Source organism: Hyphomicrobium sp. (assembly GCF_041659645.1).
In the GTDB taxonomy this organism is placed as follows: Bacteria; Pseudomonadota; Alphaproteobacteria; order Rhizobiales; family Hyphomicrobiaceae; genus Hyphomicrobium_B.
Map to the genome: position 1 here is coordinate 230,687 of NZ_JBAZXX010000004.1, position 54,899 is coordinate 285,585.

The window sequence follows — 54,899 nt, forward strand, 5'->3', positions numbered from 1 at the left end:
GAAAGTGCCGGCCTGACGTGCCGCTTGGCGCATTAGGTGCCTGACGCGCCATTTAGCGCATTGGGCGATTGAGAATTCCGGCGGCATGCCGCCGGAGCCCGCATCGGGACTTGGATTTCGGTGCGGTGATGTGCGGGAGGATTGGCTGTCCCTTTGGGGAGTCGGTCCGTTGAACCGCTAACCCTGAGCATCGCGCCGTGTGGGCGCGGGCTCTAACATCGAAGGGGAATTATGGCGAAGAAAATTGACGGCTTTATCAATCTTCAGGTACCGGCAGGTGCGGCCAATCCGTCGCCGCCTATCGGTCCCGCGCTTGGTCAGCGCGGCGTGAATATCATGGAATTCTGCAAGTCCTTCAACGCAAAAACGAAGGACCTCGAGCAGGGTACACCGATTCCGGTGAAGATCACGGTCTACTCGGATCGTTCTTTCACCTTCGAGATGCGTCAGCCGCCGGCAACGTACCTCATCAAGAAGGCCGCTGGCCTACGCCCGACGGGCAAGGGTGGTCAGGGCTCGAAAGAGCCGGGCCGCATCGTTGCCGGTCAGGTCACGATCGATCAGCTTAAAGAGATTGCTAAGGGCAAGCTCAAGGACATGAACACCGACGACATCGATGCCGCCGCTCGCACGCTTGCGGGTAGCGCGCGTTCGATGGGTCTCAAGGTGGTGGAGTAAGTCCGATGGCAAAAGCTCAAATCAGCGCTGAGAAGATCAAGGAAACACGCGAAGCCGGTGGCAAGCGCATGCTCATCGTCAAGCAGGGCCTGCCCGCGGGCAAGTCCTACGATGTCGACGAGGCCGTAAAGATCATCAAGGAGCGCGCCAAGGCGAAGTTCGATGAGACGATCGAAGTCGCCGTCAACCTCGGCGTCGATCCCAAGCACGCCGACCAGATGGTCCGTGGCGTCTGCAACCTTCCGAACGGCTCGGGCCGGACGGCGCGCGTTGCGGTGTTCGCTCGTGGCGCCAAGGCGGAAGAGGCCAAGGCTGCTGGCGCGGACATCGTCGGCGCTGAAGACCTCGTCGAGATCGTCTCGAAGGGCACGATCAACTTCGATCGCTGCATCGCGACGCCGGACATGATGGGCCTCGTTGGCCGTCTCGGTAAGGTCTTGGGCCCGCGTGGCATGATGCCGAACCCGCGTGTCGGCACCGTCACGATGGACGTCGTTGGCGCCGTCAAGGGCGCGAAGGGCGGCTCGGTCGAATTCCGTGTCGAGAAGGCCGGCATCGTTCACGCCGGCGTCGGCAAGGCGAGCTTCACCGCAGAAGCCTTGGTCCAGAACATCAAGGCGTTCGTCGACGCGGTCGTCAAGGCCAAGCCGACGGGTTCAAAGGGCACGTACCTCAAGAAGGTATCGTTGTCCTCGACGATGGGGCCGGGCTTGAAGCTCGAGACGTCATCCGTCGCGTCGGGACCGGTCGTTTAAGTTTCAAGAATTCCGGGGCAACCCGGAAAACCCTGGACCGGGGCGGTGACGCTTCGGTCTAGCACTGTCCGAGATTGTAGGTGCCGATCCGGCTTGCCGGTGACGCCTAAGTTTCTCTTCCGGGAGAGCCTGCATGAGACAGAAGTGGATCGGATTTGGGGCGAAAGCCTTTCGTCCGGTTTGAACCTTCTGGGTCAGCACCGTGCCGCTTTTACTCGCGGTCCACGGGAACGAGGACAGACCAAGCGTCGCCCGATCCTTCACCGGAGAAGGCGGCAAAGGTGCAACCCGCGGGGCTTCGCGAATGAAGCCTCGCAGCAAGGAGACGAGACGTGGATAGAGCCGCGAAACGTGAGCTCATCGATCATCTCCACAGCGTGCTGAAGAGCACGGGTGTGGTTGTGGTCGCCCACAACACCGGCATGGTGGCCGCTCAATCCGCAGATTTCCGCAAGCGCGTCAAAGACGCCGGCGGTTCTGTGAAGGTCACCAAGAACAAGCTGGCGCAACTCGCACTCAAGGATACCGACGCCGAGAAGCTTTCTGATCTTATGACAGGGCCGACCATTTTGGCCTTCTCGAAAGACCCGATCGCTGCGGCGAAGGCTGCCGTCACGTATGCCAAGGGTAACGACAAGCTCGTGATCCTCGGCGGCGCGATGGGCAAGACCATCCTTGACGCGAAAGGCGTTCAGGCTCTCGCCGAGCTGCCGTCGCTTGATGAACTGCGTGCCAAGATCATCGGTCTCTTGAATGCTCCGGCGACGAAAATCGCCCGGACCATCAAGGAACCCGGTGCCAAACTGGCCCGCGTCATTCAGGCCAAGGCGTCGAAGGAAGAGGCCGCAGCCTAACCGTCGAAGTTGTGGGGCTTTGAGCCCTCGAAAAGCACGCGCAGCACGGCCCAGAGGGGGTGCTGCAATTCAACCACTAGGTTCAAATCGGAAGGATACTATATATGTCGAAGATCGAAAAAATCGTTGATGACCTGTCGAGCCTCACAGTGCTCGAAGCGGCTGAACTCGCGAAGATGCTGGAAGAGAAGTGGGGCGTATCGGCTGCTGCAGCCGTTGCGGTCGCTGCTCCTGCCGGGGGCGCTGCCGCTGCGCCTGTTGAAGAGCAGACGGAGTTCACCGTTATCCTGAAGTCGGGTGGCGACAAGAAGATCAACGTCATCAAGGAAGTTCGCGCCATCACGGGTCTCGGCCTGAAGGAAGCCAAGGACCTCGTCGAGGCCGGTGGCAAGGCCGTGAAGGAAGGCGTCTCGAAGGACGAAGCCGCGAAACTCAAGAAGCAGCTTGAGGATCAGGGCGCCGTCGTCGAGGTCAAGTAATCGATCATTGGCACTGGCTGGGTCGCTCCCGGCCGGTGCCGATGTTTGTGCATATCGTGCCTGGCGGCCGGCTCCCCAAAGGAGAGTCCCAGGCGCAAAGCAAAGACGGTTTTCCGGAGGGTCCGGGGTTCGCCAGAGCCTCAAAAGGACCCTCCGGTGAACCGTTTCAAGAGGTCCCAGTTTCCCAGGGACCCTGAACGCGTCGCATTAGGATCGCGGGCCTGCCCGCAAACGAGAGCACGAAGGGACCGAAATGGCTCAAACCCTCACCAGCCGCAAGCGCCTCCGGAAGCAGTTTGGTTCTATTGGCGAAGTCGCGGAGATGCCGAACCTCATTGAGGTTCAGAAAGCATCCTACGATGACTTCTTGATGGTCAAGGAGCCTCCGGGCGGCAGGTCGGACGATTTCGGCCTGCAGTCGGTGTTCAGGGGCGTTTTCCCGATCTCCGATTTTGCCGGCAAGTCGACGCTGGAATTCGTCAGCTACGAGTTCGAGCCGCCGAAATTCGACACCGACGAGTGCATGCAGCGCGACATGACGTACGCGGCACCGCTTAAGGTCAAGCTGCGCCTCATCGTGTTCGACGTGAACGAAGAGACGGGCTCGAAGTCGATCAAGGACGTCAAGGAGCAGGACGTCTACATGGGCGACATGCCGCTCATGACGTTGAACGGTACCTTCATCATCAACGGCACCGAGCGTGTGATCGTCTCGCAGATGCACCGCTCGCCGGGCGTCTTCTTCGATCACGACCGCGGCAAGACCCACTCGTCGGGCAAGCTGTTGTTCGCGGCCCGCATCATTCCGTACCGTGGTTCGTGGCTCGACTTCGAGTTCGACGCCAAGGACAACGTCTATGTCCGTATCGATCGCCGCCGCAAGTTGCCGGTGACGACGATGCTTTATGCGCTCGGCCTCGACGACGAGGAAATCCTCGGGCACTTCTACAAGCACATCCCGATCAAGGAATCGAAGCGCGGCTGGAAAATGCCGTACCTCGCCGAGAAGTTCCGCGGCGTGACCCCGCAGTCGGACATCGCCGATGCAAAAACCGGCGAAGTGATCGCTCGCGCGACCGAGAAGATCACTGCCCGGCGCTCGCGTGAGATTGCCGAGAGCGGCGTGAAGGAAATCCTGATCTCCGCCGAAGATCTCGCGGGCCGCTTCATCGCCGAAGACATCATCGACCATGAGACCGGCAAGATCTTCGCGGAAGCCGGCGACGAGCTCGACGCGAACCTTTTGGCTGAACTTAAGGAAGTGAAGGTCAAGGAATTCCATATCCTCGACATCGATTACGTCAACGTCGGCGCCTTCATCCGCAACACGTTGAACATCGACAAGAACGCCAATCAGCAGGAAGCGTTGATGGACGTCTACCGGGTCATGCGCCCGGGCGAGCCGCCGACCATCGAAGCGGCGACCGCGTTGTTCCACGGCCTGTTCTTCGATCCGGAACGTTTCGACCTCTCGGCCGTCGGCCGCGTGAAAATGAACATGCGCCTCGAACTCGACGCGCCGGATACGATGCGCGTATTGCGCCGTGAGGACATCCTCGCGGTCGTGAAGACGCTTGTCGATCTGCGCGACGGCAAGGGCGAAATCGACGACATCGACCACTTGGGCAACCGTCGCGTTCGTTCCGTCGGCGAGCTGATGGAGAACCAGTATCGCGTTGGCCTGCTCCGCATGGAGCGCGCCATCAAGGAGCGTATGTCATCCGTCGATATCGACACGGTGATGCCGCAGGACTTGATCAACGCCAAACCGGCGGCGGCGGCAGTGCGCGAATTCTTCGGTTCGTCGCAGCTCTCCCAGTTCATGGACCAGACGAACCCGCTGTCCGAGATCACCCACAAGCGCCGTCTCTCGGCGCTTGGACCGGGCGGCTTGACGCGTGAACGCGCGGGCTTCGAAGTCCGCGACGTCCATCCGACGCACTACGGCCGCATCTGCCCGATCGAAACGCCGGAAGGCCCGAACATCGGTCTGATCAACTCGCTCGCGACGTTCGCGCGCGTGAACAAGTACGGCTTCATCGAGAGCCCGTACCGCAAGGTGGCCAATGCCAAGGTGACGGATGAGGTCGTGTATCTCTCCGCCATGGAAGAGATGCGCCATCACGTGGCGCAGGCGAATGCCGTCATCGATGCCAAGGGCAAGCTCACGGAAGACCTCGTCACGGTCCGCCATAACGGCGACGTCATGCTCGTTCCGACGGACAAGGTCGATTACATCGACGTGTCGCCGAAGCAGCTCGTGTCGGTTGCGGCGGCGCTCATCCCGTTCCTCGAGAACGACGACGCCAACCGCGCTCTGATGGGCTCGAACATGCAGCGTCAGGCCGTGCCGCTGATCAAGGCGGAAGCGCCGCTGGTCGGCACCGGCATGGAAGAGCGTGTGGCGCAGGATTCGGGCGCAGCGATTGCGGCACGCCGCACGGGTGTCGTCGACCAGGTCGACTCGACCCGTATCGTTATTCGTGCAACCGAAGAAGCGGATCCGTCGAAGCCGGGCGTCGATATTTATCGTCTTCGCAAGTTCCAGCGTTCGAACCAGAACACCTGCATCAACCAGCGGCCGCTGATCAACGTCGGCGACCATGTGAAGGCCGGCGACATCATCGCGGACGGTCCCTCGACCGAACTCGGCGAACTCGCGCTCGGCAAGAACGTGCTCGTCGCGTTCATGCCGTGGATGGGCTACAACTTCGAAGACTCGATCCTGATGAACGAGCGCGTCGTCTCCGAAGACGTGTTCACCTCGATCCACATCGAGGAATTCGAGGTCATGGCTCGCGATACCAAGCTCGGGCCTGAGGAAATTACGCGCGATATTCCCAACGTCTCGGAAGAAGCGCTGAAGAACCTCGACGAAGCCGGCATCGTCTACATCGGCGCCGAAGTTCATCCGGGCGACATTCTGGTCGGCAAGATCACGCCGAAGGGCGAAAGCCCGATGACGCCGGAAGAAAAGCTTCTGCGCGCCATCTTCGGTGAGAAGGCGTCGGATGTTCGCGATACCTCGCTCCGTTTGCCGCCGGGCGTCGCCGGAACTATCGTCGAAGTGCGCGTCTTCAATCGCCACGGCGTCGAGAAGGACGAGCGCGCAATGGCGATCGAGCGCGAGGAGATCGAGCGTCTCGCGAAGGACCGTGACGACGAATTGCAGATCCTCGACCGTAACGTCTATGCGCGCCTCAAAGACGCGTTGATGGGCAAGGAAGTCGCCAAGGGTCCGAAGAACGCCCGCAAGGGTACGATCATCGACAACGTGATCCTCGACGACATTCCGCGCAGCCAGTGGTGGGAAATCGGTCTTGCCAACGAGAAGGCGCAGGCCGAGGTCGAAGCCATCCAGAAGCAATACGAAGACGCCAAGAAGGGCTTGGGTCTCCGTTTCGCCGACAAGGTCGACAAGCTGCAGCGCGGCGACGAGCTGCCGCCGGGCGTGATGAAGATGGTCAAGGTCTTCGTCGCGGTTAAGCGCAAAATCCAGCCGGGCGATAAGATGGCCGGCCGTCACGGCAACAAGGGCGTCGTTTCGATGATCGTCCCGTCGGAAGACATGCCGTTCCTCGAAGACGGCACGCCGGTCGACGTCGTTCTGAACCCGCTCGGCGTGCCGAGCCGTATGAACGTCGGACAGATCCTCGAAACGCACATGGGCTGGGCGTGCCGTGGTCTCGGCCGTCTGATCGACGATGCGCTGCATCAGTTCCACGAGAGCGGCCAGGCGCAGGCTCTCCGGGACCAGATGGTTCGCGTCTACGGTCAGGACGTCATCAAGACGTCGCTGAAGGACGAAGACCTCATCGCCGTTGCCGAGAATCTGCGGACGGGCGTCCCAATCGCGACACCGGTGTTCGACGGCGCGCGCGAAAAGGACATCGTCGAGATGTTGCAGCTCGCGGGCTTCGATACCTCGGGCCAGGTGACGTTGTTCGACGGCCGCACGGGCGAACCTTTCGATCGCAAGGTGACGGTTGGCTACAAGTACGTTCTGAAGCTGCATCACCTTGTCGACGACAAGATCCACGCTCGCTCGATCGGTCCGTACTCGCTCGTCACTCAGCAGCCGCTGGGCGGTAAGGCGCAGTTCGGCGGCCAGCGCTTCGGCGAAATGGAGGTTTGGGCGCTCGAAGCTTACGGCGCCGCCTACACGCTGCAGGAAATGCTGACCGTGAAGTCGGACGACGTCGCTGGCCGCACGAAGGTCTACGAGGCGATCGTCCGTGGCGACGACGCGTTCGAGGCCGGCGTTCCGGAAAGCTTTAACGTCTTGGTCAAGGAAATGCGCGCGCTCGGCCTGAACGTCGAGCTCGTCAATAGCATGGTGCCGCAGATCGAAGCTGAGAACGATCAGCAGCCGGAAGCGCCACTGGCGCAGCTTCCGCCGGCGGCCGAATAACGAATAGCGAAGACGGCCTCCGCCCTTTCGTAAGGGGCGGAGGTACGCACGACACGACCACTAGATTCCACGGGCACGGCCTCCCCAGCCGCGCCCTCGAGGAGACAGCCGATGAACGAAATCACCAACATCTTCAAAACGCAGGCTCCGGCTCCGGTATTCGATCAAATTCGGATCTCGATCGCCTCGCCCGAGGACATCCTCTCCTGGTCTTATGGCGAGATCAAAAAGCCCGAGACGATCAACTACCGCACCTTTAAGCCGGAGCGGGACGGTCTGTTCTGCGCGCGTATTTTCGGGCCGATCAAGGACTATGAGTGCTTGTGCGGCAAGTACAAGCGCATGAAGTACAAGGGCCTGATCTGCGAAAAGTGCGGCGTCGAGGTGACGCTCGCGAAGGTTCGCCGTGAGCGCATGGGCCACATCGAGCTTGCGGCGCCGGTTGCGCACATCTGGTTTTTGAAGTCGCTGCCGTCGCGCATCGGTCTTCTGATGGATATGGCGCTCAAGGATCTCGAGCGCGTCCTCTATTTCGAAAACTACATCGTCATTGAGCCGGGCACGACGCCATTCGCCGAACGCCAGCTGCTGACGGAAGAGCAATACAACCAAGCCGTCGACGAGTACGGCGCCGACACCTTCACCGCCGGCATCGGCGCGGAGGCGATCCGCGAACTGTTGTCCGGTATGGACCTTCCGAAGATCGCGGTCGATCTTCGCCAGGAGATCGCAGAGGCGACGACGGAGCTGAAGCCGAAGAAACTCGGCAAGCGCCTGAAGGTCATCGAAGCCTTCATGGAGAGCGGCAACCGTCCCGAATGGATGATCTTGACCCAGGTTCCGGTCATCCCGCCGGAACTGCGTCCGCTCGTTCCGCTTGATGGCGGCCGCTTCGCGACGTCTGATCTCAACGATCTCTATCGCCGCGTTATCAACCGTAACAACCGCCTGAAGCGGCTGATGGAGCTGCGCGCGCCGGACATCATCATCCGTAACGAAAAGCGCATGCTGCAGGAAGCCGTCGACGCTCTGTTCGACAACGGCCGCCGCGGTCGCGTCATCACCGGCGCCAACAAGCGCCCGCTGAAGTCGCTCGCCGACATGCTGAAGGGCAAGCAGGGCCGCTTCCGTCAGAACTTGCTCGGCAAGCGCGTCGATTACTCCGGCCGTTCGGTCATCGTCGTCGGTCCGGAACTGAAGCTGCATCAGTGCGGCCTGCCGAAGAAGATGGCGCTCGAACTGTTCAAGCCGTTTATCTATGCGCGTCTCCAGACGCTCGGCCAGGCAGCGACCGTGAAGCAGGCGAAGAAGCTCGTCGAGAAGGAGAAGCCCGAGGTCTGGGACGTTCTCGACGAAGTCATTCGCGAGCATCCCGTGATGCTGAACCGCGCCCCGACGCTCCACCGTCTCGGCATTCAGGCGTTCGAGCCACAACTCATCGAGGGTAAGGCGATCCAGCTTCACCCGCTGGTTTGCGCCGCCTTCAACGCTGACTTCGACGGCGACCAGATGGCCGTGCACGTTCCGCTGTCGCTCGAAGCGCAGCTCGAAGCGCGCGTCCTGATGATGTCGACGAACAACATCCTGCATCCTGCCAGCGGCCAGCCGATCATCGTGCCGTCACAGGATATCGTGTTGGGCCTTTACTACCTGACGATGATGCGCGACGGCGAACCCGGCGAAGGCATGATATTGGGTTCGGTCAACGAGGTGCTGCACGCCCTTGAATCGAAATCCGTGTCGCTGCACGCCAAGGTCAAGGGTCGCTATCTCGCGACCAATGCCGAAGGCGAAAAAGTGCTGGAGATCCACGAGACGACGCCTGGCCGCCTTCTGCTTGCCGAGCATCTTCCCCGGATGGCGGGCATGACGTTCGCCATGGCGAACCAGCTGCTGACGAAGAAGAACATCTCCGGCCTGATCGACTTAGTCTATCGTAACTGCGGTCAAAAGGAGACTGTGATCTTCTGCGACCGCATCATGGCGCTCGGCTTCCACCACGCCTTCAAGGCTGGCATCTCGTTCGGCAAGGACGACATGTTGATCCCGGAGACGAAGGAAAAGATCGTCGAGACGACCAACGTCGAAGTCCGCGACTTCGAGCAGCAGTATCAGGACGGCTTGATCACGCAGCTCGAGAAGTACAACAAGGTCGTCGACGCTTGGTCGCGCTGCACCGATCTGATCGCCAAGGAAATGATGGATCGCATCTCGGCGATTCACAAGGACCCGGTTACGGGTCGCGACCGACCGATCAACTCGGTCTACATGATGAGCCACTCGGGTGCCCGCGGTTCGCCGGCGCAGATGAAGCAGCTCGCCGGCATGCGCGGCCTCATGACGAAGCCTTCGGGCGAAATCATCGAGACGCCGATCATCTCGAACTTCAAGGAAGGCCTCTCCGTTCTCGAGTACTTCAACTCGACCCACGGCGCCCGTAAGGGTCTGGCCGACACCGCCTTGAAGACGGCGAACTCGGGCTACCTGACGCGTCGTCTCGTCGACGTCGCGCAGGACGCCATCATTTCCGAGGTCGACTGCGGAACAGACGCCGGCATCAACGTCCAGCCGGTCGTCGACGCCGGTCAGGTTATCGTGTCGCTTGCGGCACGCTCGCTTGGCCGTACCGCTGCCGAAGATATCAAGCACCCGGTGACGGGTGAGGTTCTGGTGGCCAACGGCGAACTCATCGAGGAGCGTCATGCCGATATCCTCGGCAAGGCCGAGATCCAGGAAGTCCGCATTCGCTCGGTGCTGACCTGCGAGACGGTCAACGGCGTGTGCGCCAAGTGCTACGGCCGCGACCTTGCTCGCGGTACGCCGGTCAACATCGGTGAGGCTGTCGGCGTCATCGCCGCCCAGTCGATCGGTGAACCGGGCACGCAGCTGACGATGCGCACGTTCCACATCGGCGGCACGGCGAACTTGGTCGACAGTTCATTCATCGAATCGAACTTCAACGGTACGGTGAAGCTCAGGAACCGCGCGATCGCCAAGGACTCGAAGGGCCAGAACGTGGCGATGAGCCGGATCATGTCAGTCATCATCGTCGATCCGTCCGGTAAGGAACTCGCGACCCACAAGATCAGCTATGGTTCGCGAATCTTCGTCGACGAAGGCGATACCGTGAAGCGCGGCACCAAGATCGCGCAGTGGGATCCCTACACCCGTCCGATCCTGTCGGAAGCCGACGGCTTCGTCGACTTCGAAGACCTCATCGAAGGCTCTTCGGTTCGTGAGCAGACCGATGAAATGAAGGGCACGTCGAACCGGGTCATCATCGACTGGCGCACGTCGCCGAAGGGCTCCGAACTGAAGCCTGCGATTCTGATCAAGGACTCGAAGGGCAAGCCGATCAAGGTCGCGCGCGGCGGTGACGCTCGCTACCTGCTGTCGGTCGAAGCCGTTCTGTCGGTCGATCGCGGTGCCGAAGTGAAGGCGGGCGACGTTCTCGCGCGTATTCCCTCGGCTTCGGCGAAGTCGGGTGACATCACTGGTGGTCTGCCGCGGGTCGCGGAACTTTTCGAAGCTCGCCGTCCAAAGGATCACGCGATCCTCGCGGAGATCTCCGGAACCGTCGAGTTCGGCAAGGACTACAAGAACAAGCAGCGCATCACGATTAAGCCGGATGACGAAACGCAGGAAGCAGTCGAATACCTGATCCCGCGCGGCAAGAGCTTGGCAGTCCAGCCTGGCGATCGCGTCGAGCGTGGCGATTTCGTGTACGACGGCAACCCGGCGCCGCACGACATTCTGGCGATCAAGGGCGTCGAGGAACTCGCGAACTTCCTGATCAACGAGATCCAGGACGTCTACCGTCTGCAGGGCGTGACGATCAACGACAAGCACATCGAGGTGATCGTTCGCCAGATGCTGCAGAAGGTCGAGGTCACGGACGCTGGCGAGACTGAGCTGATCAAGGGCGAGCAACTCGACCGGATCGAGTACGAGGAGATCAACGCTCTGGCCCAGAAGGCCGGCAAGCGTGCGGCTTCCGCGAACCCGGTTCTGCTCGGCATCACCAAGGCTTCGTTGCAGACCCGCTCGTTCATCTCCGCCGCGTCCTTCCAGGAGACGACGCGCGTGCTCACGGATGCTGCCGTCAACGGCAAGTCCGACACGCTCGAAGGCCTCAAGGAGAACGTCATCGTCGGCCGTCTCATCCCGGCCGGCACCGGCAGCATGTTGCGTCAGCTCCGCAAGATTGCGACGCAGCGTGACGATCTCATCGCCAAGGAAAAGGCGAAGACGTCGAACTTGCCGATGCCTGATGGTGTTTCCGGTCCGGCCGCTCGCCGCCGTCGCCGCCCGGCCGAGGAAGCTGCGGAGTAAGCTCCGTTCGCTTTGTCCTAGCCTGAACATTCTGGAAGCGGCCGTCTCCACCTGGAGGCGGCCGCTTCCTCTTTAAGATTCGGTTGCGGCACCCCATTTATTCGCAGCGCACCACGTCACTTTGGAATTATGTCGGGCTGAAAATGCTCTGCGCGTTCGAGCCGACAACAGGTCGCAGGTTCGGTTTGCCTTTTGAACGCGTCTTTAGCGAAAATAATTTCGCAACCCTGTGGCGCGGCTGTTGACCAATATGGCAGGTGTGTATATAGCTCCGCCCACTCTCACGGGTTGGTGGTAGGTCTCTCGGCGCTTTCAGCGCCAATTTTTGACCTAAACGCTCCCGTCCATAAAGCAGAGCATATCGACGGGCCATGATCTGTCACCCTCCGGGCGGCACGATCCTCTGGTTATTTCTTGCTAGGGGCGAACTTCGCGCACCTGGCAAGTTTGCTTGGCGCATTTCCGCTGTCGGGAATGTGTCCCGAAGTCAGGATTGGGCGAATGCCGACGATACAACAGTTGATCCGGAAGCCCCGGGTAAAGCCAGTTTACCGCGAGAAATCGCGTCACATGGAAGCCTGCCCGCAGAAGCGTGGTGTGTGCACCCGTGTTTACACGACGACGCCGAAGAAGCCGAACTCCGCTCTCCGTAAGGTCGCCAAGATCCGGCTGACCAACGGCTTTGAGGTCATCGGCTACATTCCGGGCGAAGGCCATAACCTTCAGGAACACTCCGTGGTCCTGATCCGCGGTGGCCGCGTCAAGGATCTTCCCGGCGTTCGTTATCACATCATCCGTGGCGTCCTTGATACGCAGGGCGTCTCGGCCCGCCGTCAGCGGCGTTCGAAGTATGGTGCTAAGCGGCCGAAGTAATCGGTCTCGTTCGGGCCGGAAGATCCGGCCTGTAAGATTTAAAGAGAATTCGAAGCGAAGGGCCTGTCAGGATGTCTCGTCGTCACGCGGCGCAAAAGCGGGAAGTGATCCCCGATCCGAAGTTCAACGATGTCGTCGTCACCAAGTTCATGAACGCGGTGATGGAGCACGGCAAGAAGTCGGTCGCCGAACGCATGGTCTATGGTGCGTTCGAAAAGATGGAGCAGCGGGGCAAGTCAAACCCGATCGATCTTTTCCGTCAGGCGCTCGATAACGTCATGCCGTCGGTTGAGGTTCGTTCACGCCGCGTCGGCGGTGCCACGTATCAGGTGCCGGTCGAAGTTCGCAACGAGCGCCGCCAAGCCTTGGCGATCCGTTGGCTGATCTCCGCCGCTCGGTCACGCAACGAGTCGACGTTGATCGACAAGCTCTCGGGCGAATTGCTCGACGCCGCGAACAATCGCGGCACCGCAGTTAAGAAGCGCGAAGACACGCACAAAATGGCTGAAGCCAACCGCGCCTTCTCGCACTACCGCTGGTAGGACAAGTTACAAGGATTTCGAGGCAGACATGGCCCGACAGTACCCGATCGAGGACTACCGCAATTTCGGCATCATGGCTCACATTGATGCTGGAAAGACGACGACGACTGAGCGGATCCTCTATTACACCGGCAAGTCCTATAAGATCGGCGAAGTCCACGACGGCGCCGCCACGATGGACTTTATGGATCAGGAAGCCGAGCGCGGCATCACGATTACGTCGGCCGCGACGACCTGTTTCTGGCCGGGCCGCGACGGTAAAATGCGCCGCCTGAACATCATCGACACGCCAGGCCACGTCGACTTCACGATCGAAGTCGAGCGTTCGCTGCGCGTACTTGACGGGGCTGTCTGCGTTCTCGACTCGAACCAGGGCGTCGAGCCGCAGACCGAAACCGTCTGGCGTCAGGGCGACAAGTACAACGTTCCGCGCATCATCTTCTCCAATAAAATGGATAAGACCGGCGCCGACTTCTACATGTGCCTCGCTGACATCAAGGATAAGCTCGGCGCACGCGCCGTGCCGCTGCAGATCCCGATCGGTGCTGAATCGGACTTCCGAGGCGTCGTCGATCTCATCAAGATGAAGGCCATCACCTGGGACGGCGATGGCAAGGATGCCAAGGGCATCGAAGGTGAGATTCCGGCCGATCTCGTCGATAAGGCCAACGAATTTCGCGCCGCCATGGTCGAAGCTGCCGTCGAAATGGACGACGCGGCGCTCGAAGCCTTCCTTGATGGCAAGGAGCCTGACGAAGACACGCTGCGCAAGCTCATCCGCAAGGCGACGGTAACGCGCGCCTTCTATCCGATGATGTGCGGTTCGGCCTTCAAGAACAAAGGCGTTCAGCCGCTTCTCGACGCCGTGGTCGACTTCCTTCCGTCGCCTCTCGAGCGTGAGGCCTACGTTGGCATCGATCCGAAGACCGACAAGGAAATTCTCCGCAGGCCGTCGGATAGCGAGCCGCTGTCGATGATCGCCTTCAAGATCATGAGTTTCGAGCACGTCGGTTCGATCACGTTCTGCCGCATCTACTCGGGCAAGCTCGAGCAGGGCACGGCGCTCGCGAACACGACACGCGACAAGAAAGAGCGCGCCGGCCGCATGTATCTGATGCACGCCGCCGACCGTGAAGAAATCAAGGAAGCCTTCGCTGGCGATATCGTCGCTCTCCAGGGCTTGAAGGATACGCGCACGGGCGAAACGCTCTGCGATCCCCAGAAGCCGGTCATCCTCGAGAAGATGGACTTCCCCGAACCCGTCATCGAAATGAAGGTCGAGCCCAAGACGAAGGCCGATCAGGAAAAGATGGCGATCGCGCTCCACACGTTGGCGCTCGAAGACCCCTCGTTCCGCGTGTCGGTCGATCAGGAATCTGGCCAGACGATTCTGAAAGGCATGGGCGAGCTTCATCTTGATATCAAGGTCGATATCCTGAAGCGCACCTACGGCGTCGAGGCGAACACCGGCGCGCCGCAGGTTGCCTATCGCGAAACGCTCGCACGCCCTGCGGACATCGATTACACGCATAAGAAGCAGACGGGCGGCACGGGTCAGTTCGCGCGCGTTAAGCTGAAGCTCGAGCCGAACGAGACGGGCAAGGGCAACGAGTTCTCGACCTCGATCGTCGGCGGTTCGATTCCGAAGGAATACATTCCGGGCGTCGAAAAGGGCGTCGAGTCGGTCTGGGCCAACGGCGTGCTGATCGGCTTCCCAATGGTCGACATGAAGGTCACGCTTTATGATGGCGCGTTCCACGAGGTTGACTCGTCGGCAATCGCCTTCGAAATCGCGACGCGTGCGGCGATGAAGGAAGGCTGCGAAAAAGGCGGCGTAAAGATCCTTGAGCCGGTGATGGATGTTGAAGTCGTTTCGCCCGGCGATTTCGTCGGCGGAGTCATCGGCGACCTCAACTCGCGGCGCGGGCAGATTCGCGATCAGCAGATGCGCGGCAACGCTACGGTGATCCGCGCATTCGTGCCGCTTGCCAATATGTTTGGCTACGTCAGCCAGCTCCGGTCGATGTCGACCGGGCGTGCGTCGTACACCATGCAGTTCGCACACTACGCAGACGTACCGCGCAACGTGGCTGACGAGGTCAAGGCCAAGTACGCCTGATACGAACTTAGACCCGGCCGGCGAGAGTATACGCCCGTCAGGTTTGAAGAGACGAAGCCTGAAAATGCCCTGACCCGATGGTCACGGGACCTGATAGTAAGACTAAGGAGAGCCAACGATGGCGAAGGCAAAATTCGAGCGGAACAAGCCGCATTGCAACGTCGGTACGATCGGACACGTCGACCACGGCAAAACAACGCTGACCGCAGCGCTGACGAAGGTCTCGCACGACCGTGGCTGGACGTCGACCTCGATCGCTTATGACGAAGTTGCGAAGGCGTCCGAAAGCCAGGGCCGTCGCGACCCGACGAAGATTCTGACGATCGCGACCTCGCACGTCGAATACGCGACGCCGAACCGTCACTACGCACACGTCGACTGCCCAGGCCACGCCGACTACGTAAAGAACATGATCACCGGCGCTGCGCAGATGGACGGCGCAATCCTTGTCGTCTCGGCCGTCGACGGCCCGATGCCGCAGACGCGCGAGCACATCCTTCTTGCCCGCCAGGTTGGCGTGCCGCAGATCGTCGTTTTCTTGAATAAGTGCGACATCGTCGAAGACGAAGAGCTTCTTGATCTCGTCGAGATGGAAGTTCGCGAACTCCTCGTGAAGTACAACTTCCCGGGCGACGACACCCCCGTTATCCGCGGCGCAGCTGTCAAAGCGCTGAATGGCGAAAAGGGCCCGCTCGCTGACGAAGCGATCATTAAGCTCTACGAGGCGATGGACTCGTTCATCCCGATCCCAGAGCGTCCGAAGGACCAGCCGTTCCTGATGCCGATCGAAGACGTGTTCTCGATCTCGGGTCGCGGCACCGTCGTCACGGGCCGTATCGAGCGCGGCGTCATCAAGGTCGGCGAAGAAGTCGAGATCGTCGGTCTTCGCGATACGCAGAAGTCGGTCGTTACCGGCGTCGAAATGTTCCGCAAGCTGCTCGACTCGGGTGAAGCTGGCGACAACGTCGGCTGCCTCCTGCGCGGCATCGACAAGGAAGCCGTCGAGCGTGGCCAGGTGCTCTGCAAGCCGGGCTCCGTCAAGCCGCACAAGAAGTTCGCCGCTGAGGCCTACATCCTGAACAAGGAAGAGGGTGGCCGTCACACGCCGTTCTTCACGAACTATCGTCCGCAGTTCTACTTCCGCACGACCGACGTCACGGGCACCGTTAAGCTCGCCGAAGGCACGGAAATGGTTATGCCGGGCGACAACGTCTCGGTCACCGTCGAACTCGTCCAGCCGATCGCGATGGAAGAGAAGGTCCGCTTCGCCATTCGCGAAGGTGGCCGTACGGTCGGCGCCGGCGTCGTTACGAAGATCCTCGAGTAGGCAGATATTTCAGGGGAAGCGTTCCCAATGGTGCGCTTCCCCAAAACTTTTTGCGAAAAGTGAAAGCACAAAGCCATGCACGGCCAAAACATCCGCATCCGGCTCAAGGCGTTCGATCATCGTATTCTCGATGCATCGACCCGCGAGATCGTGAACACGGCGAAGCGTACCGGCGCTGAAGTTCGCGGTCCCATTCCGCTGCCGACGCGCATCGAACGCTTTACTGTCAACCGTTCGCCGCACATCGACAAGAAGAGCCGCGAGCAGTTCGAAATGCGGACCCACAAGCGTTTGCTCGACATCGTCGATCCGACGCCGCAGACGGTCGACGCTTTGATGAAGCTCGACCTCGCAGCCGGTGTCGACGTCGAGATCAAACTCTAAACAAGAACTTACGGGCCCTCTGGCGGTAACGCGAATGGCCCCAACGATAGGAAGGAATGCAGATGCGTTCCGGAGTGATAGCACAGAAGATCGGTATGACCCGGATCTTCACCGACGCGGGCGAACACGTTCCCGTCACGGTGCTGCGTCTTGAGAACCTCCAGGTTCTCTCGCACCGCACCGAGGAGAAGAACGGCTATACCGCCATCCAGGTCGGCGGCGGCACGAGGAAACCCTCGCGTCTGACGAAGTCCGAGCGTGGCACGTTTGCGAAGGCCGAAGTCGAACCGAAGCGGAAGATCGCAGAGTTTCGTGTCAGTCCTGAGAACCTTATCGATATTGGTGCGGAAATCACCGCCGACCATTTCGTCCCCGGTCAGTTCGTCGACGTGACGGGCACAACCCAGGGTAAGGGCTTCCAGGGCGCCATGAAGCGCTGGAACTTCGGCGGTCTGCGCGCTACCCACGGCGTTTCGGTCACCCACCGTGCTCACGGTTCGACCGGTCAGCGCCAGGATCCGGGCAAGGTCTTCAAAGGTAAGAAGATGGCCGGTCATATGGGCGACGAGCGCGTCACGACGCAGAATCTCGTTGTTGCCAAGATCGACAAGGCGCGCGGCCTCGTCATGGTCCGCGGTGCCGTTCCGGGTTCGAAGGGCGGCTGGGTTGTCGTTCGCGATGCCGTTAAAAAGGCTGCGCACGCTGATGTGCCGAAGCCCGGCGCATTCAAAGCGCGCGAAGAAGTGAAGAAGGAAGGCGCGTGATGAAAGCCGAAGTCACCAGCCTCGAATCCGGCACCGCCGGCGATATCGAGCTTGCCGATGCCATTTTCGGTCTTGAGGTCCGCAACGATCTCATCCACCGCATGGTGCGCTATCAAACGCTGAAGCGTATGGCCGGCACGCATCACGCCCAGGACCGCTCGGAAGTCGCGGTAACGGGTAAGAAGATGTACAAGCAGAAGGGCACGGGCGGCGCTCGTCACGGCGACAAGTCGGCTCCGCAGTTCCGCGGCGGCGGCAAGGCGTTCGGACCGAAGCCCCGCTCTCACGCAATCGACATGCCGAAGAAGGTGCGCGCGCTTGCGCTCCGTCACGCTCTGTCGTCAAAGGCGAAAGCCGGCGAGATCATTGTCATCGACAAGGCGACCTCGACGGAAGGCAAGACTGCTGCGCTGAAAGCTCAGTTCGCCAAGCTTTCGCTCGTGAACGCGCTGATCATCGATGGTGCCGAGCTCGAGCCGACATTTGCACGCGCCGCTCGCAACATTCCGAACATCGACGTGCTCCCGATCCAGGGCATCAACGTCTACGACATTCTTCGTCGTAAGAAGCTGGTGTTGACGCGGGCCGCCGTCGCAGCGCTGGAGGCGCGATTCAAATGACGATCAAGCACTCCGCATACGACGTCATTGTCGCGCCGGTAATTACCGAGAAGGCGACGCTCGCGTCGGAAGCCAATCAGGTGATCTTCAAGGTTAAGCGCGACGCGACGAAACCCGAGATCAAGTCGGCGGTCGAAGGCCTGTTCAAGGTCAAGGTCAAGGCCGTCAACACGATCGTCCGCAAGGGCAAGCTGAGAACGTTCAAGGGTGTCAAAGCCATCCTGAGCGACACGAAGAGGGCCGTCGTTACCCTCGAGGAAGGTCATTCCATCGACGTGACGACAGGGCTCTGAGGATAGATCATGGCGCTTAGGACATATAACCCAACGTCGCCCGGTCGGCGTCACCTGGTTCAGGTTGACCGATCGGCGCTTTGGAAGGGCAAGCCGCTCAAGACGCTCGTCGAGGGCAAGGGCAAAACCGGTGGTCGCAACAGCGATGGCCGCATCACGTCGCGCCACATCGGTGGCGGCGCGAAGCAGGCATACCGCAAGATCGATTTCCGTCGCCGGAAGTTCGATGCGCCTGGTAGCGTCGAGCGTTTGGAGTACGATCCGAACCGGACCGCGTTCATCGCTCTGATCAAGTATCAGGACGGTACGCAGGCATACATCCTGGCTCCGCAGCGTTTGGGCGTCGGCGACTCCGTCGTCGCGGGTCCGAAGGTTGACGTGAAGCCCGGTAACGCCATGCCGCTTTCGGCCATGCCGATCGGCACGATCGTGCACAACGTCGAGATGAAGCCAGGCAAGGGCGGTCAGGTGGCTCGTTCCGCCGGTTCGTTCGTCCAGCTCGTCGGCCGCGACTCCGGTTACGCCGTGCTGAAGCTCAACTCGGGCGAGACACGCAAGGTCAGCGCCGAATGCATGGCGACTGTCGGCGCGGTGTCGAACCCCGATCACATGAATACCGTCACCGGCAAGGCTGGCCGCACACGCTGGCAGGGTCGCCGTCCGACGGTTCGCTCGATCGCGATGAACCCGGTCGATCACCCGAACGGTGGTCGTACGAAGGGCGGCAAGCACTGGGCGACGCCCTGGGGCAAGCCGACCAAGGGCTTCAAGACACGCAAGAACAAGACGACCACGAAATATATCGTACGCTCGCGCCAAAAGGCGAAGAAGTAGCGGCGGGCTGAAGGAGATACGACTTTGACACGTTCAGTATGGAAAGGTCCGTTCGTCGACGGCTACCTCCTCAAGAAGGCGGACAAGTCGCGCGGTTCGGGGCGCAACGAAGTGATCAAGATCTGGAGCCGTCGCTCCACGATCCTGCCGCAGTTCGTCGGCCTGACCTTCGGGGTTCACAACGGGCAGAAGCACATCCCCGTTGCTGTGACCGAAGACATGATCGGCCACAAGTTCGGCGAATTCGCACCGACCCGGATTTTCCACGGGCACGGCGGCGATAAGAAAGCGGTGAAGAGATAATGGGCAAGCCAAGCCACGAGCGGCGCCTCGCCGACACCGAGGCCCAAGCGGTCCTCAAGTCGCTGCGCGTTTCGCCGCAAAAGCTCAACCTTGTTGCGGGCCTGATCCGCGGCAAGAAGGTTGATCAGGCGCTTGCTGAACTCGAATTCAGCGAGAAGCGCATCGCCAGCGATGTCCGCAAGTGCGTGATGAGCGCCGTTGCGAACGCCGAGAACAACCATGCGCTGGACGTCAATGATCTGATCGTCGCCGAAGCCTACGTCGGCAAGAACCTCGTCATGAAGCGCTTCCATGCTCGTGGCCGTGGCCGTGGCGCCTCGATCTTGAAGCCTTTCTCTCAGTTGACCGTCGTCGTCCGTCAGGTCGAAGAGGAAAAGACCGAGAAGAAGAAAGCCGCGAAGAAGCCCGCGTCGAAGACCGCCGCGGCTAAGGAGGCCAAGTAATATGGGTCAAAAAGTTAATCCCGTTGGCCTCCGCCTCGGTATCAACCGGACCTGGGACAGCCGCTGGTTCGCCGCTCGCGGTGAATACGGCCGGTTGCTTCACGAGGACCGCGCCATCCGCGCGCACATCATGAAAGAGCAGCGCGAGGCCGGCATCTCGAAGGTCGTCATCGAGCGCCCGCACAAGAAGTGCCGCGTCACCGTCATGACGGCGCGTCCCGGCATCCTGATCGGTAAGAAGGGTGAGAAGATCGAGCGCTTGCGCTCTGACCTCGCCAAGCTGACGAGCTCGGAAGTTCACCTGAACATCCTCGAGATCAGAAAGCCCGAGATCGACGCTACGCTGATCGCCGAGGGCATTGCTCAGCAGCTTGAGCGCCGCGTTGCGTTCCGCCGTGCGATGAAGCGCGCCGTTCAGTCGGCTCTCCGCCTCGGCGCCGTCGGCATCCGTATCAACGTCGCCGGCCGTTTGGGTGGCGCTGAAATCGCTCGTACCGAGTGGTACCGCGAAGGCCGCGTGCCGCTGCATACGCTCCGCGCCGATATCGATTTCGGTTATGGCGTTGCGCGTACGGCTTACGGCATCATCGGCATCAAGGTTTGGGTATTCAAGGGCGAGATCATCGAGCACGATCCGATGGCCTCCGACAAGAAGCTCACGGAAATGCAAGAGAGCGGCGCACCGCGTCCGCGTCGCGACGATGGCGACCGTCAGGATCGTCGTCCTGGTCGCGGCGGCCGTGGCGGTCGTGGTGGCGGTGGCGGCGGACGTGGCCCAGGTGGCGGAGCAGGCGGCGGTGGTGGCGGCAATGCGCCGGCTGCCTCGGACGCCGGCACGTCGACGCCAGAAGCGTAAGGATCCCAGAGGCACATCATGCTGCAACCGAAACGGACAAAGTTCCGCAAACAATTTAAGGGCCGCATCCACGGCGCCGCCAAGTCGGGCACAACGCTCGCTTACGGCGAAGTGGGCCTGAAGGCCATGGAGCCGGAGCGTCTGTCGGCGCGCCAGATCGAAGCCGCTCGTCGCGCCATCGCTCGTCATACGAAGCGTGCCGGCCGTATGTGGCTGCGCATCTTCCCCGATGTGCCGGTGTCGAAGAAGCCGGCCGAAGTCCGCATGGGCTCCGGCAAGGGTTCGCCCGAGCTTTGGGTGGCGCGCGTCAAGCCCGGCCGTATCATTTTCGAACTTGGCGGTGTGAACCAGCAAGTCGCGAAAGAGGCATTGATCCTTGGCGCCGCGAAGCTGCCGATCAAATGCCGCGTCGTCACGCGAATTGAATAGGGAGTTGAGGAAAAGTCATGGCCGATGATTTCAAGGGCATGTCGATCGATCAGCTCGACGACCAGCTGGTGAAGCTCAAGAAGGAGCAGTTCAATCTGCGCTTTCAGCGGGCTTCCGGTCAGCTTGAGAACACTGCGCGCATCCGGATTGTCCGCCGTGACATCGCGCGCATCAAGACCGCAGCCGTTGCTCGGCGCGGTGGTAGCGTCAAAAAAGGCGCGTAAGGGAGAACGAGACTATGCCGAAGCGCGTGCTGCAGGGAGTCGTGGTGTCCGACAAGAACGACAAAACCATCGTCGTTCAGGTTGAGCGTCGCTACACCCATCCGCTGCTGAAGAAGACCGTGCGTCGTACGAAGAAGTACCACGCGCACGACGAACAGAATTCGTTCAAGGTTGGCGACTTGGTTTCAATCGAAGAAACCCGGCCGATTTCCAAGAACAAACGTTGGATTGCTGTCGCGACTTGAGGCATAAGCCTCGCTTCGCTAAGCGATCGAACGCTTAAGTAGCGCCTTTCGGGCCGTCGGAGAGTTGGGAATTGCCCCAAGACCCCGCGTGCAAGTTGGGCAAATGGTGAGATGCGCTTCGAGACTATGCCTCTTGAAGCCGTGAGAGAAGGAATGACGCGATGATCCAGATGGAGAGCAATCTCGACGTCGCCGACAATTCGGGCGCGCGCCGCGTCCAGTGCATCAAAGTGCTGGGCGGCTCGAAGCGCAAGTATGCGACGGTGGGTGACACCATCGTGGTCTCCGTCAAGGAGGCGATCCCGAAGGGCCGCGTCAAGAAGGGCCAGGTGATGAAAGCCGTCATCGTTCGCGTCGCGAAAGGCATTCGCCGCGCCGACGGTTCGTTGATCCGCTTCGACCGCAACGCCGCGGTGTTGATCAACGCCAACGGCGAGCCTGTCGGCACCCGCATTTTTGGTCCCGTGACGCGTGAGCTTCGCGCCAAGAACCATATGAAGATCGTATCGCTTGCGCCGGAGGTCCTCTGATGTCGGCTTTTAAAATCAAGAAGGGCGACAAGGTCGTCGTCCTCGCCGGCCGCGATAAGGGCAAGAGCGGGGAAGTGATCGAAGTTCGTCCGAAAGAGAACCGCGCCCTCGTTCGTGGCGTCAACATGGTGCGCCGTCACCAGCGCCAGTCGGCGTCTCAGGAAGGCGGCATCATTTCCAAGGAAGGCCCGATCAACCTCTCGAACATCGCGATCGAGGATCCTAAGGACGGCAAGGCGACCCGCGTCGGCTTCAAGATCCTCGCTGACGGCAAAAAGGTCCGCGTCGCGAAACGCTCGGGCGAGCAGATCCCGGAGAAGAACTAAGCCATGGCTAAGGAAGTCAAATCGGCAAAGGCCGGCGCCAAGCCGCAGGGAACCCCCCAGCAGGCCGGCGAGAAGAAGGCAAAGGCTGGCAAGAAGGCCGCCGCGTCGTCTGAGCCGCGCGCACCCGCTGCGCCGCGTCCGGCCGACTATAAGCCGCGTATGAAGTCTCATTACGAGAAGGTCGTTCGCGACGCTCTCAAGGAGAAGTTCGGCTACGCCAACGTCATGCAGATCCCGAAGATCGAAAAGATCGTGATCAACATGGGCGTCGGCGAAGCGGTCAACGACCGTAAGAAAGTCGATACCGCGGCTTCCGATCTCGCGTTGATTGCCGGCCAGAAGCCGGTCGTGACGCGGGCCCGCAAGGCCATCGCGACCTACAAGCTTCGCGAAGGCATGGCGATCGGTGCCAAGGTGACGCTCCGCGGCGACCGGATGTATGAATTCCTCGATCGTTTCGTCACGATCGCGCTGCCGCGCGTCAAGGACTTCCGGGGCTTGAACCCGAAGAGCTTTGACGGCCGTGGCAACTACGCGACCGGCCTCAAGGAGCACCTGGTGTTCCCTGAGATCGACTATGACAAGGTCGACAACGTATTGGGTCTCGACGTGATCGTTTGCACGTCGGCCAAGACCGATGATGAAGCCCGCGAATTGCTCAAGGGCTTTAATTTCCCGTTCCGTAGCTAGAGGACCTCGGCACAAAGCCGAAAGGCCTTTGGAGGAGAAGAAATGGCAAAGACCAGTTCGATCGAAAAGAACAATCGCCGTCGCAAGATGGCAGCAGAGCAGGCCCCGAAGCGGAAGCGCTTGAAGCTTCTGACGAAGGACAAGACGAAGACGCCGGAAGAGCGCTTCGCCGCCCGCCTGAAGCTTGCCGAGATGCCGCGCAACGGCTCGAAGGTTCGCGTCCGCAATCGCTGTGAAATCACCGGCCGCCCGCGCGGCAACTACCGCAAGCTCAGGATGTGCCGCAACCAGCTCCGCGAGCTGGCGAGCCAGGGCCGTATCCCGGGCATGGTCAAGTCGAGCTGGTAAGAGGAAGCATCAATGTCCGTGAATGATCCGTTGGGCGATATGCTCACTCGCATCCGGAACGCCCAGATGCGTCGCCGGCCGAAGGTTGCTACCCCCGCCTCGAACCTGCGCGCACGTGTTCTCGACGTTCTCGCCGAGGAAGGCTACATCCGTGGTTACAGCCGCGTCGAATTGAAGGGTGAACTCCCGCAGTTCGAGATCGAGCTCAAGTATTACAATGGCCAGCCGGCCATTCGTGAGATCGAGCGTATCTCGAAACCCGGTCGCCGCGTCTATTCGCCGGTAAAAGGTATTCCGACGGTCGCCAACGGCCTTGGCGTCGCCATCCTGTCCACGCCGAAGGGTGTCATGTCGGACTCGAAGGCACGCGAAGCCAATGTCGGCGGCGAAGTCATCTGCAACATATTCTAAGGCTGAGGCATCGGCCTCGGCGAAACAAGGTTTGAAGAAGCCATGTCGCGCATCGGTAAGAAACCCGTTCCGGTCCCGTCGAACGTAACGGCGACGATCTCGGGTCAGACCGTCAAGATGAAGGGACCCAAGGGCGAACTCGCCTTTATCGTTCCTGACGCTTTGAAGGTTCAGAAGACGGACGAGGGCATCGACGTCAGCCTGGTCGAGGACAACAAGCCTGCGCGCTCGAAGTGGGGCATGTCGCGGACGCAAATCGCGAACCTCATCAAGGGCGTCACGGACGGCTACAGCCAGGATCTCGAGATCCATGGCGTCGGCTTCAAGGCGTCGATGAAGGGCAAGGATACGCTGACGCTTTCGGTCGGCTACAGCCATGACGTCGTGCTGAAGATTCCGGCGGGCGTCGACGTCAAGGTCGGCGGCGCCAAGCAGGAGCTTCTGAATGTCTCCGGCATTGACAAGCAGGCCGTAGGGCAGATTGCCTCCGTCATCCGCGCTTCCCGCAAGCCCGAGCCCTATCAGGGCAAAGGCATACGCTATAAAGGCGAATACATCCTCCGCAAGGAAGGTAAGAAGAAGTAAGGACCGGCAGCTATGGCCAAGATCAACGACAAGTTTCTGAACCGCCGAGCGCGCGTTCGCCGCAGCCTGAAGAAGAACGTAGCCAATGGTCGGCCGCGGCTCTCCATTCACCGTTCGTCGGAGAACATCTACGCTCAGGTGATCGACGACGCGAAGGGCGTGACGCTCGCCGCCGCTTCGACGCTTGAAAAAGACGTCAAAGGCGCGATCAAGACGGGCGCCGACAAGGCGGCCGCTGCTGCCGTCGGTAAGCTCGTCGCCGAGCGTGCCGTCAAGGCTGGCGTCACCGAGGTCGTCTTCGACCGCGGCGGTTTTCTGTTTCATGGGCGCGTCAAGGCGCTCGCCGATGCCGCCCGCGAGGGCGGACTGAAGTTTTAAGAGATACTCGAGAGGAACTGAAACGTGGCACGTGGACCCCAGAGAGACCGTGGCAGAGATCGCGAGGAACGCGATAGCGAGTTTACCGATAAGCTCGTGCACATCAATCGCGTCGCCAAGGTCGTCAAGGGCGGTAAGCGCTTCGGCTTCGCGGCGCTCGTCGTCGTCGGCGACCTGAAGGGCCGCGTCGGCTTCGGCCACGGCAAGGCTCGCGAAGTTCCTGAGGCGATCCGCAAGGCAACAGAAGGCGCCAAGCGCAATCTTCTTCGCGTTCCGCTTCGCGATGCGCGCACGCTGCATCATGACAGCGTCGGCCGTCACGGATCGGGCAAGGTGATCTTACGCTCGGCTCCGGCCGGTACGGGCATCATCGCCGGTGGCGCCATGCGCGCCGTCTTCGAGATGGTCGGCGTGCACGACATCGTTGCAAAGTCGATGGGCTCGACGAACCCCTATAACGTCGTCCGCGCAACGTTCGATGCGCTCAAGGCGCAGGAAAATCCGCGTGGCGTTGCCGCCCGTCGGAACAAGAAGGTTTCCGACATCGTGTCGCGCCGTCGTGACGGCTCGTCGATTGCCGAAGCCGGCGCCGACGTCTGATAGATAATAATGGAAGCGGTATGGCATTGCCGCCGCTTCACAAAGGGACTTGAGGTTACGATATGGCGACGAAGAAGACGATCACGCTGAAGCAGGTGAAGAGCCCCAATCGGCGCCCTGAGCGGCAGACCGCGACGTTGACCGGCCTCGGTCTCAACAAGCTTGGGCGCGTCTCGACGCTCGAAGATACGCCGGCCGTGCGTGGCATGCTGAAAAAGGTTCAGCACCTCGTGCAGGTCGAAGAAGGGAAATAAGACTATGCGTCTCAACGGCATCAAAGATAATCCGGGCGCCAAGAAGACGCGCGTCCGTATCGGTCGCGGCATCGGCTCCGGCATGGGCAAGATGGGTGGTCGCGGTGGCAAGGGCCAGACGGCCCGTACCGGCGTCGCAATCGGCGGCTTCGAAGGCGGCCAGATGCCATTGCATCGCCGTCTGCCGAAGCGCGGCTTCAACAAGTGGCGTCCGCAGGACTTCAACGAGATCAACGTCGGCTCGCTGCAGCAGGCGATCGAGGACAAGCGCCTCGATGCCTCCAAGCCCGTCGACCTTGCGACGCTCATCGAGGCCGGCATTGTACGCCGTCCGAAGCATGGCCTTCGCCTCCTCGCCGACGGTGAGATCAAGACCAAGATTTCGATCACGGTCAATCATGCGTCCGCGAAAGCCAAGGAAGCCATCGAGAAGGCCGGCGGCAGCATCACGTTGATCGTGCCGAAGGTCCTCGCGGCTGACGAAGAGAAGCGTAAGAAGTCAGAGGCCAAGAAGGCTGCCAAGGCTAAGAAGCCCGGCGCCGCTAAGTCGGAAGAATAATAATCGCACGCGCGACCGGAGCGGGGGAACTGAGCCGGTCGAGCGTCCGCGTCTGGAAAGCGCTGGAAACAGCGTGTTCCGGACCCAAGTTGCGGGATTGCCCGTTGGGCTTCGCCTCAACGGTTAGGAGAAGAGACCAATGGTTTCCGCTGCCGAGCAGCTTGCTTCGAACCTGAACTTCTCAGCCTTTGCGAAGGCGGAGGATCTGAAGCGGCGCCTGTGGTTTACGCTTGGCGCGTTGATCGTCTTCCGCTTGGGCACGTTCATTCCGTTGCCGGGCATCAATCCGGCCGCCTTCGCCGAGACGTTCAAGTCTCAGGCCGGCGGCATCCTCGGCATGTTCAACATGTTCTCGGGCGGAGCGCTGCAGCGCCTCGCCATTTTCTCGTTGAACATCATGCCCTACATCTCTGCGTCGATCATCATGCAGTTGATGAGTTCGATTTCGCCGAAGCTCGAAGCCTTGAAGAAAGAGGGCGAGGCGGGCCGCAAGCAGATCAACCAATATACGCGCTACCTCACCGTCATTCTCGCGGCGCTGCAGGGCTACGGCATCGCCGTCGGCCTTGAAGGCTCGCGCAATGCGGCCGGCGCCGTCGTCATGGATCCGGGTCTGTTCTTCCGCGCCACGACCGTCATCACGCTCGTCGGCGGCACCGTGTTCCTGATGTGGCTCGGCGAGCAAATCACGCAGCGCGGCGTCGGTAACGGCACGTCGTTGATCATCTTCGCTGGCATCGTTGCCGGTCTTCCAGGCGCGCTGGTACAACTTTTCGAGCTGTCACGTACCGGCTCGATCTCGCCCGGCGTTCTCGTGTTCTTCCTGGCGCTCGCTCTTGCGGTCGTCGCGGCCATCGTGTTCTTCGAGCGCGCTCAAAGACGACTGCTCGTTCAATATCCAAAGCGACAAGTCGGCAACAAGATGTTCCAGGGCGAGGCTTCGCACTTGCCGCTGAAGCTCAACTCATCGGGCGTCATCCCGCCGATCTTCGCGTCCTCGCTGCTGTTGCTGCCGATCACGGTCGCGCAGTTCACAGCGGGGCAGGGGCCGGAATGGCTGAACGAGGCTGTCGCGGCGCTCGGTTCGGGCCAGCCGCTTCACATGCTCGTCTATGCGCTGTTGATCCTGTTCTTCGCGTTCTTCTACACCGCGGTCGTGATCAACCCCAAGGAGACCGCCGACAACCTGCGCAAGTACGGTGGCTTCCTGCCCGGCATTCGTCCTGGCGACAAGACGGCCGAGTACATCGACTACGTTCTGACCCGCATCACCGTCGTCGGCGCGCTTTACCTGGCAGCGGTCTGCGTTTTGCCCGAGATCCTGACGTCTTATGCCGGCATTCCGCTCTACTTTGGCGGCACCTCGCTGCTGATCGCGGTCAGCGTCACCATGGATACCGTCGCTCAGGTGCAAAGCCATCTGATCGCCCAGCAATATGAAGGCCTGATCAAGAAGGCCAAGCTTCGTGGGGCGCGTCGATGATTTTGATGCTGCTTGGCCCGCCGGGCGCGGGCAAGGGGACGCAGTCGCAGATCATTTCCGACAAGCTCGGACTGCCCCAGCTATCGACGGGCGATATGCTTCGCGCCGCAGTCAAAGCCGGAACGCAGGTCGGCCTTAAGGCGAAGAAGATCATGGCCGACGGGGGCCTTGTCAGCGACGAGATCGTCATCGGCATCATCGCCGACCGGATTTCAGAGCCGGACTGCGCCAAGGGCTTCATCCTTGACGGCTTTCCACGCACGCTCCCCCAGGCAGACGCGCTTGACGACCTGCTGAAGTCCAAGAGCCGCCACCTCGACTGCGTGATCGAGTTGAAGGTCGACGACACCAAGCTCGTCGAACGGATAGAATGTCGCGCCCGCGAGACGCTGGCGGCCGGCGGAACGGTCCGCGCCGACGATAATGCCGAAGCGTTGAAGACCCGGCTCATCGCCTACTATCGTGAGACGGCCCCGCTGATTGGTTACTATTATGCTCATAAGTTGCTGAAATCAGTCGACGGCATGGCCCCTATCCAGGACGTCAGCCTCCAGATTGGCGCACTGTTGAATCAATTCCAGGATGCTTGACATAGGGAAAAGCACGCATTGACGGAAGAGATGACCCGAGGTAGAACACGCAACTTTTCTAGGGCTCAACTTGATCCGACCAGGGCTTGAAACCCGGGTTTTGCGGTCGTTGCGCCTATTGGCAGTTAAAGCATCGCAAGAGACGGCATCGTTAATTCGCTACGAGATTTAAAGGCAGGAGACTGAAGTGGCCCGCATCGCAGGCGTCAACATTCCGACAGGCAAGCGCGTTGAAATCGCGCTGCGTTATATTCACGGCATTGGCCCGAAATTCTCGAAAGAGATTTGCGAGAAGTGCAGCATCCCGGCGGAGCGTCGGGTCAGCCAGCTCACCGACGCCGAGGTGCTGCAGATTCGCGAAGCGATCGACCGCGATTATACGGTCGAAGGCGATCTTCGCCGCGAAGTTCAGACCAACATCAAGCGTCTGATGGACCTCGGTTGCTATCGCGGCCTCCGTCACCGCAAGGGCCTGCCCGTCCGCGGTCAGCGCACGCACACGAACGCCCGCACCCGCAAGGGCAAGGCCGTTCCGATCGCAGGCAAGAAGAAGGCGACGAAGTAGTTCGTCATCTGGAATTCTGCGCGCCGGTCCCGGTCTCTGGATTTCCGGCGCGCGCAACGTTTTTAGCCTCCTTGAGCGGGGCATGGAGCAACGACGGTAATGGCCAAGGAAGCAGCCGCGCGCGGCAAAGTTAAAAAGCGCGAGAAAAAGAACATCACGTCGGGCGTCGCGCACGTTAACGCGTCGTTCAACAACACGATGATCACGATCACCGACGCGCAGGGTAACACGATCGCTTGGTCGTCGTCGGGCACGAAGGGCTTCAAAGGCTCGCGCAAATCGACGCCGTACGCCGCTCAGATGGCTGCCGAAGATGCCGGCAAGAAGGCCCAGGATCACGGCATGAAAGTGCTCGAGGTCGAAGTTTGCGGTCCGGGATCGGGTCGTGAATCGGCGCTCCGCGCGCTCCAGGCCGTCGGCTTCCAGATCACGTCGATCCGCGACGTGACGCCGATCCCGCACAACGGCTGCCGCCCGCGCAAGCGCCGCCGCGTCTAAGAAGAAATTCCGCACGCGCGCCGCAAGTTCGGCGCGCGGAGACGCATGCACAATCACGGCTATGAGATTCCGCGGCCCGCTCCCCCGTCCGCGCTAAATATACGAGGTTTCTCGTGAACGTTCTCCAGAAGAACTGGCAAGACCTGATCAAGCCGACGAAGCTTGAAATTCAGACCGGCCGCGATCGTTCGCGCATCGCGACTGTCGTCGCCGAACCGCTCGAACGCGGCTTCGGCATGACGCTCGGCAACGCGCTCCGCCGCGTGCTTCTCTCCTCGCTCCAGGGCGCCGCCATCAAGACCGTGCAGATCGACGGTGTTCTGCATGAGTTCTCGTCGGTTCCCGGCGTCCGCGAAGACGTGACGAACATCATCCTGAACATCAAGGAAATTGCGCTCCGCATTCACTCGGAAGGCGTGAAGCGCATGGTCCTGAAGAAGGAAGGCGCCGGCCCCGTCACCGCGGGCGACATCGAAGCGTCGTCGGAAGTCGAAGTCCTGAATCCGGACCACGTGATCTGCCATCTCGATCAGGGTGCCGCGATCCGCATGGAATTCACGGCCGATATGGGCAAGGGCTACGTGGCCTCCGACCGTAATCGTCCGGAAGACGCGCCGATTGGCTTGATCCCGGTCGACAGCCTCTATTCGCCGGTGAAGAAGGTCTCTTACAAGGTCGAGAACACCCGCGAAGGCCAGATCCTCGACTACGATAAGCTGACGATGTCCGTCGAGACCGACGGCTCGATCCGCCCGGAAGATGCTGTCGCGCTCGCCGCTCGCATTCTGCAGGATCAGCTCGCCGTCTTCATCAATTTCGAAGAACCGAAGAAGGCCCAGGAAGAGCAGCGCCATCCGGAGCTGGCTTTCAACGCCGCACTTCTCAAGAAGGTCGACGAGCTCGAGCTTTCGGTGCGTTCTGCGAACTGCCTGAAGAACGACAACATCGTCTACATCGGCGACCTCATCCAGAAGACGGAAGCCGAGATGCTGCGCACGCCGAACTTCGGCCGCAAGTCGCTCAACGAGATCAAGGAAGTCCTTGCCACGATGGGTCTTCATCTCGGTATGGAAGTTCCGAACTGGCCGCCGGACAACATCGACGAACTGGCGAAGCGCTTCGAAGACCAGTATTGAGCTCGCGCCGGCTGTTCCGTTCGCTCGCGCGAACGGGCCAGCTCCGCTCGGGCGGCGCACGCGCCGGGCTTGCAGTCGCAAGCCTAATGGAGACTGCCGGATAGCTCTAAGAGCTTCCGGATCACGACAGGCGAAGGTGAGGCCATAGAACCTCCCGCGCCGAACCGGATGGCAGCAGCCGACGGTCAAAACCAAGCTTGCGGCGTGTGCCGCGAGCCAACAATGCAAGGAAGAAGATACGATGCGACACAAGAAACTCGGCCGCCGTTTCGGCCGCCAGCCGGGCCACCGTCAGGCGATGTTCTCGAACATGGCCGCAGCCCTCATCAAGCACGAGCAGATCATCACCACGCTGCCGAAGGCGAAAGACCTGAAGCGCGTCGTCGACAAGTACATCACCCTCGCGAAGCGCGGCGACCTCAACTCGCGCCGCCTTGCAATCGCCCGTCTCCGCGACGAGGACATGGTCAAGAAGCTCTTCGACATTCTCGGACCGCGCTACAAAGATCGTAACGGCGGTTACACGCGCGTTCTGAAGGCCGGCTTCCGCTACGGCGACGCTTCGCCCCGCGCAGTCATCGAACTCGTCGATCGCGACGAGAGCGCGAAGGGCGCCGAGGACAAGGCCCGCCACGAAGCCATGCTCGCCGAGCAGGCCGCGAACTGATCCCTACTCGCAAGCGCAACTGCTTCTGAGTTGATGCTATGGCCGGGCTTGTCCCGGCCATTTGTATTTCTAACGTCCTCCGTCATGGCCGAGCAGGCGGTCATCCATGCGACGGGCATATACCTCGCGGGCCGAGGTTCCCCCAAAAGGACCACCAAAAGCGAAAACCCCGGCGCCGAGAGAGGCACCGGGGTTTCGCTTTGAGGGCGTTGCGACGAGAGCGTTTGCAGGAGCGGGATTTAATCCTGCAAGCGGTGCACGTCGTGAACGACGATGCCCTCTTCAGCACTTGGCAGCTCCAGCCAGCTTCGTTGCTTCAGGCTCCGCTTGGTGTCCTCGTATCCGCTCTGCCAATGCTCATGCATCGACGTGGCCGAGAACTCGTGATCCTTCGCGTGCCCTTCGTACGACTTCTGCTGATAGATAAGCTGCATGATGGTGAACTGCGGCAGGTTGCTCAGCTCTTCCTTGAGTTTGCGATCTTCGCTGGTCAGATCCGCTTGGGGTATCCGGCACAGCGCGGCGTAGAGTTGGGTTTTTCGCTTATGCAGACGGCGGTAGACGTCGGTGTTGTAGCGCGTGCGGGACGAATACATGATGTCTTTGTGGCGTCCGAGCACGTCGCTCATATCGCGAGGTAATGCGCCTCGCGATGAAAAGAGATCGACTTGGAAAACGAGAGAATTAACTCGGTCTTCCTGTTCGAGAAGGTGCTGCAGCGGCGTGTTCGATACGATGCCGCCGTCCCAATAATAATCCGTGCCGATCTTGACCATTGGGAAAGCCGGCGGCAACGCGCCGCTCGCCATCACATGCTCTGGACCGATTTCTTCGTCGCGATTATCGAAGTAGATGAAGTTTCCGCTAAGCACGTTGACCGCGCCGACCGAGAAGCGCTTCACCCGCTGATTGATCAGCGAAAAATCGACGAGATCGAGCAGCGTCTCCCTGAGCGGAGAACAATCGTAGAAGCTCGTTGAGGTCGCGGCGCCTGCCGGGCTCATCCAAGCGTTCGTCTTATGCGGTTCGAAAAAGCCGGGCTGACCATGCGTCATGGTCATCATAGCGCTTGTCATGTTGCGCATCTGGCGGAAAATATCACCGTCCGGAGTATAGGCCCAGACGCGGCGGTCCGTGATACGACGCCAGAATTCTCTGAGTTTTTCCGTGCGCTGACCGGGCTTGTTGCCCGCGATGATCGCCGCGTTGATGCCGCCGATCGAAACGCCGGTGACCCAGTCGGGCTCTACCCCGGCTTCGGAAAGCGCTTGATAAACACCGGCTTGATATGCGCCGAGAGCGCCGCCGCCCTGAAAGATGAGAGCGACGCGGCCGCAGCCGCGCGGGCGCCACGCATGTTCCTCACCGGCCTGCCTCGAAAAATCGGGCACGGTAGCCCTGTCGGCGACTTTCGCGTCCATCGGCACGCTCCCTGAGGCAATTACGCGAACTCTAAGGCGAGCGGTATTGCACGCGTATGACGGACGCCGGATTGCGCCACTTTGGGGGGCCTTCACGTCGGCTTCAGAATTGAACAATTCAGACCGAAATAACGTTCGTTCAGCCTTGTCACAGACGTGAAACCGAAATGCGTCAAAGCCCGGAACGGCGATGGCGCAGGATTTTCTCGCCTTTGGGAGGGTTTATGACGGTTAAACGCAACGCGTTGATAACGGGCTCCACGAGCGGCATCGGACTCGGCATTGCTCGCGGCTTTGCCGCGATCGGTCATAACGTGATGTTGAACGGCTTTGCCGACCGCGAAGAAGTCGAGCGTTTGAAGGCCGATATTGCGTCGGCGCATGGCGTCAAGGTCGGCTACTCCGATGCCGACGTCAGCAAGCCGGAAGCCATTGCCGCCGCTGTCGAGCAAACCAAAGCCGAACTCGGCGAAATCGATATCCTGGTCAATAACGCAGGTATCCAGTTCGTTTCGCCGATCGAGGAATTTCCGATCGAGAAATGGGACGCGATCATCGCTATCAATCTTTCCTCCGCGTTTCACTTCACCCGCCTCGTGCTCCCGGGCATGAAGGAGCGCGGCTTTGGCCGCATCATCAACGTCGCGTCCGCCCATGCGCTCGTCGCGTCGCCGTTCAAATCGGCATACGTTTCCGCAAAGCACGGCATCGCGGGCCTGACGAAGACGGTGGCGCTCGAAGCCGCCGAGCATGGCGTGACCGTCAACGCGATCTGCCCCGGCTACGTGCTGACGCCGCTCGTGCAGAAGCAAATTCCCGATCAGGCGCACGCACGCGGCATCTCGGAAGAAGCCGTCGTCCGCGACGTGCTTCTCGCGGCGCAGCCGACGAAGCGCTTCATCACGGTCGAGGAAGTGGCGTCGCTCGCGGCATTCCTCGCCGACGAGCAGACAGCCTCGATCACCGGCGCGATCATTCCGATCGACGGCGGCTGGACCGCGCATTGACCACTGAAGATCAACGTCAACCACGCTGAGCCGAGGATTTCCCAGATGCGCGCCGAAGACATCCGCACATTGCCCTCCATGCCGCTCGCCGGTCCGAGCTATCCCGCCGGTCCCTATCGCTTCGTCGATCGCGAATACATGATCATCTCCTACGAGACCGATCCCGAAATCATCCGCGAGCAACTTCCCGAACCGCTCGAACCGGTCGACACGCCGATCGTGCATTACGAATGGATCTCGATGCCGGACTCGTCCGGATTCGGCAGCTACACCGAATCCGGTCTCGTCATTCCCTGCCGCTACAACGGCGAAGACATGAACTTCGTCGCCCAGATGTACCTCGACGACGATCCGCCGATCGTCGCCGGTCGCGAGATCTGGGGCTTCCCGAAGAAGTATGCGCATCCGAAACTCGAAGTCGTGAAAGACACGCTGACGGGAACGCTCGAATATGCTGGCCAGCTCGTCGCTATGGGAACGATGGGCTATAAGCATCTCTCGATGGCCGGAAACGGCGTCGCGACGACTGCGATCCTCGCGAAGACAGCGGTCAACCTCAAGGTCATTCCCGGCGTCGATGGCAAGCTGCAGATCTGCCAGCTCGTCGCCTACAACCTTACTGAGATCTCGATCAAAGGTTCGTGGATGGGGCCAGGACGCCTGCATCTCATCCCGCACGTCAATGCGCCGGTCGCCGATCTGCCGGTCCGCAAAATCGTCGGCGCGCGGCATTTTATTGCCGATCTGACATTGCCATTCGGCCGTGTTCTGCACGACTATCTGGCGTAAGCCGGGCGCGATGGGCGCACCGGCACTCGAACCACAGGTGCGCCCGTCATGCCCTCAGATCCGCAGGTCGTCATCACCGGCGCAAGCGGCCTTATCGCCAAAAACACGATCGCTGAATTTCTGCGCCGCGGTCATACCGTGCGCGGAACACTCAGAAGCCTGCAAAAGGCCGACGATGTGCGTCGCGCGGTCAGCCGCCTCGGCGCCGACCCGGAAAGCCTATCCTTCATCGTCGCCGATTTGACGAGCGACGACGGTTGGGACGAAGCCGTTGCGGGCGCCGGGGTTGTCGTCCACTCGGCGTCGCCATTCCCTATCACTCAGCCCGATGATCCCGAAGATGTCATCGCTCCGGCACGCGACGGCACATTGCGCGTCTTGCGCGCGGCGACGAAAGCCGCAGTCGCCCGCGTCGTGCTGACGTCGTCCACGGTCGCGATCTTTTATCCAAGCGGCCGCCCCATAGGGCACGTCTATTCGGAGGAAGATTTCACCGACGAAACGCGGCCCGACCTAACGCCCTATTTCAAGTCGAAGACCATCGCCGAAAAGACCGCCTGGGATTTCATCGAGTCGACGCCCGGCGCGCCTGAACTCGTTGCGATCAACCCGAGTTTCGTCCAAGGCCCAGCTGTTGACGCCGATCTGTCGACCTCCCACGAGCTGTATCGGATCATGGCCAAGGGCACCTATCCAGCCGCTCCGAGCATAAGCTTCCCCGTGACGGACGTGCGCGATGTCGCCGCAGCGCATGTCGAGGCGGCCTTCCAGCCCGGCATCGTCGGCAACCGCTATCTGGTGGGCGAGGGGATGCTGAGCCTCTACGAGCTCGGCCAGATCATGGCCCGCGAACTCCCCGATCTTAGCTCCAAGGTGCCGAAATTCGAGCTTCCCGACTTCGCCGTGCGGGCGATGGCGGTTTTCGACAGGAAGTTGCGGACCGTGCTTCCGGAACTCGGAGAAAAGAAGGCCTATTCCAACGCCAAGGTGAAGGCCGAACTTGGGCTTTCGCTGCGGGGGGCGGATGAGGCCGTCACCGCCGCGGTCCGATCATTACGAGACCTTAGGTTGATCTGACCGCCTGCGAGAACGTATTTCTCTTTCGGAATCGTCTTGGTCGAGGCGGTCGAGCATCAACTGCGGGCGGCCCGCCAACGCGTCTGAACAGACCCATCTGAAGAGCTGATCGATGACAATGAAGAAGTGGTTCCTCATCTGCGTGGCCGCCGTAATCGGCGCCAGCGTCGCGCCGAAAGTTTTCAGCCCGGCGGAAGACGCGCTTGCGCAAGAGAAGATTGCCCCGCCCTCGCGCGAGTCCATTCAGTACTCTTACGCGCCGATCGTGAAGAAGGCGGCGCCCGCAGTCGTGAACGTCTATGTACGCAGCCGCGTGCAAACGTTCGACTCGCCCTTCGCTAACGACCCGTTCTTTCGCCACTTCTTCGGGAATAACTTTGGCCGCCCGTCGGAGCGCGTGATGAGTTCGCTCGGCTCCGGCGTCATCGTCAATCGCGAAGGCTTCGTCGTTACGAACACGCATGTCATCAAGGGCGGTGGCGATACTGCCATTCGCATCGCATTGGCCGACAAGCGCGAGTTCGACGCGAAAGTGATCGCGCAGGACGACAAGGCCGACATCGCCGTTCTGAAGATCGAAGGCGGCGACGGCAATTTTCCGTTTTTGCAATTCGATGATTCCGATGCGCTTGAAGTCGGCGATCTCGTTCTCGCGATCGGCAATCCGTTCGGCGTCGGCCAAACCGTGACGAGCGGCATCGTCTCGGCCCTGTCGCGTACCGAGATCGGCCAATCCGATAGCCAAGTCTTCATTCAGACCGACGCGGCGATCAATCCGGGTAACTCCGGCGGCGCGCTCGTCGATATGTCCGGGCGCCTGATCGGCATCAATACGATGATCTACTCTCAGTCGGGCGGCTCGGTCGGCATCGGCTTCGCCATTCCCTCGAACCTCGTGCGTGTCTATGCAGATAGCGCGGCGCTCGGCCGAAAGGTCGAGAAGCCCTGGCTCGGCGCCAAGCTCGAAGCCATGTCGCGAGATATCGCCGAAGGCCTCGGCCTCGATCGCGTTTCGGGTGCCGTCGTGACACGCCTCTACGACAAGGGCCCCGCCGCCGCCGCCGGTCTTGAAGCCGGAGATGTCATCACGAATGTCGACGGCGTCGACGTCGTCGATGCACGCGCCGTCTATTACCGGATGACGACGAAGGGCATCGGCCAGACGGCGCGGCTCACCGTTATTCGCCACAACAAGCCGATCGATATCGCGATGCCGCTTGTCGCCGCGCCGAAGCCCGGTAAGAACGACGCCAAAAACCTGTCGGGCAATCACCCGCTCGACGGCGCGCGAATTTCGAACATTCTGCCATCCGTTGCCGACGAGTACGATCTCGACGATACCGACGGCGTTGTCGTTACGTCCGTGCGTGACGGTTCGACGGCTCAGACTTTCGGCTTCCAGCCGGGCGATATCATTGCTGCAATCAACAAAGACAAGATCGCGACCGTCGATGAAGCCGAACGCGCGTTGGCGAACCGGCGGCAGCTTTGGCAGATCTCGGTCAAACGCGGCAACCGCGTCCTCCAGCTTCAGGTCCCCGGTTAGGCCTTGTAGGCGCTAGGCGACACGCGTTTCACGCGCGGGCCGCCTAGGGCGCAAGAACAACCCTCGCCATTAACCTTGAATTGCCCGGTCCATCGTATTCCGCCGCTTCGGCTGTCGAGAAGCTGACAAATTCCTGGTCGAGGTTGCGCTCCTGGCCGTTGCCGTCGCGCGGCCCTGTAAGCGTAAACGGGAGCAAGCCGATGTCCGACAATCGTGGTGTGTTGATTATCGGCGAGGACGCCGTCCTGAAGGGCCAGGTCAAGAGCGGTCAGCGGATCGAAATCTGGGGCTACGTCGAAGGCGGCGTCACGGCCGCCGATGTCATCGTCCACGAGGGCGGTAGGCTCTTTGGCAACGTCAACTCCGATACGGCCGAAATTCATGGCACCATCCAGGGCGACGTCCGCGTTCAGCAACTCATCCAGATCAGGCGCACCGGCCACGCCGTCGGCAAGATCAAGTACGGCCGCCTGTCGATGGAGGAGGGCGGTGAGCTTACGGCGCACGTCCGCAACATTCCCCCGGCGCTGGGCGGCGATCTCGACCTCACGGTTTCGCAGGGTCGCACTGTGAGAATCACGACCGCCGATCTCAATGCGCTCGATCCCGACGACAAGCCTGAAAACCTGACCTTCCATATCTCGAACGCGTCGGGCGGATACGTAGGGCTCGCGGCCGACCCGGACCGCGCTGTGGCGACGTTCTCGCAGGCGGACCTGGAAAGCGGTCAGGTTTATTTCGCTCACGACGGTTCCGCTGCCGAGAAAGCCCGCTTCGACGTCGAGGTAACGGATGTCTCCGGCGCTAGCTCCGGCTCGCCTCAAACGGTCAACGTTGCCGTGCGGAGCTACTAGCTTCCCCTGTCATCCCTGCCGGAGCGTAGCGGAGAGCCGGGACCCAGGCCACGCGATCGAGGAGGGGTTCTCGGTCCCGGGTCTCACAAGGGGGGCGCCCGGGATGACAAACATTGGGTGCAACGCCCTGCCGTGGGTGCCCACGGCTTGCTTCCCCTTTGGACGGCGGCGCGGCGGCCTTATATAAGGCCCATATGACCAATCTCTTCGAAGCCGCCGGACTTGAGAAAAGCGCGCCGCGGCCGCTGGCCGATCGGCTGCGCCCGAAATCCTTGTCCGAAGTCGTCGGCCAGGAGCACATCGTCGGTCCCGACGGCACGCTGACGCGGATGCTCAAAAGCGGTCGCGTGCCGAGTTTGATTTTCTGGGGACCACCGGGCTCGGGCAAAACGACGATCGCGCGTCTTCTCGCTGGTGAAACGAACCTTGTGTTCGAGCAGCTCTCCGCGATCTTCTCCGGCGTCGCCGAACTGCGCAAAGCCTTCGACCGCGCCAAGATCATGCGCGAGCAGGGCAAAGGCACGCTGCTCTTCATCGACGAGATCCACCGTTTCAACCGCTCGCAGCAGGACAGCTTCCTGCCGTACATGGAGGACGGCACGATCACGCTTGTCGGCGCGACGACGGAGAACCCGTCGTTCGAGTTGAACGCCGCCGTTCTCTCGCGCGCCAGCGTCCTGGTGCTGAACCGGCTCAGCGACGCCGACCTCGAAACCATTCTCGAACGCGCCGAAAAGGATGTCGGCCGTTCGCTGCCGCTCGACGATGATGCGCGCGACGCCATGAAGGGCATGGCCGACGGCGATGGCCGCTCGATTCTGAACCTCGTCGAGGATGTGTTTGCCGCCGTCCCCGAAAAGGGCAAGCCGCTCAATCGCGATGCGCTCGTGAAGCTCGTGCAGCGCCGCGCCCCGCTCTACGACAAGTCGCGCGAAGGGCACTACAACCTGATCTCGGCGCTACACAAGGCGGTGCGCGGCTCCGATCCCGACGCCGCGCTCTATTATTTTTGCCGTATGCTCGACGGCGGCGAGGATCGCCTGTTTCTGGCGCGGCGCATTGTGCGTATGGCCGTCGAAGATATCGGCCTCGCCGATCCCCAGGCGCTCGTCGTCTGCAACGCCGCGAAGGACGCCTACGATTTTCTCGGGAGCCCTGAAGGCGAATTGGCGCTGGCGGAAGCCGTCATCTACGTCGCGACCGCGCCGAAATCGAACGCCAACTACGTCGCGTTCAAGGCCGCGATGCGTGCTGCAAAAGAGCACGGCTCGCTCGCGCCGCCAAAGACGATACTCAACGCACCGACGAAGTTGATGGAGGAGGAAGGCTACGGTTCCGACTACCGCTACGATCACGATCAGCCGGACGCGTTCTCGGGGCAGAACTATTTCCCCGACGCCTTCAAGAAGCGCCCGCAATACTACGATCCGCCCGAGCGGGGCTTTGAACGTGAGATTAAAAAACGCCTCGACTACTGGGCCAAGCTCCGCGCCGAGCGAAACAGCAAGTAGCCCCCATACCCCACTCTTCGGCCGCAGGCCGCGAGCCCGACCGGGCGACGGCGCGAGCGCCGCCCTCGCGGAGCCTGCCCGATCGCCTTAGGCGATCGGATCAGCAGGCGTGAGCGCGTTAGAGCATTACAGCGGAATATTATCGTGCTTCTTCCAAGGGTTTTCGAGCGTCTTATTGCGCAGCATGTTGAGCGCGCGGCAAAGGCGCTTGCGCGTCGCTGACGGCGTGATGACCTCGTCGATGTAGCCACGTTCGGCGGCGACAAACGGATTGGCGAAGCGCTTCTTATATTCGTCGATGCGCGCCTGGATCTTTACCGGGTCGGACAACTCGGAGCGATAGAGAATTTCGGCCGCGCCCTTCGCGCCCATCACCGCGATTTCGGCGGTCGGCCACGCATAGTTGACGTCACCGCGAATGTGCTTCGAACTCATGACGTCGTAAGCGCCGCCGTAGGCCTTGCGCGTGATGACGGTAACTTTCGGCACGGTCGCCTCGGCATAGGCGAACAGAAGCTTCGCGCCGTGCTTGATCAGACCGCCGTATTCCTGCGCGGTGCCCGGAAGGAAGCCCGGAACGTCGACGAAGGTCACGAGCGGAATGTCGAAGCAGTCGCAGAAGCGGACGAAGCGCGCGGCCTTGCGCGAGGCGTCGCTATCGAGAACGCCCGCCAGCATCATCGGCTGGTTGGCGACGATGCCGACCGTCGAGCCTTCCATGCGTGCGAAGCCCGTCACGATGTTTTTAGCGAAGGCGTCCTGAATTTCGAAGAAGTCCGCCTCGTCAACGACCTTCAGGATCAGTTCCTTGATGTCGTAGGGCTTGTTCGGATTGTCCGGGATCAACGTGTCGAGCGAATAGTCGATGCGCTCTGGGTCGTCATGCGTCGGCATCTCGGGAACGCCTGCTCTGTTGCTCGAAGGCAGGAAGTCCATCAAACGGCGCATCTGCAGCAGCGCTTCAAGATCGTTTTCGTAGGCCTTGTCGGCAATCGAGGATTTCGTCGTATGGACCTTGGCGCCGCCCAGTTCTTCGGCGGTCACGGTCTCGTTCGTCACGGTCTTCACGACGTCCGGGCCGGTCACGAACATGTAGCTCGTGTCCCGCACCATGAAGATGAAGTCGGTCATGGCAGGCGAGTAGACGTCGCCGCCCGCGCACGGCCCCATGATGACCGAGATCTGCGGAATAACGCCGGATGCCAGCACGTTGCGCTGGAACACTTCGCCGTAGCCACCGAGCGCGTCGACGCCTTCCTGGATGCGGGCGCCGCCGGCATCGAACACGCCGATGATCGGCGCGCGGTTCTTCAGCGCCATGTCCTGGATCTTGGTGATCTTCCTCGCGTGCGTCTCGGAGAGCGAGCCGCCCATGACGGTAAAGTCCTTGGCAAAGACGTAGACGACACGGCCGTTGATCGTGCCCCAGCCCGTGACAACGCCGTCGCCCGGCACCTTCGTCTTTTCCATGCCGAATTCGGTACAGCGATGCTCGACGAACATATCGAATTCTTCAAATGAGCCGTCGTCCATCAGGAGCTCGATACGCTCGCGCGCGGTCAGCTTGCCCTTGGCATGCTGCGCGTCGATACGGGCGCGGCCGCCGCCGAGGCGGGCGTTGTCGCGGCGATTCTCAAGCTCGTCGATGATGTCTTTCATGGAACCCCTTGCCTGGCTCGGGCGAAATAAGCGGAAAGGGCTCTCTAGCATGGCTCCGATGCAGCGCAAACGCTGAGTTGTCGCGAGCTGCCGAAGGCGCTCGGCAATCAGCCAGAAGCCTCGAAATCAAGCGCTTTTGACGGCGGTCTCTGCACCTTCGGCGGAGAGACGCGTGGTCATCTCAGCGGCCTTAACCTCGACGAACCCCGCGCCCCGGATCGGCTCGATCATCACCGGATGGCTCTCGGCTGCCGCCCAGACGAGCGTCGAGCCGATGAAGTTGGCGACGGGATCGGCAATAACGCGCTTACCCGAGATTTTCTTCATGTGGGCTTCGGCGTCGGGGCGGGTGGCGAAGACGTGCAGCCGGTCGGCGGAGCGAGGCTTCTGCGTGCCGGGTGTCAGCAACGGCCCCTCGGCATTGCCGACAAGGTAAACTTCGCCCTTTTCGCGTGCCGCGGCCGCGTAAACCGGTATTGCCTCCGTCTTGAGACGGATCAGAAGATCGCGCGGGTCGATCTCGGCTTCGATCGGATCGGAAACCCAATCTGTACCGACGAAGCCCTTCGCGGTCGCAATGCCGGGCAGGATGTCCGTTGCGAAAACCTCAAGCGATAGATCCTGAAGCTCGCGATTTCCGGCAAGCGCTTCGGCCCAGCGTCCGGCCTCGATCGGGCTCGACCAAAAAAGCTGTACCGTCCGCGCGAGGACTTTCTGCGATGGCACCGAGGCGTTTTCTTCGTCCGCAAGCGTCAGCACACGCCCTTCACTGACCGCTCGTCGCACGAAGCGGTCGCGTTGCGCAAGTTCCGGTATGCGCGGCGCGTTGAGCATTGATCATCGACCCCGAATCATTCCTGCAAGTGTTCTTGAAAGATGACTTCAGGACAAGCCGGTCCTACGGCGGATCGGGCGGTATTTATTCGGTCCGCGCACAGAACAGACAAGACGTGTTGGGTCTGCCCCCAGTGAACAGATGTCACAATCTTGCTGAGAACGCCGCCAGCGCTAGCGGTTTATTGCGCGGTCGCCGGTCTTGATTTGACCGGGCCGACCCCATAGCATGGTGTTCCTCAACAACTTGGAGTGGCTAGGACGCAAATCCGTCGGCCGCGAACATCGTGACCGAAGTCCTCATCGTCCTGGCCCTTGTTCTTCTCAACGGCCTTTTTGCGCTTTCTGAGCTGGCAGTTGTTTCCGCCCGGCGTCCACGCCTCAAGGCGATGGCAGCAGCAGGGCGGTCGGGTGCGAACAGCGCTCTGGCCCTCTCGGCTCAGCCCGGGCGCTTCCTCTCCGCCGTCCAAATCGGCATTACCCTCATCGGTACGATCAACGGCGCCTATTCCGGTGAGACCTTCGGCGAAGCTGCGTCCGCCCATCTCCAAACCCTGGGCTTGAGCGAGCCGCTCGCCGACCCCATTGGCTTCGGCGCGGTCATTGCCATCATCACGTACCTCTCGGTCATCGTCGGCGAACTGGTGCCGAAGACGCTCGCGCTGCGCAACCCCGAAGGCATCGCCTGCGTCGTCGCGCCGATCATGACGGCGTTCGCCAAGGCAGCGGCGCCGATCGTCTGGCTGCTCGACACCTCGACGAGCCTCGTCTTCCGTCTTCTCGGACTGTCGCGCGAGAGCGAGAACAAAGTTACGGACGAAGAGATCAAGACACTCATCGCCGAGGCGGAAACGGCGGGCGTGCTCGAAAGCGGCGAGGGCGAGTTGATTTCGGGCGTCATGCGCCTCGCGGATCGCGCCGTCGTCGGCATCATGACGCCGCGTACGGACGTCGTCTGGATCGATATCACCGCCTCAGCAGATGCAATTAAAGAACGCTTGATCTCGACGCCGCATTCGCGACTGCCGGTTGGCGAAGGCTCGACCGACAAGATGATCGGGGTGGTGCAGACGCGCGAATTGCTGGCGGACGTTCTTGCGGGCAACGCCCTCGATCTCAAAACGCGTATCCGCAAGGCGCCGATGATCCCCGAGACGGCAGCGGCTCTCGATGTGCTGTCCGTCTTGCGCGACGCCGAAGTGCCGATGGCGCTCATTCACGACGAATACGGCGATTTCGAAGGCCTCGTCACACCCGCCGACATCCTGGAAGCCATCGCCGGCGTTTTCAAATCCGATGCCGAGGGCCTGGAGCCGCACGCCGTCGAGCGCGACGACGGCTCGTGGCTGTTCTCGGGCGGTATGCCCGTCGACGAGATGGCCGACAAGATCGGCATGGAGCTTTCCGAAAATCGCTCCTATGAAACGGTCGCCGGGTTCGTGCTGGCGAGCCTTCAGCACCTTCCGAAAACGGGCGAGCACGTCGATATCGGCGGCTGGAGGTTCGAGGTCGTCGATCTCGATAGCCGTCGCATTGATAAGGTTCTTGCCAGCCGCCTCGTGCCGCTGCGGCGGCGGGTGACTTAAGTCGATTTGCCGAGCAGGGTCAGAAAATGCACGGCAGCGTCGAATTCTGCACGGCGGCCACGGCGGCGCGCGACGGCCTCTGCATCCTCGCCCCACACCGAGACTTGATAATCTTCATCGACATGCGCGGCTTTCCAAGCGGCGTCGGCGCTCATCCAGTCGCGGGCAAGCGCCAGGGCGATCAGCGCCGAGCCGGTCAGCGTCGTGATGATATGCAGCCCCGTCAGACGCATGGCATCGTGGGGAAGGAGCGCTCGTGAAAAGGCCGCCAGAGCATCGGCGGGCTGGGCGCTATGCACGATGCCGAAGACGACATGAAACTCCGTGCCGAGCGTTTCGTTCGCCCAGGCGACGATCGGATCCCAATGTTCCGCCTGCAACTCCACGAGTTCTTTCGGCATCTCGGCGCGATAGCAAAGGAGATCGCTTCCGGCGTAGGCAACGATGTCGGCGGCGACAGCGTTCAGCGTATCGGCCACGGCGTCGATGGCCGTGTTCGCGAAACGCGTCAGCGGCATACGCCTCGGATCGATGACGTCAGCCTGCGCGCGCCACTCATCCGCAACGGCTTCGGCAAGCGCCCGGGTCGGCAGCGCGAGGCCGCGCTTCTTCGGTGTCTTGATCTGCCGGCCGTCGAGCAGAACATGAAACGGCGCACCGTCGCCGACGCTCACCTCTTTGTAGAAGCGACGCGGGAGGGGCTTGGCGAAGCTATCGGTGGGGACCTTCGCTGGTCCCCCGGACGGCTTTGGTTTTGAGGAGTCGGGCTCCGCACGCTTGCCGTCGTCGTCTTCGGCGCTCATGCCGCGCGGCTTTCAAGCGCGAGGACGTCTTCGATGGCTTTCGGCAGATCCTCGAAGCGCTCGATGATGATGTGCGCGCCGGCGCCCTCAAGGTCGGCGACGGTATGATAGCCCCAGGCGACGCCGATTGCTGCCACACCGGCCGAGCGCGCCATCGCCATGTCGTAGGTCGTGTCCCCGACCATGACCGTCACCTCCGGCTTGCCATCCGTTTCAAGCATGGCGCGCTGTAGCATCGACGGATGCGGCTTCGACGGATGATCGTCTGCGGTCTGGATGGTGGCGAAGCTGCCGTGCCAGCCTTCACGATCGAAGAGCCGGTCAATACCACGGCGCGACTTGCCCGTCGCGATGCCCAGGAGGTGATCGTCGCGCGCGGCGAGGCGGGCGATCGTTTCCTTCGCCTGCGGAAACAGGATCTCGGTCTCGGCGGGGTCGTGCTTCAGTTCGCGGAACGCCGACTTATAGCGCTCGGCGAGCGCCGCGCGCGTCGCCTTGTCGGCGTCGGGAGCCAGCATCGCGAAGGCTTCGGGCAGGGATAGGCCGACGACCGACAGCGTCGCCTCGCGGCTCGGCGGGGTCATCTGCAGCGAGGTAAAGGCGTGGACCATCGACAGCACGATGCCCGCCTGGCTATCGACGATTGTGCCGTCGCAATCGAAAACAACGAGTTTCATGGGGGCGTTCTAGCACGCCACCGCAAAGAGGCAAATCAGGTGGCAGGTCGGCCAAACCTGTGCTGCAGCCACAGCAGGGCGAAGCCGAAGAGCGGGATCAAGAAGTCCAAATAGAAAATCACTCCGGCATTGCCTGGCGCGAAATTGTGCTCCGCGACGATCTGATAAATGTGCCCAAAACCGGCGCCGAGAGCAAACAAACCAGGCCCGACGATAGCAGCGAGGCGAAGGTCGAAGCTCCGGAACGCTGCGAGAAAGCCGACCACGGAAAAGCCAAGGCTCGCCGTCCCGACTTCGAATTGAAAGGGACTATCGGCCCAGCCGATAAACGCGGCTGCCGTTTTGCCGAAGATGCTGTGCATCACAAAGTTATACAAAAAGCAGACGCCAATGGCCCAGAAGACGTGCCAGGAAATCAGCTTCTCGACCACGAGCGCTGAGCTGACCGGTTTCGGCTCCTTAGCGATTGCCGCGACCGAGAACAGCAGACCGATTACCAGGAACGTCAGAGTAAAATTCGAGAGGGCAAAGGCAATCACATCTTTAATCATGGTGCATCGTCCTACCTTACTCGAACTTTTCCTCGTCAAAGCCCAGAAGCTCCCATGTCCGGCGCATGTGATCCGGCAGCGGTGCCGTGATGTCGATCGTCTTGCCTCCCTTGGGGTGAGGGATGACGAGGCGGCGGGCGTGCAGGTGAAGCTTCTTATCCATGTTCTCGGCGGGCATGGTCACGTCGCCCTCGTACTTGTTGTCGCCGACGATGGGATGACCGATGAGATGCATGTGGGCACGCAACTGATGCTGGCGCCCCGTGACCGGCTTCAGCGACACCCAGGCGGTTTTTTGGGCGGCGCGGTCGATGACGGAATAGTGCGTCGTCGCGTGCATGGCGACCTCTTGCTCGCCGGGCCTCGCCTTGCGCACGCGATCGCCGTCCGGGCCTGAGGCCTTGACGAGTGCGGCTTCTACCTTTCCTTGCGGCGGCTTTGGCACGCCTTTGACGAGCGCCCAATAAGTCTTCGCGGCCGAGCGCGTCTGGAAGGTGCGGCCGAGCTTTGCCGCCGCGTCGCGTGTCTTCGCAACGAGCAGCACGCCCGTCGTATCGCGGTCGAGGCGATGCACGAGCCGAGGGCGTTCGCCGCCGAAGCGATCCGCCATGCCCTCAAGCATGCCGTCGATATGTTTCTTCGTTCCCGTGCCGCCCTGAACAGCAAGACCAAACGGCTTGTTGAGAACCAGCACGTGGTCGTCCTCGAACAGGATCATCTTCTCGATGGTGTCGCGGTCGCCCTTTGAGACACCGGGGGGGGCCTGCAGGCCCGTTCCCGATTTCTTGGGCTGGCGGACAATCGCAGGAACGCGAATTTCCGATCCGGCATTCAGGCGGTCGTTGGCCTGCGCCCGCTTGGAATTGATCCGCACTTGGCCGGAGCGGAGAAGCTTCTGGAGATAGGTGTAGCCGACCTCCGGGAAATGCACACGGAACCAGCGGTCGAGGCGCATATCGGCCTCGCCATCGGCAACGCGCAGCGTTTCGACTTTTGCAGATGCGTCGGTCATGCGGGCGCGAGCCTCTCAACTAGGCCAGTGAAAACGCGGCCGACGAAGTATCGTTTTCCCGCCCCGATTGCGTTGATACCGAACGCGAGCAAATATCGTTTCATTGAGAATCCCGGAAGTCGATCAGATCCGTATAGCTCCGATCGTTTCCCGGAGGAAGGGCGGCACATCCGTCAAGCTAAACCGCAGCACCAGAAAGGTGGCCGATCGCGGCGGTCAGGGCCATCGCCAGAGCACCCCAGAATGTGACGCGCGCAGTCGCGCGCCAAACGTTGGCCCCGCCTGCGCGAGCGCCAACCGCGCCAAGGGCGGCAAGACAGACAAGGGAAGCCGCAGTCACGAGCAGGGTCACTCGCCCTTCAGGTGAGAAAACAGCGACTAAAACGGGCACCGCCGCACCGACGGCGAATGACGATGCCGACGCGATTGCGGCGGTGATCGGGCGAGCGGTTGTCAGTTCCGAAATCCCCAGTTCTTCCCGGGCATGCACGGCAAGTGCGTCATTAGCCATGAGTTGCTTGGCGACCTGCTTTGCAAGTCCGGGTTCCACGCCGCGCTTGGTGTAAATGTCCGCGAGTTCTTGCAGCTCGAAATCGGGCTGCTCGGCGAGTTCTTTGCTCTCCCGTGCGAGGTCGGCATGTTCGGCGTCGGCCTGTGAGCTGACCGAGACGTACTCGCCGGCAGCCATCGAGAGAGAGCCTGCCACGAGCCCAGCAATGCCTGCGACGAGGATCGACTTCGGTGATGCATCAGCCGAAGCTACGCCTGCGATCAGACTCGCGGTCGAAACGATGCCGTCGTTGGCTCCAAGCACAGCAGCACGAAGCCACCCCACGCGTTCAACGATGTGCTGCTCGGATTGTTGCGCCACGCGTTCGCCTCCTGCTCTATCTACGTTCGGGCGTGGGGACCGCACCAACCGGGAAGATACGCTGCGGCCGGGCTTTTCGCGAATTCGAGCGCTTTCACGAGCGCGGTTTCAGCGTCTCCTTTCGCGGTCTTGGTGTCGACGCGCCGGCGAAGGGCATCGGCCCATAGAAATTCGCTGAACGGCGTCGTGTCCTTGGCGTAGCCGCCCGCGAATCGGAGTTCGCCCGCCAAGCTGCGATAGGGATCATCCTGAAGATCGGCGATCGTCTTCGGAAGCTCGGCACGCGTCTGGCGCTGGCCGTCGCTGTCGAACGGATGCATCCAGCCGCGGTTGTCCATAAACGTCCAGAACTCATCCTTTTCGAGCGCGCGCAGATCGGCCACGGGCGAGATCAGGATCTGCTTGACGCCTTCTTCGTGCAGCGCGCGCGCGAGATGATGATGGTCCACGACGTAGTAGCGGTTCTTCGGGCCGCGCACGACGGGGATCATATGACGGCCAAGGAATGAGCCAGTCTTGGTTGGTGCAAGCCCTCGCCAATCGGCCCGCTTGCGCTCGACCTCGCGCATGCCGACGGTCATCTGCGTCGGCCGGAGATCATCGATTGAGATTGCGTGCAGCAGCGGTTGCGGCGACTGAGCGTCGGGCTGCGTCGTTTGTTGGGCCATCTTGACCATCCGGGGGAAGCCGCGCGAGGACGGCGGCATGTGAATGAAATTAAATAGTCCGGCATCGCTACCAGAGAGATGGTTTGTAGTGGATATCGGACCGTCGGCAGACTTACCAAATATTAAAGGACAATTCTTCGATTAAATGCCGTGAGATCGTTCCGCTCAGACAAAAACATCCCCGGGCCAAGCCCGAGGATGTAAACAAGACGGGATACGTCTAGGTACATGCTTGGTGGCCGGCGCGGAACGCGTGTCGCCTGGCACCAAGGATTTAGAGATCGACCCACACGCCGCCACGCCAATATCCGTGGCCAGCGTGTTCGCGCCACCGGTGATGCTCTGCTTCTTTCCATTTCCAGTTGTCGGGATAAACGCGCAGATTAAGACCCGGCGCGTAGTCACGATGCTCTTTTACATGCCAGCAATCGCCTTCGCCGTTGCACACGATCGCAGCGGACGCCGCCGTCGCGGTGAAGGCAAGCATGGCAGCCCCTATAAGGGCAGCCGTTGTGACAAGCTTCATCGTCATCTCCTTTTGCTTGGCTGTCGAGTGCAGGACAAACCCGTCCGACGCCGAGAAGTTTCCGAATGCGCACAAGATTTCGCAGCGTGGTTCGATGCATCTGAAAGAGCTGCATGAAATCGCTTTTGCTCAATAGCAATTATGAAACGGTGACGTTGCGCTCGAAGGCGCTAAATCTCTCAGATGTTGTGCTCGTCGCGAATGCGAGCGAGGTAAGCGGCGAGATTAGGCTTGCTCGCAACATAGCCCGATCCCGGCCATTGCTGCGGCTGATCGGCAAGATGGCGAAGCATGGCGTAGACCGACGCATCGATCGAGCGCAGCCTGTCGCCGAGGAAATATGGCTTGTCGGCCAAATAATCGGATATGGCGTCGAGATCGGTCCGGAAGCAGTCGAGCACGATCTCAGAGCAGCGCCGCCCCATGCCCTGCCCGGCGAACCCCGAAAGAATACGGACGCGAAAGGCATCCAATGCCGCCCGCAGTTCGGGCGTCACCTCGGCGCCTGGAACGATATACGGGATATATGTTTCCCAACCCGAATCCGATCGCCATCTCGGCTCGATGACGCCGCTCCAGTAAAGATGCTCCTCGATCAGCCGATGCCATGCCAGGGCGTTCGCCGCTTCGGCACGAGAAAGCCCCGCATCGAGCGGATCGTCGTACTTTTGTTTGAAGTAGGCAATAATGGCATTTGAATCCGCGACCTTCATGCCGTCGCTGTCGATGATGTAAGGCAGCTTGCCATGTGGCGCGTCTTCATCGATCCGCGAGAGATCTTGCGGCCGGAGCTGAAACGCCAGTCCGGTAAATGTCATGTAGACGACGACCTTGGTGACGTAGGGGCTAATGTCGGGAAGCCCCCAAGCCGGCACGTAACCATAGACCGTGATCATCGTAGCCCCGCTTCACCCGCCGTGCTCAATGCGCCGAATGGAGTCTGTTCGCTGCCCGGACGTGTTGCAGGATTTTTCTGAGCACGCTGGCCATCAATTCGTTGGCGCGTTCGTTGAGCGATGACTCGGTCGTCTCCGTAACCGATTTGCCGCCATTGTGCGCGCGGCGATACCCAAGCCGCTCGGGCAGCGAACCGTTGAGCGCCGGATAGCCCGTCGATTCGAGATAGCGCCGCGCTCCGCGTTCCTCTTTCGCATCGAGGACTCGGCAGAGCGCCACGCACAAACGGTCTTTCGGAATCCCGATATGCTCCAGCTCATAGAGGAGGAGCGTCGTCGGGTGGAGATCGTCCGTGCCGCTGCCGGTTGGAAGAATGATCAGATCCGACGCGCGGGCGACCTCGAACGTCTCGGGCGAAAGGTAACCGGGCGTATCGACGACGATGAGATCGACGTCGTGCACCTGCTTCAGCGCCTCTCCGACGGCTGAAAATGCCTCTGCATCGATGGTCTTCAGCGCCCGGCTCGACGCGCGGGTCGTCGACCAGCGCACGGACGTCTGCTGGCCGATATCGAGATCGATAAGCTTGACGCGGAGATTGCCTTGCGTCGCAACAACGGCAACAGCCCTCGCCAGCGTGCTTTTGCCGACGCCGCCTTTCTGGCCGATGATGGATAGAACGACAGGCATGAGATCGACCGGCGGATGAATACGTTCAGTGCTGAGCCTGTAGGCTAGCGCCGAGTAATAGCGCGGCCAAGCGTCTTTGCGTCAAGGAAAGCCGCGGCACTCGTTAATCTTCAGCCACGGGGTAAAAATGTCGGGGTTTCCCATGCTCCAATGGCCGGCGCCCCCTGTGGGGGCTCGCCGTCGCGAGACGCCAACAAGGCGGAACCTAAAGACTCTTCCGCGCGTTCGATTTCCAACGACATTCATAATGGAGGCCCCAATGGGCGGTAATCTCATTTACTACGCGATTGTCTTTCTGATTATCGCGATTGTTGCTGCGGCACTCGGCTTTGGTGGTGTCGCGGGAACGGCGGTTTCCGGTGCCCACATGTTGTTGATGGTGGCTGTGGTCTTCGTGATCATCGGTCTGGTGGCCGGTGTGTTGCGGCGCGGCACATAAGCATCTGGGCATGGGCCAAAACGGCGGTTCGGAATTGAACCGGTGGGCCCCGGCGCGCAGCGAAGCGCCGGGGCTTTATTCTAACGGGGCTGCAGCAGAGCGTATCCGGCGGCGTTCTTGAACCCCCCGCGCGCATTCGCATTAAAAGTCGCGCCGATAATCATCGACAGCATAGCAAGCAACGGCACCTTTATTTTTCGCCCGAGGCGATCAGCTTCATCGCCAAGATAGCGAATGTCTTCGCGCGTCCATCCATGCGCCGCGAAAAATTCGAACCAATCCTCGGGTTGAAACTTGAAGGGTGCATTCCGCATCCGATCCGCCATGACCCCTCGCCGGTACCTGAGCAACTTCGGCGAAAAATAATCAACGATCCAGTAAGCCGCGTGATCGAGCTCGCGGAGCTCATCTGCAAGCGCGCCGACATCCTCGCTCCTCAGGTACGGAACGACGCCCTCGGTCAGCACCAGCATTTTCTTGGCTCGCGCGTTGGCATCCGCGAGAACTTGCCTGCGCTCGGCGGCATCGGCGAGGTCGCACTTCACGCGCGTGAGTTTGAAGCGCGGAGATTCCCGCCCGAGCAAACCGTCTTTATAGTCGATCATCGCAGGATAGTCGGCCTCGATCCAATTCAACGTAGGTGGCAGCTCCATGCGATACGGACGCGCGTCGAGTCCGGCGCCGAGATTGAGAACGGTATCGACGCCACCTGCGACTGTACCCAGAATGAAGTCGTCGATGATGCGCGTTCGAACCGCAATGACCCACGACGTTATGAACGATCGTGGCATCGACTCCGCGATGCGTCGGCCGTGATCGCCCGCAAGGACGGCCGCGAACGGATCGCGGAAGAGCGCGTCGGCGCGCTCCGTTTCAACACCGCGGTAATGCGCCACCCAGAATGCGGTATCCGATACGTTCTCGATCGTCGCGTTGGTCACGCATGAAATCCTTTTAAAGGAACGCGACGCGTAACCAGCGATTGCGTCAGCGCCGCGACCGCCCGCGCGAACCTAAACATAAATCATCTTCACGCTCATCCCGCCGTCGATTGTAATGTTCTGGCCCGTCATGAAGCCTGCATCTTCCGCTAGAAACAGACACGCTTTTGCGATGTCATCGGGCACGCCGACGCGTCCGACCGGATGCTGGCCGTTGTCGGCCGCGGAATGGTGAGGAGTTTTTTTGCACGCTTCGAGAATTGCCAGTCGCTCGTCTCGATCCAGCCGGGACTAATCGAATTGACGCGAATGCCGTAGCCGCCGAGACTGATCGCCATGCCGTGCGTCAGCGCCACGATCGCGCCCTTCGACGCGGTGTAGGCTTCCGTATTGGCTTCCGACATGAACGCGCGTGTCGAGGCGATGTTGATGATGGCGCCACCACGCTGCCGTTTGACGAGTTCGCGCGCCAGCGCCTGCGAGCACAGAAACGTGCTCCGCACATTGACGGCCTGCACGCGGTCGAAGTCCGCGACGGAGAGTTCGAGGAACGGCGTGTTGGCGTTGATGCCGGCGTTGTTGACGAGCACACTCGGGCAGCCGAAACTTTCGACGGTTCGAGAAATCCACCGCGTAACGTCCTCAGGTTGCGATGTGTCCCCTTGCTCGTAAAACGCCTGCGCGCCGAGCTTGCGAATATGTGCTGCTGCTTCTTCGCCCGCGTCCGCCGCGGGATCGACAATGGAGACGGCATAACCGGCCTCGGCAAATGCGAACGCGATGCCGCGGCCGATGCCTTGTCCGCCGCCCGTGATCGCGACAACCTTTGCGCTCATGTTATATTTTCCCGACATGGCTTTGCCCCGGCGATCTTAGCGAAGCGCGCCAAATCGCGAAAGCGCGCGTCGTTGTGGGTTCGCCATGCAAACGCCGCAAGCGCCCCCGATAGCCAAAGGAGCGGCGGCAATCCGCTTGTCATGAGGAACGCGCGAGGGAGGAAAAAATGGCGCAGCCGGTCGCAATCGTTTTCGTACACGGCATCCACACGTTCGCACCCGGCTATCATGCCGGAATGCAGGCCGCGATCGAGGCGCGCCTGCCGAAGCGGCTCCGCGACTACGTTACGTTCCGTTCGGTGTTCTGGGCGGAGCGCGTCCGCCAGCGCCAGAAGGAGTACCTGGATGCAGTCGCGAAGAAAAATCTTTTCCCCGTCACGCCGTATCGCAGTCTTGTCGTTCAGGGCCTCGGCGACGCCGCCGCCTATCAGAAAACGAAGAGCTTCCGCAATTCTTCCTACTATGAAATTCAGGCGGACGTCCGCGCCGTTCTCGAAAGTCTCGACGCCGAAAATCTGCCGAACCGGCCGCTGATTTTCATCGGTCACTCGCTTGGCTGTCACATCGTCTCGTCCTTCATCTGGGACGTGAACACCATCAAGAACTGGGACGAAACGCGTCTCGTCCAGGAAGGCGAGGAGATCCGTGAGTTCGCCGTCCATCTCAAGAACGGTTCGCCGTTTCGCCGCTTGGACACGCTCGCGGGCCTCGTGATGATGGGGTCGAACATGCCGCTGTTCACGTTCACGTTCGGTCCGGGTCGAATCCTGCCGATTACGTCGTCGCGCGATCCGAGTGATCCCCCAGCCTTTCCCGGAAAAGACCTTCCCGCGGACATGCGAAGCCGCGCGCGATGGCTCAACTATTACAGCCGCAACGATCTGCTCGGCTATCCGCTGAAGCCGCTCAACGACGCATACGCGAACGAGCCGCTGCTCGACGACATCGAGGTCGCGTCCGAAGGCTGGTTCCTCCGTGGCGTCGGCCGGCTCTCGCAGCCGCTGGTCGCCCACCAGGCCCATACCGGATATTGGAACAACCGGCGCGTGGTTCGCGGCGCCGCCGAGTTGATCACATCGCTGGCGACCGTGGGCGAGCCCGCGCCGAAGCGCCGGTTTGCATTCTGGCGACGGCCCGAGGAAGAACTTGCCGCAGCGGCGTCATGACAGCCGTCAGCGGCGCGCGAGCGTTGCAGGCATCCCGTACCTCGGCGGCATCGTGATTTGCGGCATGATGTCGATCACCGCATCGGCATCGAGCGTAAACTTGTATTTTTGCCCGACGGTCGCGAGCACGATGGCCGCTTCCATCAGCGCGAAATGCACGCCGATGCAAAGCCGCTGGCCACCGCCAAACGGATAGTACGCGAACTTCGGCAGTCGGGCGGCGAGGCCATCGAGCCATCGCTCGGGCCGAAAGCGTTCCGGCTCCGGGAAGTATTTCGGGTCGCGATGGTTCACCCACTGGCTCATCAGAATGGTGTAGCCCTTTTTCACGCGATAGCCGCCAAGCTCCAGATCGGCCGTCGCCTCGCGCCCGATGACGTAAGCGGGCGGATAAAGCCGCATCGACTCGTTGATCACCGCCGACGTGTACGGCAGAGACGGCAAATCGCTCGCCTGCGCCGCCCGGCCGTTGAGAACGCGCCGCCATTCCTCCACAAGCGTCTTCTCCGCTTCCGGATTCTGTGACAGCAGATACCAGCTCCAGGTGAGCGTCAGCGCCGTCGTCTCGTGCCCGGCGAGATAGAGCGTCATCGCCTCGTCGCGAAGCTGCTGCGGCGTCATGCGCGTCCCGTCTTCGCGCTGGGCGGCGATCATAGTTGAAAGCAGATCGCTGCCGAGCGGCCGTGACATCTTCTGCGCAATAAATCCGTCGATCACCGCGTTGACGTCAGCAATCGCCCGCCGGAGCCGGAAGTTCGCGGCCGTCGGCAGCCAGAGCGGCAATTGGAACAGCGCGTCGAGTCGGACGGTCAGAAGCGCGAACGTCAATCGCAGGCTGCTGTCGATGCGCTCGCGATCGCCGTGATCGTCGAGACCGAAAAGCGTTTTAAGCGCGATGGCGCTCGTCAGCGCGCTGAACTCGAATTCGATGTTGACCGATTTTCCCGGCGTCCACTTCGCCAGCATGGCTTCCGCCAACTCCGCCATGACAGGGGCATACGACAGGACTTGCGCCTTTAGGAATGGCGGTTGAAGCAGACGCCGCTGCGCCAGCCAGAATTCGCCTTCGCTCGTAAGAAGACCGTTGCCGAGCACGGGCTTGAATGTCCGCACGCCGAAATGTTTGACGTATGAGCGCGCGTCGGTGACGAGC

Annotated in this window: 63 protein-coding genes (2 of these 63 running past the window's edge); 47 read left to right on the forward strand and 16 right to left on the reverse strand. The window is 61.1% G+C overall.

Annotated features, from left to right (window positions below; all coding sequences use genetic code 11):
- From nusG to rplQ, 38 genes are all read left to right on the forward strand, one after another.
- On the forward strand, positions 1 to 16 hold the final stretch of the coding sequence (gene nusG, locus WC811_RS15455; RefSeq protein ID WP_372646216.1) for a transcription termination/antitermination protein NusG. Its footprint begins 560 nt before the window's first position; the window shows 16 of its 576 coding nt (coding positions 561-576); the start codon falls outside the window, past its left edge; its stop codon occupies positions 14 to 16.
- 215 nt (positions 17 to 231) lie between these two features.
- A complete protein-coding gene (gene rplK, locus WC811_RS15460) occupies positions 232 to 678 on the forward strand; it encodes a 50S ribosomal protein L11 (protein ID WP_372646217.1) in 447 nt (148 codons plus the stop codon).
- Positions 679 to 746: 68 nt separating this feature from the next.
- Positions 747 to 1,433, forward strand: a complete 687-nt coding sequence (gene rplA, locus WC811_RS15465; RefSeq protein ID WP_372646736.1) for a 50S ribosomal protein L1 — start codon at positions 747 to 749, stop codon at positions 1,431 to 1,433.
- Positions 1,434 to 1,765: 332 nt separating this feature from the next.
- Positions 1,766 to 2,287 (forward strand): 50S ribosomal protein L10, encoded by a 522-nt coding sequence (gene rplJ, locus WC811_RS15470; RefSeq protein ID WP_372646218.1) that lies wholly within the window; start codon positions 1,766 to 1,768, stop codon positions 2,285 to 2,287.
- Between the two features lie 104 nt (positions 2,288 to 2,391).
- Positions 2,392 to 2,766: a 50S ribosomal protein L7/L12 gene (gene rplL, locus WC811_RS15475; protein WP_372646219.1), complete on the forward strand. Its 375-nt coding sequence runs from the start codon at positions 2,392 to 2,394 to the stop codon at positions 2,764 to 2,766.
- 253 nt (positions 2,767 to 3,019) lie between these two features.
- A complete protein-coding gene (gene rpoB / locus WC811_RS15480; protein WP_372646220.1) occupies positions 3,020 to 7,177 on the forward strand; it encodes a DNA-directed RNA polymerase subunit beta in 4,158 nt (1,385 codons plus the stop codon).
- 111 nt (positions 7,178 to 7,288) lie between these two features.
- Complete coding sequence (rpoC, locus tag WC811_RS15485) at positions 7,289 to 11,509, forward strand: DNA-directed RNA polymerase subunit beta' (protein ID WP_372646221.1); 4,221 nt, start codon at positions 7,289 to 7,291, stop codon at positions 11,507 to 11,509.
- Between the two features lie 501 nt (positions 11,510 to 12,010).
- Positions 12,011 to 12,382 (forward strand): 30S ribosomal protein S12, encoded by a 372-nt coding sequence (rpsL, locus tag WC811_RS15490; protein ID WP_045835873.1) that lies wholly within the window; start codon positions 12,011 to 12,013, stop codon positions 12,380 to 12,382.
- Between the two features lie 71 nt (positions 12,383 to 12,453).
- Positions 12,454 to 12,924, forward strand: a complete 471-nt coding sequence (gene rpsG / locus WC811_RS15495; protein ID WP_372646222.1) for a 30S ribosomal protein S7 — start codon at positions 12,454 to 12,456, stop codon at positions 12,922 to 12,924.
- Positions 12,925 to 12,952: 28 nt separating this feature from the next.
- Positions 12,953 to 15,043, forward strand: coding sequence for an elongation factor G (fusA, locus tag WC811_RS15500; protein ID WP_372646223.1), 2,091 nt, complete (start codon positions 12,953 to 12,955; stop codon positions 15,041 to 15,043).
- A gap of 118 nt (positions 15,044 to 15,161) precedes the next feature.
- Positions 15,162 to 16,370 carry an elongation factor Tu gene (gene tuf, locus WC811_RS15505; protein WP_372646224.1) on the forward strand — a complete coding sequence of 403 codons (1,209 nt, stop codon included), beginning with the start codon at positions 15,162 to 15,164 and terminating at the stop codon, positions 16,368 to 16,370.
- 75 nt (positions 16,371 to 16,445) lie between these two features.
- Positions 16,446 to 16,754 carry a 30S ribosomal protein S10 gene (rpsJ, locus tag WC811_RS15510; RefSeq protein ID WP_013215045.1) on the forward strand — a complete coding sequence of 103 codons (309 nt, stop codon included), beginning with the start codon at positions 16,446 to 16,448 and terminating at the stop codon, positions 16,752 to 16,754.
- Between the two features lie 62 nt (positions 16,755 to 16,816).
- A complete protein-coding gene (gene rplC, locus WC811_RS15515) occupies positions 16,817 to 17,518 on the forward strand; it encodes a 50S ribosomal protein L3 (protein WP_372646225.1) in 702 nt (233 codons plus the stop codon).
- On the forward strand, positions 17,518 to 18,138 hold the full coding sequence (gene rplD, locus WC811_RS15520) for a 50S ribosomal protein L4 (RefSeq protein ID WP_372646226.1): 621 nt from the start codon (positions 17,518 to 17,520) through the stop codon (positions 18,136 to 18,138). The genes rplC and rplD overlap by 1 nt, the downstream gene beginning before the upstream one ends.
- A complete protein-coding gene (locus WC811_RS15525; RefSeq protein ID WP_372646227.1) occupies positions 18,135 to 18,431 on the forward strand; it encodes a 50S ribosomal protein L23 in 297 nt (98 codons plus the stop codon). The genes rplD and WC811_RS15525 overlap by 4 nt, the downstream gene beginning before the upstream one ends.
- 9 nt (positions 18,432 to 18,440) lie before the next feature.
- The gene (gene rplB, locus WC811_RS15530) at positions 18,441 to 19,265 is read left to right on the forward strand and encodes a 50S ribosomal protein L2 (protein WP_372646228.1); all 825 of its coding nucleotides are present in this window, start codon (positions 18,441 to 18,443) and stop codon (positions 19,263 to 19,265) included.
- A 24-nt stretch (positions 19,266 to 19,289) separates the two neighbouring features.
- A complete protein-coding gene (gene rpsS, locus WC811_RS15535; protein WP_372646229.1) occupies positions 19,290 to 19,568 on the forward strand; it encodes a 30S ribosomal protein S19 in 279 nt (92 codons plus the stop codon).
- Positions 19,568 to 20,011, forward strand: a complete 444-nt coding sequence (rplV, locus tag WC811_RS15540) for a 50S ribosomal protein L22 (protein ID WP_372646230.1) — start codon at positions 19,568 to 19,570, stop codon at positions 20,009 to 20,011. Before rpsS ends, rplV begins: the two co-directional genes overlap by 1 nt.
- Position 20,012: 1 nt before the next feature.
- Entirely contained in the window at positions 20,013 to 20,867 is an 855-nt protein-coding gene (gene rpsC, locus WC811_RS15545) for a 30S ribosomal protein S3 (RefSeq protein ID WP_372646231.1), read from the forward strand.
- Positions 20,868 to 20,885: 18 nt separating this feature from the next.
- A complete protein-coding gene (gene rplP, locus WC811_RS15550; protein ID WP_045835883.1) occupies positions 20,886 to 21,296 on the forward strand; it encodes a 50S ribosomal protein L16 in 411 nt (136 codons plus the stop codon).
- A gap of 17 nt (positions 21,297 to 21,313) precedes the next feature.
- Positions 21,314 to 21,520, forward strand: a complete 207-nt coding sequence (gene rpmC, locus WC811_RS15555; protein WP_372646232.1) for a 50S ribosomal protein L29 — start codon at positions 21,314 to 21,316, stop codon at positions 21,518 to 21,520.
- A gap of 14 nt (positions 21,521 to 21,534) precedes the next feature.
- Positions 21,535 to 21,765, forward strand: coding sequence for a 30S ribosomal protein S17 (rpsQ, locus tag WC811_RS15560; protein ID WP_372646233.1), 231 nt, complete (start codon positions 21,535 to 21,537; stop codon positions 21,763 to 21,765).
- 161 nt (positions 21,766 to 21,926) lie between these two features.
- Positions 21,927 to 22,295 (forward strand): 50S ribosomal protein L14, encoded by a 369-nt coding sequence (gene rplN / locus WC811_RS15565; RefSeq protein WP_013215056.1) that lies wholly within the window; start codon positions 21,927 to 21,929, stop codon positions 22,293 to 22,295.
- The gene (gene rplX / locus WC811_RS15570; RefSeq protein ID WP_372646234.1) at positions 22,295 to 22,621 is read left to right on the forward strand and encodes a 50S ribosomal protein L24; all 327 of its coding nucleotides are present in this window, start codon (positions 22,295 to 22,297) and stop codon (positions 22,619 to 22,621) included. The genes rplN and rplX overlap by 1 nt, the downstream gene beginning before the upstream one ends.
- 3 nt (positions 22,622 to 22,624) lie before the next feature.
- Entirely contained in the window at positions 22,625 to 23,311 is a 687-nt protein-coding gene (gene rplE, locus WC811_RS15575) for a 50S ribosomal protein L5 (protein WP_372646235.1), read from the forward strand.
- Between the two features lie 42 nt (positions 23,312 to 23,353).
- On the forward strand, positions 23,354 to 23,659 hold the full coding sequence (rpsN, locus tag WC811_RS15580) for a 30S ribosomal protein S14 (RefSeq protein WP_372646236.1): 306 nt from the start codon (positions 23,354 to 23,356) through the stop codon (positions 23,657 to 23,659).
- 12 nt (positions 23,660 to 23,671) lie between these two features.
- Positions 23,672 to 24,070, forward strand: a complete 399-nt coding sequence (rpsH, locus tag WC811_RS15585; protein ID WP_372646237.1) for a 30S ribosomal protein S8 — start codon at positions 23,672 to 23,674, stop codon at positions 24,068 to 24,070.
- A 42-nt stretch (positions 24,071 to 24,112) separates the two neighbouring features.
- The gene (gene rplF, locus WC811_RS15590; RefSeq protein ID WP_372646238.1) at positions 24,113 to 24,655 is read left to right on the forward strand and encodes a 50S ribosomal protein L6; all 543 of its coding nucleotides are present in this window, start codon (positions 24,113 to 24,115) and stop codon (positions 24,653 to 24,655) included.
- A 12-nt stretch (positions 24,656 to 24,667) separates the two neighbouring features.
- Positions 24,668 to 25,033 carry a 50S ribosomal protein L18 gene (gene rplR / locus WC811_RS15595; protein WP_372646239.1) on the forward strand — a complete coding sequence of 122 codons (366 nt, stop codon included), beginning with the start codon at positions 24,668 to 24,670 and terminating at the stop codon, positions 25,031 to 25,033.
- Positions 25,034 to 25,057: 24 nt separating this feature from the next.
- On the forward strand, positions 25,058 to 25,633 hold the full coding sequence (gene rpsE, locus WC811_RS15600; RefSeq protein ID WP_372646240.1) for a 30S ribosomal protein S5: 576 nt from the start codon (positions 25,058 to 25,060) through the stop codon (positions 25,631 to 25,633).
- 62 nt (positions 25,634 to 25,695) lie between these two features.
- A complete protein-coding gene (rpmD, locus tag WC811_RS15605; protein WP_372646241.1) occupies positions 25,696 to 25,887 on the forward strand; it encodes a 50S ribosomal protein L30 in 192 nt (63 codons plus the stop codon).
- Between the two features lie 4 nt (positions 25,888 to 25,891).
- Positions 25,892 to 26,446, forward strand: coding sequence for a 50S ribosomal protein L15 (rplO, locus tag WC811_RS15610; protein WP_372646242.1), 555 nt, complete (start codon positions 25,892 to 25,894; stop codon positions 26,444 to 26,446).
- Positions 26,447 to 26,585: 139 nt separating this feature from the next.
- Positions 26,586 to 27,929 (forward strand): preprotein translocase subunit SecY, encoded by a 1,344-nt coding sequence (secY, locus tag WC811_RS15615; RefSeq protein WP_372646243.1) that lies wholly within the window; start codon positions 26,586 to 26,588, stop codon positions 27,927 to 27,929.
- Positions 27,926 to 28,519 carry an adenylate kinase gene (locus WC811_RS15620; protein WP_372646244.1) on the forward strand — a complete coding sequence of 198 codons (594 nt, stop codon included), beginning with the start codon at positions 27,926 to 27,928 and terminating at the stop codon, positions 28,517 to 28,519. The genes secY and WC811_RS15620 overlap by 4 nt, the downstream gene beginning before the upstream one ends.
- Before the next feature lie 187 nt (positions 28,520 to 28,706).
- Positions 28,707 to 29,084, forward strand: coding sequence for a 30S ribosomal protein S13 (rpsM, locus tag WC811_RS15625; RefSeq protein WP_372646245.1), 378 nt, complete (start codon positions 28,707 to 28,709; stop codon positions 29,082 to 29,084).
- A gap of 99 nt (positions 29,085 to 29,183) precedes the next feature.
- The gene (gene rpsK, locus WC811_RS15630; RefSeq protein WP_372646246.1) at positions 29,184 to 29,582 is read left to right on the forward strand and encodes a 30S ribosomal protein S11; all 399 of its coding nucleotides are present in this window, start codon (positions 29,184 to 29,186) and stop codon (positions 29,580 to 29,582) included.
- A gap of 113 nt (positions 29,583 to 29,695) precedes the next feature.
- Complete coding sequence (locus tag WC811_RS15635) at positions 29,696 to 30,718, forward strand: DNA-directed RNA polymerase subunit alpha (protein ID WP_372646247.1); 1,023 nt, start codon at positions 29,696 to 29,698, stop codon at positions 30,716 to 30,718.
- A gap of 241 nt (positions 30,719 to 30,959) precedes the next feature.
- Complete coding sequence (gene rplQ / locus WC811_RS15640) at positions 30,960 to 31,385, forward strand: 50S ribosomal protein L17 (protein ID WP_372646248.1); 426 nt, start codon at positions 30,960 to 30,962, stop codon at positions 31,383 to 31,385.
- A 239-nt stretch (positions 31,386 to 31,624) separates the two neighbouring features.
- Here the strand turns inward: rplQ and WC811_RS15645 are convergent, their stop codons facing one another.
- The gene (locus WC811_RS15645) at positions 31,625 to 32,806 is read right to left on the reverse strand and encodes a patatin-like phospholipase family protein (protein WP_372646249.1); all 1,182 of its coding nucleotides are present in this window, start codon (positions 32,804 to 32,806) and stop codon (positions 31,625 to 31,627) included.
- A 224-nt stretch (positions 32,807 to 33,030) separates the two neighbouring features.
- Between WC811_RS15645 and WC811_RS15650 the strand changes: the two genes are divergently transcribed.
- From WC811_RS15650 to WC811_RS15675, 6 genes are all read left to right on the forward strand, one after another.
- On the forward strand, positions 33,031 to 33,813 hold the full coding sequence (locus tag WC811_RS15650) for a 3-hydroxybutyrate dehydrogenase (RefSeq protein ID WP_372646250.1): 783 nt from the start codon (positions 33,031 to 33,033) through the stop codon (positions 33,811 to 33,813).
- A gap of 45 nt (positions 33,814 to 33,858) precedes the next feature.
- A complete protein-coding gene (locus WC811_RS15655; RefSeq protein WP_372646251.1) occupies positions 33,859 to 34,602 on the forward strand; it encodes an acetoacetate decarboxylase in 744 nt (247 codons plus the stop codon).
- 48 nt (positions 34,603 to 34,650) lie between these two features.
- The gene (locus WC811_RS15660) at positions 34,651 to 35,679 is read left to right on the forward strand and encodes an NAD-dependent epimerase/dehydratase family protein (RefSeq protein WP_372646252.1); all 1,029 of its coding nucleotides are present in this window, start codon (positions 34,651 to 34,653) and stop codon (positions 35,677 to 35,679) included.
- A gap of 112 nt (positions 35,680 to 35,791) precedes the next feature.
- A complete protein-coding gene (locus WC811_RS15665) occupies positions 35,792 to 37,225 on the forward strand; it encodes a Do family serine endopeptidase (protein WP_372646253.1) in 1,434 nt (477 codons plus the stop codon).
- 200 nt (positions 37,226 to 37,425) lie between these two features.
- Entirely contained in the window at positions 37,426 to 38,079 is a 654-nt protein-coding gene (locus WC811_RS15670; protein ID WP_372646254.1) for a polymer-forming cytoskeletal protein, read from the forward strand.
- Between the two features lie 194 nt (positions 38,080 to 38,273).
- Entirely contained in the window at positions 38,274 to 39,590 is a 1,317-nt protein-coding gene (locus WC811_RS15675; RefSeq protein ID WP_372646255.1) for a replication-associated recombination protein A, read from the forward strand.
- A 126-nt stretch (positions 39,591 to 39,716) separates the two neighbouring features.
- On the opposite strand, the gene WC811_RS15680 is transcribed toward WC811_RS15675, so the two are convergent.
- On the reverse strand, positions 39,717 to 41,249 hold the full coding sequence (locus WC811_RS15680) for an acyl-CoA carboxylase subunit beta (RefSeq protein WP_372646256.1): 1,533 nt from the start codon (positions 41,247 to 41,249) through the stop codon (positions 39,717 to 39,719).
- Between the two features lie 126 nt (positions 41,250 to 41,375).
- The gene (locus WC811_RS15685; protein ID WP_372646257.1) at positions 41,376 to 42,083 is read right to left on the reverse strand and encodes a DUF2750 domain-containing protein; all 708 of its coding nucleotides are present in this window, start codon (positions 42,081 to 42,083) and stop codon (positions 41,376 to 41,378) included.
- A 287-nt stretch (positions 42,084 to 42,370) separates the two neighbouring features.
- On the opposite strand from WC811_RS15685, the gene WC811_RS15690 reads away from it, so the two are divergent.
- Positions 42,371 to 43,669 (forward strand): hemolysin family protein, encoded by a 1,299-nt coding sequence (locus WC811_RS15690; protein ID WP_372646258.1) that lies wholly within the window; start codon positions 42,371 to 42,373, stop codon positions 43,667 to 43,669.
- Here WC811_RS15690 and WC811_RS15695 read toward each other — a convergent pair.
- The 9 genes from WC811_RS15695 to WC811_RS15735 all read right to left on the reverse strand — a co-directional run bounded on the left by WC811_RS15695 (position 43,666) and on the right by WC811_RS15735 (position 50,364).
- On the reverse strand, positions 43,666 to 44,472 hold the full coding sequence (locus WC811_RS15695) for an ATP12 family chaperone protein (protein ID WP_372646259.1): 807 nt from the start codon (positions 44,470 to 44,472) through the stop codon (positions 43,666 to 43,668). The two genes, WC811_RS15690 and WC811_RS15695, sit on opposite strands and share 4 nt — an antisense overlap.
- Complete coding sequence (locus WC811_RS15700) at positions 44,469 to 45,149, reverse strand: HAD-IA family hydrolase (RefSeq protein WP_372646260.1); 681 nt, start codon at positions 45,147 to 45,149, stop codon at positions 44,469 to 44,471. Before WC811_RS15700 ends, WC811_RS15695 begins: the two co-directional genes overlap by 4 nt.
- Positions 45,150 to 45,184: 35 nt before the next feature.
- Positions 45,185 to 45,700, reverse strand: coding sequence for a DUF6790 family protein (locus WC811_RS15705; RefSeq protein WP_372646261.1), 516 nt, complete (start codon positions 45,698 to 45,700; stop codon positions 45,185 to 45,187).
- A gap of 16 nt (positions 45,701 to 45,716) precedes the next feature.
- Entirely contained in the window at positions 45,717 to 46,712 is a 996-nt protein-coding gene (locus WC811_RS15710) for an RluA family pseudouridine synthase (RefSeq protein WP_372646262.1), read from the reverse strand.
- A 178-nt stretch (positions 46,713 to 46,890) separates the two neighbouring features.
- Entirely contained in the window at positions 46,891 to 47,583 is a 693-nt protein-coding gene (locus tag WC811_RS15715; protein WP_372646263.1) for a VIT family protein, read from the reverse strand.
- 20 nt (positions 47,584 to 47,603) lie between these two features.
- Positions 47,604 to 48,251 (reverse strand): ParB-like protein, encoded by a 648-nt coding sequence (locus tag WC811_RS15720; protein WP_372646264.1) that lies wholly within the window; start codon positions 48,249 to 48,251, stop codon positions 47,604 to 47,606.
- Between the two features lie 274 nt (positions 48,252 to 48,525).
- Positions 48,526 to 48,777, reverse strand: a complete 252-nt coding sequence (locus WC811_RS15725; protein ID WP_372646265.1) for a hypothetical protein — start codon at positions 48,775 to 48,777, stop codon at positions 48,526 to 48,528.
- Positions 48,778 to 48,956: 179 nt separating this feature from the next.
- Positions 48,957 to 49,673 (reverse strand): glutathione S-transferase family protein, encoded by a 717-nt coding sequence (locus tag WC811_RS15730; RefSeq protein WP_372646266.1) that lies wholly within the window; start codon positions 49,671 to 49,673, stop codon positions 48,957 to 48,959.
- A 25-nt stretch (positions 49,674 to 49,698) separates the two neighbouring features.
- Positions 49,699 to 50,364 carry a ParA family protein gene (locus WC811_RS15735; RefSeq protein WP_372646267.1) on the reverse strand — a complete coding sequence of 222 codons (666 nt, stop codon included), beginning with the start codon at positions 50,362 to 50,364 and terminating at the stop codon, positions 49,699 to 49,701.
- A 259-nt stretch (positions 50,365 to 50,623) separates the two neighbouring features.
- Between WC811_RS15735 and WC811_RS15740 the strand changes: the two genes are divergently transcribed.
- The gene (locus WC811_RS15740) at positions 50,624 to 50,803 is read left to right on the forward strand and encodes a DUF1328 domain-containing protein (protein WP_372646268.1); all 180 of its coding nucleotides are present in this window, start codon (positions 50,624 to 50,626) and stop codon (positions 50,801 to 50,803) included.
- An 80-nt stretch (positions 50,804 to 50,883) separates the two neighbouring features.
- Here WC811_RS15740 and WC811_RS15745 read toward each other — a convergent pair whose 3' ends face one another.
- From WC811_RS15745 to WC811_RS15755, 3 genes are all read right to left on the reverse strand, one after another.
- Positions 50,884 to 51,744 carry a class I SAM-dependent methyltransferase gene (locus tag WC811_RS15745; RefSeq protein ID WP_372646269.1) on the reverse strand — a complete coding sequence of 287 codons (861 nt, stop codon included), beginning with the start codon at positions 51,742 to 51,744 and terminating at the stop codon, positions 50,884 to 50,886.
- 72 nt (positions 51,745 to 51,816) lie between these two features.
- A complete protein-coding gene (locus WC811_RS15750; RefSeq protein ID WP_372646270.1) occupies positions 51,817 to 51,930 on the reverse strand; it encodes an SDR family oxidoreductase in 114 nt (37 codons plus the stop codon).
- Complete coding sequence (locus WC811_RS15755; RefSeq protein WP_372646271.1) at positions 51,894 to 52,580, reverse strand: SDR family NAD(P)-dependent oxidoreductase; 687 nt, start codon at positions 52,578 to 52,580, stop codon at positions 51,894 to 51,896. The genes WC811_RS15750 and WC811_RS15755 overlap by 37 nt, the downstream gene beginning before the upstream one ends.
- A gap of 167 nt (positions 52,581 to 52,747) precedes the next feature.
- On the opposite strand from WC811_RS15755, the gene WC811_RS15760 reads away from it, so the two are divergent.
- Entirely contained in the window at positions 52,748 to 53,746 is a 999-nt protein-coding gene (locus WC811_RS15760; protein WP_372646272.1) for a hypothetical protein, read from the forward strand.
- Between the two features lie 6 nt (positions 53,747 to 53,752).
- Here WC811_RS15760 and WC811_RS15765 read toward each other — a convergent pair whose 3' ends face one another.
- Positions 53,753 to 54,899, reverse strand: the 3' portion of a protein-coding gene (locus tag WC811_RS15765; protein WP_372646273.1) for a cytochrome P450. Its footprint extends 200 nt past the window's final position; 1,147 of the gene's 1,347 nt are visible here — the last part of the coding sequence; its start codon lies beyond the right edge, outside the window — the gene reads right to left on this strand; its stop codon occupies positions 53,753 to 53,755.

What these genes read in the sequence shown, in the direction of transcription:
- rplK (WP_372646217.1), top strand. Translation starts at nt 232, where the DNA reads ATGGCGAAGAAAATTGACGGCTTTATCAATCTTCAGGTACCGGCAGGT.
- rplA (WP_372646736.1), top strand. Translation starts at nt 747, where the DNA reads ATGCTCATCGTCAAGCAGGGCCTGCCCGCGGGCAAGTCCTACGATGTC.
- rplL (WP_372646219.1), top strand. Translation starts at nt 2,392, where the DNA reads ATGTCGAAGATCGAAAAAATCGTTGATGACCTGTCGAGCCTCACAGTG.
- rpoB (WP_372646220.1), top strand. Translation starts at nt 3,020, where the DNA reads ATGGCTCAAACCCTCACCAGCCGCAAGCGCCTCCGGAAGCAGTTTGGT.
- rpoC (WP_372646221.1), top strand. Translation starts at nt 7,289, where the DNA reads ATGAACGAAATCACCAACATCTTCAAAACGCAGGCTCCGGCTCCGGTA.
- rpsL (WP_045835873.1), top strand. Translation starts at nt 12,011, where the DNA reads ATGCCGACGATACAACAGTTGATCCGGAAGCCCCGGGTAAAGCCAGTT.
- rpsG (WP_372646222.1), top strand. Translation starts at nt 12,454, where the DNA reads ATGTCTCGTCGTCACGCGGCGCAAAAGCGGGAAGTGATCCCCGATCCG.
- fusA (WP_372646223.1), top strand. Translation starts at nt 12,953, where the DNA reads ATGGCCCGACAGTACCCGATCGAGGACTACCGCAATTTCGGCATCATG.
- tuf (WP_372646224.1), top strand. Translation starts at nt 15,162, where the DNA reads ATGGCGAAGGCAAAATTCGAGCGGAACAAGCCGCATTGCAACGTCGGT.
- rpsJ (WP_013215045.1), top strand. Translation starts at nt 16,446, where the DNA reads ATGCACGGCCAAAACATCCGCATCCGGCTCAAGGCGTTCGATCATCGT.
- rplC (WP_372646225.1), top strand. Translation starts at nt 16,817, where the DNA reads ATGCGTTCCGGAGTGATAGCACAGAAGATCGGTATGACCCGGATCTTC.
- rplD (WP_372646226.1), top strand. Translation starts at nt 17,518, where the DNA reads ATGAAAGCCGAAGTCACCAGCCTCGAATCCGGCACCGCCGGCGATATC.
- WC811_RS15525 (WP_372646227.1), top strand. Translation starts at nt 18,135, where the DNA reads ATGACGATCAAGCACTCCGCATACGACGTCATTGTCGCGCCGGTAATT.
- rplB (WP_372646228.1), top strand. Translation starts at nt 18,441, where the DNA reads ATGGCGCTTAGGACATATAACCCAACGTCGCCCGGTCGGCGTCACCTG.
- rplV (WP_372646230.1), top strand. Translation starts at nt 19,568, where the DNA reads ATGGGCAAGCCAAGCCACGAGCGGCGCCTCGCCGACACCGAGGCCCAA.
- rpsC (WP_372646231.1), top strand. Translation starts at nt 20,013, where the DNA reads ATGGGTCAAAAAGTTAATCCCGTTGGCCTCCGCCTCGGTATCAACCGG.
- rplP (WP_045835883.1), top strand. Translation starts at nt 20,886, where the DNA reads ATGCTGCAACCGAAACGGACAAAGTTCCGCAAACAATTTAAGGGCCGC.
- rpmC (WP_372646232.1), top strand. Translation starts at nt 21,314, where the DNA reads ATGGCCGATGATTTCAAGGGCATGTCGATCGATCAGCTCGACGACCAG.
- rpsQ (WP_372646233.1), top strand. Translation starts at nt 21,535, where the DNA reads ATGCCGAAGCGCGTGCTGCAGGGAGTCGTGGTGTCCGACAAGAACGAC.
- rplN (WP_013215056.1), top strand. Translation starts at nt 21,927, where the DNA reads ATGATCCAGATGGAGAGCAATCTCGACGTCGCCGACAATTCGGGCGCG.
- rplX (WP_372646234.1), top strand. Translation starts at nt 22,295, where the DNA reads ATGTCGGCTTTTAAAATCAAGAAGGGCGACAAGGTCGTCGTCCTCGCC.
- rplE (WP_372646235.1), top strand. Translation starts at nt 22,625, where the DNA reads ATGGCTAAGGAAGTCAAATCGGCAAAGGCCGGCGCCAAGCCGCAGGGA.
- rpsN (WP_372646236.1), top strand. Translation starts at nt 23,354, where the DNA reads ATGGCAAAGACCAGTTCGATCGAAAAGAACAATCGCCGTCGCAAGATG.
- rpsH (WP_372646237.1), top strand. Translation starts at nt 23,672, where the DNA reads ATGTCCGTGAATGATCCGTTGGGCGATATGCTCACTCGCATCCGGAAC.
- rplF (WP_372646238.1), top strand. Translation starts at nt 24,113, where the DNA reads ATGTCGCGCATCGGTAAGAAACCCGTTCCGGTCCCGTCGAACGTAACG.
- rplR (WP_372646239.1), top strand. Translation starts at nt 24,668, where the DNA reads ATGGCCAAGATCAACGACAAGTTTCTGAACCGCCGAGCGCGCGTTCGC.
- rpmD (WP_372646241.1), top strand. Translation starts at nt 25,696, where the DNA reads ATGGCGACGAAGAAGACGATCACGCTGAAGCAGGTGAAGAGCCCCAAT.
- rplO (WP_372646242.1), top strand. Translation starts at nt 25,892, where the DNA reads ATGCGTCTCAACGGCATCAAAGATAATCCGGGCGCCAAGAAGACGCGC.
- secY (WP_372646243.1), top strand. Translation starts at nt 26,586, where the DNA reads ATGGTTTCCGCTGCCGAGCAGCTTGCTTCGAACCTGAACTTCTCAGCC.
- WC811_RS15620 (WP_372646244.1), top strand. Translation starts at nt 27,926, where the DNA reads ATGATTTTGATGCTGCTTGGCCCGCCGGGCGCGGGCAAGGGGACGCAG.
- rpsK (WP_372646246.1), top strand. Translation starts at nt 29,184, where the DNA reads ATGGCCAAGGAAGCAGCCGCGCGCGGCAAAGTTAAAAAGCGCGAGAAA.
- rplQ (WP_372646248.1), top strand. Translation starts at nt 30,960, where the DNA reads ATGCGACACAAGAAACTCGGCCGCCGTTTCGGCCGCCAGCCGGGCCAC.
- WC811_RS15645 (WP_372646249.1), bottom strand. Translation starts at nt 32,806, where the DNA reads ATGGACGCGAAAGTCGCCGACAGGGCTACCGTGCCCGATTTTTCGAGG.
- WC811_RS15650 (WP_372646250.1), top strand. Translation starts at nt 33,031, where the DNA reads ATGACGGTTAAACGCAACGCGTTGATAACGGGCTCCACGAGCGGCATC.
- WC811_RS15655 (WP_372646251.1), top strand. Translation starts at nt 33,859, where the DNA reads ATGCGCGCCGAAGACATCCGCACATTGCCCTCCATGCCGCTCGCCGGT.
- WC811_RS15660 (WP_372646252.1), top strand. Translation starts at nt 34,651, where the DNA reads ATGCCCTCAGATCCGCAGGTCGTCATCACCGGCGCAAGCGGCCTTATC.
- WC811_RS15665 (WP_372646253.1), top strand. Translation starts at nt 35,792, where the DNA reads ATGACAATGAAGAAGTGGTTCCTCATCTGCGTGGCCGCCGTAATCGGC.
- WC811_RS15670 (WP_372646254.1), top strand. Translation starts at nt 37,426, where the DNA reads ATGTCCGACAATCGTGGTGTGTTGATTATCGGCGAGGACGCCGTCCTG.
- WC811_RS15675 (WP_372646255.1), top strand. Translation starts at nt 38,274, where the DNA reads ATGACCAATCTCTTCGAAGCCGCCGGACTTGAGAAAAGCGCGCCGCGG.
- WC811_RS15680 (WP_372646256.1), bottom strand. Translation starts at nt 41,249, where the DNA reads ATGAAAGACATCATCGACGAGCTTGAGAATCGCCGCGACAACGCCCGC.
- WC811_RS15685 (WP_372646257.1), bottom strand. Translation starts at nt 42,083, where the DNA reads ATGCTCAACGCGCCGCGCATACCGGAACTTGCGCAACGCGACCGCTTC.
- WC811_RS15695 (WP_372646259.1), bottom strand. Translation starts at nt 44,472, where the DNA reads ATGAGCGCCGAAGACGACGACGGCAAGCGTGCGGAGCCCGACTCCTCA.
- WC811_RS15700 (WP_372646260.1), bottom strand. Translation starts at nt 45,149, where the DNA reads ATGAAACTCGTTGTTTTCGATTGCGACGGCACAATCGTCGATAGCCAG.
- WC811_RS15705 (WP_372646261.1), bottom strand. Translation starts at nt 45,700, where the DNA reads ATGATTAAAGATGTGATTGCCTTTGCCCTCTCGAATTTTACTCTGACG.
- WC811_RS15710 (WP_372646262.1), bottom strand. Translation starts at nt 46,712, where the DNA reads ATGACCGACGCATCTGCAAAAGTCGAAACGCTGCGCGTTGCCGATGGC.
- WC811_RS15720 (WP_372646264.1), bottom strand. Translation starts at nt 48,251, where the DNA reads ATGGCCCAACAAACGACGCAGCCCGACGCTCAGTCGCCGCAACCGCTG.
- WC811_RS15725 (WP_372646265.1), bottom strand. Translation starts at nt 48,777, where the DNA reads ATGAAGCTTGTCACAACGGCTGCCCTTATAGGGGCTGCCATGCTTGCC.
- WC811_RS15730 (WP_372646266.1), bottom strand. Translation starts at nt 49,673, where the DNA reads ATGATCACGGTCTATGGTTACGTGCCGGCTTGGGGGCTTCCCGACATT.
- WC811_RS15735 (WP_372646267.1), bottom strand. Translation starts at nt 50,364, where the DNA reads ATGCCTGTCGTTCTATCCATCATCGGCCAGAAAGGCGGCGTCGGCAAA.
- WC811_RS15740 (WP_372646268.1), top strand. Translation starts at nt 50,624, where the DNA reads ATGGGCGGTAATCTCATTTACTACGCGATTGTCTTTCTGATTATCGCG.
- WC811_RS15755 (WP_372646271.1), bottom strand. Translation starts at nt 52,580, where the DNA reads ATGAGCGCAAAGGTTGTCGCGATCACGGGCGGCGGACAAGGCATCGGC.
- WC811_RS15760 (WP_372646272.1), top strand. Translation starts at nt 52,748, where the DNA reads ATGGCGCAGCCGGTCGCAATCGTTTTCGTACACGGCATCCACACGTTC.